The sequence below is a fragment of the Microtetraspora sp. NBRC 13810 genome, from assembly GCF_030268685.1.
Taxonomy (GTDB): domain Bacteria; phylum Actinomycetota; class Actinomycetes; order Streptosporangiales; family Streptosporangiaceae; genus BSRQ01.
Map to the genome: position 1 here is coordinate 218892 of NZ_BSRQ01000003.1, position 56627 is coordinate 275518.

Below are 56627 nucleotides of genomic sequence, written 5' to 3' on the forward strand. Positions count from 1 at the left end.
ATTGTCCCCACCGCCCGCCGGCGCCGGCGGGCGGGGCGACGGGGCCGGCCGTCACAGGAGCGGCACGGGCTCCTCGGCGGGGTCGGGGGTGAACCAGTCGGCGACCCTGGCGAAGGTGCGGTCGGCGATGGCGCGCTGCCCCTGGACGTTGGGGTGGAAGTAGTCCCACTTGCTGATGTGGTCCATGGTGAAGGGGTAGGAGAAGACCGCCCCCCCGTCGTAACGGCAGGCGGGGCCGTACGCCGCGCACGCCTGGGCGAGCACCGAGTTGTAGCCGATGACCCGCTTGCGGACCCGGTCGCGGCGCGCCCGGTCGGCCTCGGCCATCGAGGTGGGCTGGGCGAGCAGCGACTGGCACAGCCTGCCTATCCGCCAGAAGCCGCGCGCCAGCGCGTTGTCCTTGCCCGCCGCCCACAGCCGCTTCACGTCGGGGACGCTGGCGATGAACACCCGTGTCTCCGGCAGGCCCTGCCGCAGCACGCCGAGCGCCTCCTCGATGTTCCTGCGGTAGGCGGACAGCGAGGTCATCAGGCCCTCCTCGCGGGCGCACACGTCGTTGGCGCCGATGAGGATGGTCACGTAGTCGGCGCCCCGCTGGACCGCCTGGCGCGCCTGGCCGGCCAGGTCGGCGCTCACGGCCCCGGGTCTGGCCAGGTTGAGGTTGCGCCCGTCGATGGGCGCGTCCGCCCGCCTGATACGCAGGTAGTGGCTGTCCACGTCGATGTGGTCACCTGCCGACCACGAGCGTGATGTACACGAGACGAACCATCCGCACACGTTGAACCCTGCGCTGATGGAGTCCCCGAGCGCGGCCATGTCCTCCGGCCGCCAGGTCGAGGCCGCGGCCTGCCCCGGAACCAGGCAGGTCGCTGAGACGATGGCGGCACCCGCGAAAGCGGCGACCGACGTGCGAACCATGACACCTCCGAACGAGATCTCTTCCCGACTCGGGTGTATCACTGCGAAGCCGTCAGGTGACGGAGGGTAACCGAGCGCCTTGGTTTCCTTGACAGGGAATTGGCACTGTGCTGCGCTCTCGCCACATCCCTTGCGAGACAGGGCCGCCATCGAACACGTTCAGTTTCCGCCTAGCATGGGTCGAGTGAGTGTCGCGCTGGGATTGACCCGTCCTTTAATGGTTCGCACCGTGCCCATCGCGGACCCGGGTGATCTGCTCGCACGCCTGCCCGAGCCCGCGCCGTACGCCTGGATCAGGCACGGTGAGGGGATGGCGGCGTGGGGCGAGGCCGCCAGGGCCGCGGTGCCGCCGGGCGCGGACCGGTTCGCCTGGGCGCGCGACTGGCTCGGTCACGTGCTCGGCGAGGCGGACATCGACGACGAGGTGCGCACGCCCGGGACCGGGCCCGTCGCCTTCGGCTCCTTCACCTTCGACCCCGACTCGCCGGGGTCGGTGCTGGTCGTCCCCAAGATCCTCTTCGGCCGCCGCGGCGGTCGCGCCTGGCTGACCACGATCGGCGACACCTCGCTCGACGTGGTCTCCCCGCTGCGCGACCCCGGCACGATCCTGTACGGCGACGGCGGCCTGACCGCCCCCGAGTGGACGCACGCGGTGGCCCGCGCGGTGGAGCGGATCCGCGCCGGCGAGCTGGAGAAGGTCGTGCTCGCCCGCGATCTCGAGGTCTTCGCCGAGCACCCGATCGACGTCCGGCTGCTGCTCACCCGGCTGGCCCGCCGCTATCCGGAGTGCTACACGTTCTCCTGCGCGGGGCTGGTCGGGGCCACGCCCGAGCTGCTGGTCCGGCACACCGGGGAGGCGATCGAGTCCCTGGTGCTCGCGGGCACCATCGCCCGCGGCGCGTCGCCCGCCGACGACACGGCCCGCGGCGCCGCGCTGCTCGCCTCGGACAAGGACCGGCACGAGCACGCCTGCGCGGTGGAGTCGGTCCGCGACGCGCTGGCCCCGCTGTGCAAGGAGCTGACCGTGCCGCACCGGCCGGAGCTGCTCGTGCTGCCCAACGTGCAGCATCTCGCGAGCCCGGTCAGCGGGCGGCTGTCGGAGGGCGCGTCCGTGCTCGACGTGGTGGCGGCCATGCATCCGACGGCGGCGGTCGGCGGCACCCCCACCGCCACGGCGCTGACCCTGATCAGGGAGCTGGAGGGGATGGACCGCGCGGGATACGCCGGGCCGGTCGGCTGGATCGACGCGCGCGGCGACGGCGAGTGGGGCATCGCGCTGCGCTGCGGCCGGGTCGGGGGCGACCGGGCCCGGTTGTTCGCCGGGGCCGGGATCATGGCTGACTCCGTCCCGTCCGCCGAGCTGGCCGAGGCCCAGGCGAAGTTCCGGGTGATGCAGTACGCCCTGGAGGGCTGAGCCGGCCGGTGCGGCGGTCAGGAGCGCTCCGGGTTCCGGCGCTCGTCGCGGCCGTCGCCGCTATCCCGGTGCCGCCCGGTCCTCCGCTCCCGGGTGAGCCTCGTCACCACGAACCACACCACGGCCAGCACGCACCCGCCGAGCACGATCCTGGACAGGATGCCGGCATATTGCTCGACCAGGGTCCAGTTCTCACCCAGCAAGTAGCCGGCCATCACGAAGACGGTGTTCCAGATGAGGCTGCCCAGGGTGGTGAACAGCACGAACGTGCCGATCGGCATGCGCTCGACGCCGGCGGGCACGGAGATGAGGCTGCGGAAGATCGGCACCATGCGGCCGAAGAAGACCGTCTTCTTCCCGTGCCGGGCGAACCACGCCTCGGCCCGCTCGATGTCGCCGATCTTCACCAGCGGCAGCTTCGAGGCCAGGGCGATGGTGCGGTCGCGGCCGAGCAGCGCGCCGATCCCGTAGAGCGCCAGCGCGCCGACGACCGAGCCGACGGTGGTCCACAGCACCGCGCCCCACAGGCTGATGTCCCCCCGGCTCGCGGCGAACCCGGCCAGCGGCAGGATCACCTCACTGGGCAGCGGCGGGAAGAGGTTCTCCAGCGCGATCGCGATGCCGGCGCCGATCTCGCCGAGAGACTCCATCAGGCCGATCGCCCAGCCGGCGATCCCGTCGGGTTCCGCGGGGGCCGCGGTCAGAGAAGTCAAGGTGTCGGGCATCCGTCCGTGTGAGGCGTACGTGTCCATGCCGTCCCGGGTGCGGGGGGCGGCGGGCGCCGTGGCCGCGCCCCGGGGGCCTCTGCCCGGCGAGCGCGCACTCTCACGTCGCCCGGTCCGGAACGAAGACCGTGTCGCCCGGCTCGACCCGGGCCCGTCCGGCGGTGACGGTGGCGACCCACTCGCGGAACCGGCCGAGCTCCTCCTCGCCGACCGCCGCCCGCACCGTGACATCCGCCCCGTAACCGACCTCGCGCACCTCGTACGGCGAGGCGCGCATGTCGTTCTCCAGCCGGCCGGCGTGCGCGTGCCCGATGGCCACGGCCATCAGGCGGGCCGGGACCATCCTGACCACGGCGCCCGTCTCGGCGGCGAGGTCGAGCGTCTCCCCCACGGACCTGCCGTAGGCGCGCACCAGGCCGCCCGCGCCCAGCAGGACGCCGCCGAAGTGCCGGGTGACCACGGCGGCGACGTCGCTGAAGCCGCGCCGGGTGAGCGTCTCCAGCATCGGGGTGCCCGCGGTGCCGCCCGGCTCGCCGTCGTCGTCGCCCCGCTGGACCCGCCGGTCGCCGCCGAGCACGTAGGCCGAGCAGTGGTGCGTGGCGTCGGGGGCGAGCCGGCGACGCCCTTCGACGAACGCCCGCGCCTCCTCCTCGGTCCCGACCCGGCGGATGGCGCACAGGAACCGCGAGCGCCGGACCTCCAGCTCGTGCTCCACGTCCGTGCCGTGGGTGTCGAAGGTGAGGTAAGAGCCGGCCATTCGATCAGCCTACCGGCCCAACGCCTTTACAAAGTAGATCGTCAGGTTTCCGAGGGGTTCGCGAGATCGTGGGCCAGTTGTTCGAGTTCGGCGCCTCCGGCCATGAGCGAGGTGAGCTCCTCCCTGGTGATGGCCGTTCTGGGGTACTCGCCCAGGCTCGCGCCGCGGTTGAGCAGCAGGAAGCGGTCGCCGACCGGGTGGGCGTGGTGCGGGTTGTGGGTGACGAAGACCACGCCGAGCCCCCGGTCGCGGGCGCGGACGACGTGGCGGAGCACCATCGCGGCCTGCCTGACGCCCAGCGCCGACGTCGGCTCGTCGAGGATCAGCACCCTGGCGCCGAAGTGCACGGCGCGGGCGATGGCGACGCACTGGCGCTCGCCTCCCGAGAGGGTGCCGACCGGCTGGTCCACGTCCCGGAGGTCGATGCCCATCGCGCGCAGTTCCTCCCGGGCCACCCGCCTGGCCCGGGCGACGTCGAAGCGGCGCAGCGGGCCGAGGCCGCGGGTGGGCTCGGAGCCGAGGAAGAAGTTCCGCCAGACCGACATCAGCGGGATCATCGCGAGATCCTGGTAGACGGTCGCGACGCCCCGGTCGAGCGCGTCCCTGGGGCCGGCCAGGCGCACCGGGGAGCCGTCCACGAGATACTCGCCGGTGTCCTGCCGGTGCACCCCGGACAGGATCTTGATGAGGGTCGACTTGCCCGCGCCGTTGTCGCCGAGGACGCAGGCGACCTCGCCGGCGGCGACCGTCAGCGACACGTCGCGCAGGGCGATCACGCCGCCGAAGACCTTGCCCACCTGTCGCAGTTCCAGCAGCGGGGTCAACGCCGCACCTCCTCCGCGTACCTGCGGACCAGGCGGTTGGCCAGGGTGGCGAGCAGCAGCATGCCGCCCAGGAAGAAGGTGAACCAGTCGGCGTCCCAGCCCGCGAAGACGATGCCCTTGTCCACCATGCCGAAGATCAGCGCGCCGATCGCGGCGCCGACGGCCGAGCCGTACCCGCCGGTGAGCAGGCAGCCGCCGATCACGGCCGCGACGATGTAGACGAACTCCTGGCCGATGCCCGCGTTGGCCTGCACCGAGGTGAGCCGCAGCGCGAGGATCGAGCCGACCAGCCAGGCGGCGACCGCGGTGGTCATGAACAGCGCGATCTTCGTGCGGTCGGCGGGCACCCCGGCGGCGCGGGCGGCCTGGGCGTCACCGCCGACCGCGAAGATCCAGTTTCCGGCGCGGGTGCGCATGAGGACCCAGGTGGCCAGCGCGGTGACGCCGATCCACCACAGGATCGCGACCCGGAACTCCGTGCCGCCGACGGTGAACGTCCCGGCGAGCGCCGAGCGGGCGGCCTCGAAGCCCTCGGCCCCGCGCAGCCCGCCGACCTGGACGGTGCCGGTGAGGGCCTTGGTGACGCCCAGGTTTAGCCCCTGCAGCATGAGGAGCGTGCCCAGCGTGACGATGAAGCTCGGCAGCCGGGTGCGCACCACGGCCAGGCCGTTGAGGAAGCCGACCAGCAGGGCGAGCGCCAGCGCGGCGAGCATCGCGGCCCACACGCTCCAGCCGTACCGGGTGGCCAGCGTGACCAGGACCAGGCCGACGGTGCCGGTGAGCACGCCCGCGGACAGGTCGAACTCGCCGCCGATCATCAGCAGCGCGATCGCCACCGCCATGATCCCGAGGGTGGCGGCCGGGTCGAGCCAGTTGGCCATGCCGGCCGCCGAGCGGAAGGTCGCCGACTGGCTCGCGAAGAAGGCGAAGACCGCGACCGCGCCGGCCACCGCGCCCAGTTCGGGGCGGATGAGCAGGCGGCGCGGCGCTCCGGCGGCGGCCACGCGCTCGTCCAGGGTGCCGGCCGTCATCGCGTGCCGTTCTCCGCCAGCCGGGCGACCTGGGCGGCGGTCTCCCTGGTGACGAAACCCGGACCGGTGTTGACCGGCAGGCCGCCGCCGACGGTGTTGAGATTCGTCCGGTGCAGGTGGAGGAAGGTGATCGGCAGCCAGCCCTGGAGGTACTGCTGCTGGTCGACGGCGAAGAGGATCTCACCGTCCCGCACGGCGGCGACCACGTCGGCCGACAGGTCGAAGGTGGCCAGCCTGGCCCGCGAGCCACTGTCGGCGATGGCGTCGCGGGCGGCGGCGGCGACGGCCGGGTTCAGCGTGAGCACCCCGTCGAGCGCGGTGTCCGCCTGGAGTCTCGCCATGATCTTGGAGGTGGCGTCCGCGAGGTTGCGGACGTCCACCTGGAGCCGCTCCACGGTGCCGCCGAGCCCCCGGCTCGCGCCGACGCACCGCTGGTCCAGGCCCACGTTGCCGGCCTCGTGGATGACGCACAGCAGCTTGGTCACGCCCTCGGCGCCGAGCTTCTCGCCCGCGCCGCGCCCGGCGACCTCCTCCGACTGGCCGACGTGGGTGATCGCGCCGAACTCCCTGGACCTCTCCGCCCCCGAGTTGATCGTGATGACCGGGATGCCGGCCGCGACCGCCTTGCCGACCGGCTCCCGCAGCGCGTCGGGGTTGGCCATCGACACCACGATGCCGTCCACCCGCCGGCTCACCGCCTGGTCGATGAGCTGGGCCTGCCGGGCGGGGTCGCCGTCGCCCTGGTAGCCCACGGTCACGCCGTACCGCGCGCCGGCCGCCTCCGCGCCGTTCTTCACCACGTCCCAGAAGGAGTCGCCGGCGGCGGCGTGCGTGATCACCGCGTACGTCCCGCCGGCCGCGCCGCCGGTGGGCGCCGCGCCGCCACCCTGTCCCCCGTCCTGTCCCCCGCCTGAGCAGCCGCCCAGCGCCAGCACGCCGAACAGCCCCGCCACGGCCGTCCATGTCCTTCGCCTCATCGGCACCTCCACGACGCCGGGAACCGGTCCCCCCGGTTGTAACCGCGGCATACCAACGTGTCAATCATTTGACCTGACATCAGGACGTGATTTCACGTGATGTCAGGACATGGGAGTGCGGATGCGCTCACAGGGCGCGGAGGTGGTCCAGCCCGGCCGATCCGGTCGAACCCCATGAACCGACTCAACAGCGCCCGCGCGCCCCCGTCAAACCCCACCCGCCATCGCGAACAGCAGTCCGTTATTTGTCAGGACATTCTGATGTCCGCTAGCCTGATCGCCACACTGGCCCCACGCATCGCCCGGCCCACCCCTCGCGGAGGAGTCCATGAGCGCCAAGCTTGAGATCGATCTGGATCGGTCCAGCCCGGTGCCCCTCTACTTCCAGGTCGCCGAGCAGATCGCCGAGGCCATCAGGAAGGGCGACCTGCCCCCGGGTTCCCGGCTCGACAACGAGATCCAGCTCGCCGACCGGCTCGGCCTCTCCCGCCCGACGATCAGGCAGGCGATCCAGTACCTCGTGGACAAGGGCCTGCTGGTGCGCAAGCGCGGCGTCGGCACCCAGGTCGTGCACGGCCAGGTCAAGCGCTCGGTGGAGCTCACCAGCCTCTACGACGACCTGCGCAGGGCCGGTCAGGAGCCGGCCACCCAGGTGCTCGCGCTGGACTCCGTCCCGGCGGGGGAGGACGTCGCGCGGATCCTCGCCGTCGCCCCCGGCACCCAGGTGCTGCGCGTGGAGCGGCTGCGCTACGCCGGTGGGGAGCCGCTCGCGATCCTGCACAACTGGCTGCCGCCGGGCCTCGCCCCGCTGACCGCCGAGGGCCTGGAGGAGCGCGGCCTCTACGAGCTGCTGCGCGGCTCCGGGGTGCGGATGCGGGTGGCCAACCAGCGCATCGGCGCCCGCGCCGCCTCGGCCGCGGAGGGCCGGCTGCTCGGCGAGCGTCGCGGCGCGCCCCTGCTCACCATGGTCCGCACCACCTACGACGACCAGGGCCGTGCCGTGGAGCACGGCTCGCACGTCTACCGGGCCTCGCACTACTCCCTGGAGGTCACGCTCATCGAGCGCTGACCCCGCGGGTCAGCCGAGCGCCTTGAGCACGGCCTCCTGCGCCGCCTCGCGCATCGAGGCGTGCAGCGCCGCGTTCGGCCCCCGGTCGGTGCGCACCTCCACCACCCGCGGCCCGTCCCCGCGCAGCGCCTTGGCGAGCTGCTCGATCTCGGTCACCTGCGTGTACGGCGTGCCGGTCGCCGCCGTGAGGTAACCCAGGTCCACCCCGTGCGGGGTGCCGAAGAGGCGCTCGAACGGCTCGGGCAGCGAAGCCTGGGACAGCAGGGAGAAGATCCCGCCGCCGTCGTTGTTCACCACCACCAGGCACAGGTCGGGGCGGGGCTCCCGGGGCCCGAGGATCAGGCCGTTCTGGTCGTGCAGGAAGGTCAGGTCGCCGAGCAGGGCGTAGGAGGGGCCGTTGTGCGCCAGCGCGGCGCCCATCGCGGTGGACACCACCCCGTCGATGCCCGAGGCGCCCCGGTTGGCCAGCACCCGCAGCCCGCGCCTCGGCCGCATGGCCTGGTCCAGGTCGCGGATCGGCATCGAGGAGCCGCTGAACAGCAGCGAGCCGTTGGGCAGCAGGTCCACGAGGTCCCTGGCGAGGCGCGGCTCGCTCAGCCCGGACCCGTCGAGCACGTCGTCGATCGCCGACCGCGCGGCCCGCTCGGCCCGCTGCCAGGAGTGCAGCCAGCCGTCGTCGCCCGCGGCCACCGTGATCTCCGCCGCCTCCGCGACCTGGGTCGCCGAACGCGTCGGGTCCGGCCAGCGGGCCAGGTCGGGCGCCACCACGATGTGCTCGCCCGCGTGCTGGAGCCAGGACATCAGCGGCCGGGAGAGCCCGGGACGGCCGAGCGTCACCACCACGTCGGGCCGATGGGCCTCGGCGAACTCCGGCGTGCCGAGCAGGAAGTGATAGGCCGAGACGGCGTGGTCGCCGTAGCGCCCGCCGCCGCTCGGCTCGGAGATCACCGGCCAGCCGGCCATCCCGGCGGCGGCGACGTAACGCCGGACGTTCACCGCGCCGTCGCCGACCACCAGCACGCCCCTGCGGGTGGGCGGGATGTGCAGGGACACCGCGGGCGGCGCCACCCGGGCCCGCACCCACGGCCCGGCGGGGTTGCCCTCCAGCGGCTCGCACCACGAGGTGTCCCCGTCGGGGATCAGCGGCTCGCGGAAGGGCAGGTTGAGGTGCACCGGGCCGGGGTCGCCCGGACCGAGGGCGCGCTGGTAGGCGCGGGCCGCCAGGGAACGCCAGTAGGCGATCTGGCCGGGCCGGTTCTCCGGCACGCCCACCTCGGCGAACCAGCGCACCGCCGTGCCGTACAGCTTGACCTGGTCGATCGTCTGGTTGGCGCCGGTGTCGCGCAGCTCGGGCGGCCGGTCGGCGGTGAGCACCAGCAGCGGCACGCCGGACTCGTGGGCCTCGACCACCGCCGGGTGGAAGTTGGCGGCGGCCGTGCCCGACGTGCACACCAGCGCCACCGGCCGCTCCGAGCGCCTGGCCAGGCCGAGCGCGAGGAACGACGCCGAGCGCTCGTCGATGCGCACGTGCAGCCGCAGCCGCGACTCGGCGTGCGCGGCCAGCGCCAGCGGGGTGGAGCGGGAGCCCGGCGCGACGACCATGTCGCTCACCCCGCATCGCACCAGTTCGTCGACCAGCACGGTCGCCAGCGCGCTCGCGGGATTCACGACATCGCCTCCTTCAGGCCGGTTGGTTCGTACACACTCTCCCGGATCGTCCGCCCGCCGGGAAAGCGTGGCCGCTAGGGGCGGCGGGGGAAGCGGGAGAAGTCGGGCTTGCGCTTCTCCTTGAAGGCGTCCCTGCCCTCCTGGGCCTCCTCGCTCATGTAGTACAGGAGCGTCGCGTCACCGGCGAACTGCTGCATGCCCGCGGCGCCGTCGGTGACCGCGTTCAGCGCGCCCTTGAGCATCCGCAGCGCCAGCGGCGACCTCTCCAGCAGCTCCCTGCACCACTGGATCGTCTCCTCCTCCAGCCGCTCCAGCGGGACGACCGTGTTGACCAGGCCCATGTCCAGCGCCTGCTGGGCGTCGTACTGCCGGCACAGGTACCAGATCTCGCGCGCCTTCTTCAGGCCCACCGTCTCGGCCAGCAGCCACGCGCCGTAGCCGCCGTCGAAGGAGCCGACCTTGGGGCCGGTCTGCCCGAACCGCGCGTTGTCCGCGGCGATCGTCAGGTCGCAGCACACGTGCAGCACGTGGCCGCCGCCGATGGCGTAACCGGCGACCATCGCGATGACCGGCTTGGGCAGCCGGCGGATCTGCACCTGGAGATCCAGCACGTTGAGCCGGCCGATGCCGTCGGGGCCGACGTAGCCGTCGTCGCCGCGGATCTTCTGGTCGCCGCCGGAGCAGAACGCCTGGGTGCCGGCGCCGGTGAAGATGATCACACCGACCTCGCCGTCGTCCCTGGCCCGGTTGAAGGCGTCCTGCAGCTCGAAGAGCGTCGTGGGGCGGAAGGCGTTGTGCCGCTCCGGCCGGTTGATCGTGATCTTCGCGATGCCCTCGGCGGTCTCGTAGAAGATGTCCTCGTAGTCACCCGACCGCTTCCAGTCGATCGTACTCACGATCCGTCCCTCCACTCGCTCACCCCGCAGACCGGGAGTCGGGCGGGGACCGGGGACCGCCCCCGGCGTCGACCAGCGGACCGCGGACCTGGGCGGCAGCACAGGACCCCTCGGCGATTGTCCGGCTTGTCGGAGCTAACCTTACGACCGTGCCACCTACACACGTGCACGCGGAGCGCTCTTCCGCGTCACCGGCGAGCACGGAGCGCATCGGCCGCCGCCTCGCGGAGACGGCGGACCGCGGCCCCGCCGTGCCCCCGGACGGCGGGGAGCGTCCGCTGCACGCCGTGGTGCTGCCGCCCGGACCCGCGCTCTTCGACGCCGTGCGGGCGGCGCTCGGCGGGGACGGCCCGGCCGTGCTGCCGCTCTCCCCTGCCCTGCCCGCCGCGGCGCTGCGCGCCGCCCTCGGGGCGCTGCGGCCCACCCACGTCGTCACCCCGGAAGGCGTGCGCCGCCACCCGGGGGGCGTGCCCGCGCCGGACCAGGTCGCGGTGGTGATCGCCACCAGCGGGTCCACGGGGGCGCCGAAGGGCGCGCAGCTCACGGCGGAGGCGCTGCGCGCGTCGGCGTCGGCGTCGCTGCGCAGGCTCGGCGCGCAGCCGGGCGAGCGCTGGCTGTGCTGCCTGCCGCCGGACCACATCTCCGGCATGCAGGTGCTGGTGCGCTCGCTGCTCGCCGGCGCCGAGCCGATCGTCCACCCGGGCTTCTCCCCCGAGGCGGTGCTCTCCTCCGGCGCCGCGCACGTGTCCCTGGTCCCCACCCAGCTACGCCGCCTGCTCGGCCACGGCGCCGGCCCCGGCGTCTTCCGCACGATCCTGCTCGGCGGCGCCGCGGCCGCGCCCGCCCTCCTCACCGCCGCCCGGGACGCCGGCGCCCGGGTGGTCACCTCGTACGGCATGAGCGAGACCGGCGGCGGCTGCGTGTACGACGGCGTGCCCCTGGACGGCGTGGACGTCAAGGTCGGCGCCGACGGGCGGATCAGGATCGCCGGCCCCGTGCTGTTCTCCGGCTACCGGCTGCGCCCCGACCTCACCGGGGCGGCGCTCGAAGGCGACTGGTTCGTCACCTCCGACCTCGGCGACCTGTCCGGCGGGCGGCTGGGCGTGCTCGGCCGGGCCGACGACGTCGTCAACACCGGCGGCAACAAGGTCGTCGCGGCCGAGGCGGCCGGCGTGCTGAGCGGCCATCCCGCGGTCGCCGACGCCGCCGTGGTGGGCCGGCCCGACCCCGAGTGGGGCGAGCGCGTCGTCGCGGTGGTCGTCCCCGCGGACCCGAAGGCCCCGCCCACCCTGGCCGCGCTGCGCGCCTACGCCAAGGAACGGCTGCCCGCCTACGCCGCCCCCAAGGAGCTGGTGCTCCTCGCCGAGTTCCCGCTGCTCCCGAACGGCAAGCCGGACCTCCAGGCCATCAGGCGGGCTAGTTACAAATAACCAGAATCGCCGACACGTGGAACCTTTGGCACGGTAAGCCACGTCCTATGAGAAGCTGGGACCAAGGAAGGAAACCTGAATGAACCCAACCCGCAAGATGTGGATCTCCGCCGGCGTGGTCGGCGCGGTCCTCGTCGGCGGCGTGTCCGTCGCTGCCGCCGCCACCACGGGCCGGCTCGCAACGGTCAGTCAGGAGACCAAGACCGTGGTCACACCGGGCCCCGAGGAGCCGCAGGCCACCCCCTCCGAGGCCGCCCAGGACCCTGCGGGCCCTACGGACCCTGAAGACTACGTCGTCTCCGGCGAGATCAACCCGGACCCCGCGCACGTCGGCGAATACTGGACCGACGACCGGCTGGAGCAGGCCGAGCCGATGCCCATGCCGATGGTCACGTTCTCGGAGAACGCGACCAGGTAACCCCCCGGACGCCGGCGCGGCGGGTCACGTCTCCCGCCTCGCCTCTTTCCGCCCGTCAAGGGCCGGTTTCCGGCTATCCGGCGGCGGTGTGGGCGCCCAGATGGGAATTAACTGCGCCCTGGAACGTTATTGATACTGGTGCGCCGCGCGGACTGACCCGCCCCACCCGAACAAGCCCGCAAGACGACGACTCTCCTGTGAGGAGGTGCCCTCATGCCCCGAACCGCCGTGGCAGCCCCGCCCGAGGCTTCCCCGACGTCCCTCGACCGACTGCTCGACCGAGGGCGAGCACAAGGTCACCTTTCTCTGGCCGAGCTCCGGCACGCGTTCGCGCACGCCGGGCTGACCCCCAACCAGGGCCGCTCGATTCTGCGCGAGCTCACCGAGGCGGGCGTCAGCCTGGGCGCGGACGAGGAGCCCGCGCCGGGGAAGGCGGCCGTGAAGACCCGCGCCGCCAGGGCCAAGACGACCCCCAAGACCGCCAAGGCCGCGACCTCCCGCCGCGCCAAGGCCAAGGACGCGGCCAAGGACGCGCGCGCCGCCGCCGCGGACCCCGCGGGCGGCCCCGCCGACGCCGGGATCGACGCGGCGCAGGAGCCCGGCGAGGAGTGGCTGGCCGCCGAGGCGCCCGAGACCCGCGAGGTCGAGGCCGAGCAGCTCGACCTGGACGACCAGTCGTCCACGATGGGCGACTCGGTGCACACCTATCTCAAGTCGATCGGCCGCCGCACGCTGCTCACCGCGGCGCAGGAGGTCGAGCTCGCCAAGCGCATCGAGGCCGGCCTCTACGCCGAGCACAAGCTGGAGTCCGACCCCGGTCTGCCCGAGGCGGTCCGCGCCGACCTGGAGTGGGTCGTCGCCGACGGCAGGCGGGCCAAGGACCACATGCTGGAGGCCAACCTGCGGCTGGTCGTCTCGGTCGCCAAGAAGTACACCGACCGCGGCATGGCGTTGCTCGACGTCGTCCAGGAGGGCAACCTCGGCCTGATCCGGGCGGTGGAGAAGTTCGACTACACCAAGGGGTACAAGTTCTCCACGTACGCCATGTGGTGGATCCGGCAGGCCATCCAGCGCGGGTTCGCCGACTCGGCGCGCACGATCCGGCTGCCGGTGCACGTGCTGGAGATGCTGTCCAAGCTCTCCCGCATCGAGCGTGACATGCACCAGCGTCTCGGCAGGGGGCCCACCCCCGAGGAGCTGGCGGTCGAGCTGGACCGTACCCCGGACCAGATCGAGGAGCTGCTGCGCACCAGCCGCCAGCCGATCAGCCTCAACGCCACGATCGGCGACGACGGCGAGACCACCATCGGCGACCTGATCGAGGACGTCGACTCCCCCGAGGCGTCGGAGGTGGTGGACCGGCAGCTGCTGGCCGACCAGCTCCGCTGCGTGCTCGGCAACCTGTCCCCGCGGGAAGCCAAGATCATGGCGTTGCGCTTCGGTCTCATCGACGGCAAGCCGCACACGCTCGACGAGATCGGCAAGCACCTGGGGCTGACCCGGGAGCGCATCCGCCAGCTGGAGAAGGAGTCGCTGTCCAAGCTGCGGCACCCCAGCAACACGCGCCCGCTGCTCGACTGGGCCAGCTGACCCCGCCTGGCCGCACATGCGGGACGCCCGGTGCCTTCACGGCACCGGGCGTCCGGCGTCTATGGGGGGTCCGGCCTCAGCGGGAGACGACGGCCGGAACGGGGCGGGGCAGCCGGGGGACGCCGGTCAGGCGGTGCTGCTCGCGAAGGGTGCGCAGGCGGCTGACCTCGGCGGTCCACATGGCCCCCGCGGGGACGGCCCTGGCCTTGCGGCGCGCGATGCGGTCGTCGTAGGCCTTCACGCCGTAGGTGGCGCGGGCGTTGGCCTCGGCCCCGCGCAGCGCCTCGGTCAGCGCGCGGTCCAGGACCAGGGCGGCCTCGCGGAGCCGGTCGATCGGCGCGCGCTGCGCCTGGAGCTCGTGCAACGCGTGCTCGGCCGCCCGGGCGCGCTCGAGAAGCTCCGCGTAACCTTTGCCGACCTCCTGGTCGGCGTGGTAGCGGACCTCCGCCTCCCGGCTCACTCGCGGTCGGAAGAACGCCATCGCCTGCCCCTCCCCTGGGATGTCGCCGGCCCGCGCCGGCGGCTGTCAAACCTGCGAGGGCAACTTTACCGCCTGGATCGGATCCCCCCGCGCGCGGCGCCCTTTACACAGTAAGGCCGATCTTGGCAGGATGATCGGCATGCCCGCCAAGCGCCCGCCCATCCCGCTCTCCCGCGAGCGGATCATCGACGCCGCCCTGGAGATCGCCGACGCGCAGGGGCTCCGCCGCCTGACGATGCGCAGGCTCGGCGACGCCCTCCAGGTGGAAGCCATGGCCATTTATCACCATGTGCCGGGTGGCAAGGAGGCGCTGCTCGACGCGCTGGCCCAGCACGTCACCACCGTGAGCGTCGATCCCGCCGGGCTGCCCGCCTGGCGGGACCTCGCCGGGGCGTGGTGCCGGGCCGGCCGGGCCGCACTGCTCGCCCATCCGGGCGTGCTCGCCCTGGCGATGACCAAGCCGCCGCGAGGCAGCGCCGCCGCGGCGATCAGGGAGCAGACCCAGCAGCTCTCCGACGCGGGCCTCGCCGACGCGCCCGCCGCGGTGCGCGCCCTGCGCTCGTACGTCTTCGGCAGCGTCGCCGTCGAGCTCCAGCAGACCGGGTGGGCCGACCCGAGGACGGAGCACGTCTCCGGCGATCCCGAGGGCGACGCCGCCTTCGAACGCGGGCTGTCCGCGCTGCTGACCGGGCTGGCCGGGTCGTAACACACTGTTTACCGCTTCGGCGGCGAGCCGAGGCTCGAACGTTATCCAGGATGGGGCACCCTGTGTGCTAGGTCACACGCACCATGACTGACCACCCGGTCGGCAAAGCGGAATCGTCCTAACGGGCTATGTCGCCGGTGCGGCAGCACAGCGCACACTGTCAATGTGTGGTTCACCACACGCCAACCCCAGTCGCTCGCCGCCCGGGAGACCCCTGGCCCACGGCGAGCCCCAGAACACAGATCCGGAGGCACACCGTGTGCCCTCATGAGCCGTCCTGTCCGTCCGCGGACGCCGACGACCGCGACGCGGCCCGCACCGTCGCAGCGCACCCCGAGCAGGGCTGGAGTTTGCTCTGCAACGGAGTCGTGCTGTTCGAGGACACGGGCGAGCTGCTCCCCAACGGCGCGGTCATCGACCCGCATCGCCCGTTCCCGCTCGTCGGCGCGGTCTGACCCTCGTCGGCGCGGTCTGACCCTCGTCGGCGCGGTCTGACCGCAGACCGGTCACCGACCGGCCCCCAGACAGCCGCAGACCGGCCGCAGCCGGGCTCCCGCCTCGCTGTGGCCAGGCCACGGCTCCGTCCTGACCCGAGGCCGTTCAGCCCGTCCGGCCGACGAGCCACTCGGCCACGACCTCTCCCACCCGGGCCGGGTCCTTCTTGAACTCGTGCCCCTCGCCCGGCAGCACGACCAGCCGGGCCGCGTCCGCCGCGTCCGGCACGCCGAACGGGTCGCGGTCGCCGTTCACCACCAGCACGTCGACTCCCGCGCCCCTGAGTTCCGCCACGCGGGAGCGTTCCGGCCTGCCCGGCGGATGCAGCGGGAAGGCCAGCGCCACCACCGCCGCCGCGCCCACCCCGCCCGCCGTACGGCAGGCCACCCTGGCCCCGTTGCTCCGGCCGCCCTGCACCAGCGGCAGGCCCGGATAGCGCGCCCGCAGGCCGCCCACCACGTCGATCCACGCCTCGTCCTGGCGCGCCGCCGGGCCGGGGGCCCTGCGCCCGGCCAGCCGGAAGGGCTGTGTCACCCGCGCCACGGTCGCGCCCGCCCGCAACGCGGCGTCGCGGACGGCGAGCAGGTCCGGCGCGTCCACCCCGCCGCCCGACCCGTGGGTGAGCACCAGCAGCAGCCTCGGCCCGGCCGCCTCGTCGATCTCCACCCGCGCCGGCCCGTACGGCGTCATGACCTCCATGACGTGCAACGTTAACGCCTCCGGCCGCCAGAGGCCGCCCGGCCCGGCGCGGCCGGTCATCCCTGAGCACGAGGGAGGAGTGGCCCCGCAGGACGATGGAACGCGCCGCGCGCGGGGTTAGCGTGAACCCGTGCGCGACGAACCCCTGCCCCGCGACGAGATGCGGGCCGCCTTCGAGACCAGCCGCAGTCTCGGCCCCGACTACGACGCGGCCCTCGCCGAGTCCTTCGCCGACAAGGTGGAGGCGACGCTGGCCGCCCGCGTGCGGTCGGAGGTGGACGCTCGCCTGGGCGTCCGGCCCGGACCGCCGCACCACGCCCCGCCCCCGTCCCGGTCCGGCCGCGAGGCCATGTGGCTCGGGCTGGGGTCGATGCTCCTCGGCATCCCCCTCACCGGCATCGCGGCGAACGAGGCGGGATTCCTCGGCCTGCTGCTGGCGTGGGCCGGGATCATCATGGTCAACCTCGCCGCGGCGGTCTCCCGGCGACTCTGACCACCGGTCGCCGCGGGGGCGGTCACAGGTCTCGTTCCATCCTCAGGCGTACCTGGCCGGCAAGGTCCTCGTCGGCGTGCTCCAGGCCGTAGCGCCACACCCGCGCGGCGTCCTCGTCGCGCCCGCGCAGCGGCAGCGTGCGGGCGAGCAGTTCGATGGCCAGCGCGCTGGTCTCCACGTCCGTGCCCTCCTCGACCGCGGCTGCGAACTGCGCACAGGCGAGTTCCAGGTGCGCGATGCCGAGCAGCACCCGCAGCCGCTCCGCCGCGGCCACCACCGGCGCCTCCAGGGCGGTCAGGAGCACGTCGGCCGCCTCCCCGGGCTCGCCGGCATCCAGAAGCCGCTCGGCGAGCCACTGGGCCGCGCGGGAGACCACGTCCGGGTCGCCGGTGGCCAGCGCCTCGCGCAGTGCCCGCTCGACCTCGCCCGCGTCGCCGTCGGCCGCCGCCAGCCTGGCCAGCGCCATGTGCGCCAGCGGCAGGTAGGCGGGATTCCCCAGGCCGATGACGGCCTGCCAGGCGGCCCTGGCCTGGCCCGCGCTGCCCTCCCGCTCGAAGCTGCCCGCGAGGTGGCAGGCCGCCTGGGAGGCGAACTCGGGATGCCCGGTGGCCAGCGCCGTACGCGCGGCGGACCTGGCCTCCTCGATGTCGCCCCGCTCGTCCAGCACCACCGCGAGTCCCACGGCCGCCTGGGCCCGGTCCGGCGCGTCGGGATCGGCGACCAGCTCGGCGAGGATGCGCGCGGAACCGTCGAGATCGCCGTTCTCCGCCATCCAGCGGGCGGTGTCCAGGGCGGGCATGTCCAGCTCCGGGGGGGTCATCGAGCTCCTTAGTCAAATGATCACCCTGAAGCCTAACGACTCACGCCCTTCCCGTCCTCCGACATGCCCAGACCTGGTATGACCAAGTTCTTCCCATGCGCCCCCCACGCACCGGCAAAGGCGCGTGGGGGGCGGGCGGGCGGCTAGTCCTCGTAGGCCGACAGCGGGGGGCAGGAGCAGACCAGGTTGCGGTCGCCGTATGCCTGGTCGATGCGGCGGACCGGCGACCAGTACTTGCCCTCGCGCAGCGACGGCACCGGATAGGCCGCCTCGGTCCGGCCGTAGGGGTGCGTCCACTCGTCGGCGACCAGGCAGTCGGCCGTGTGCGGCGCGCCGCGCAGCGGGTTGTCCTCGCGGTCGTAGGCGCCGGAGGCCACCTTGCCGATCTCGCCCCTGATCGCGATCATGGCCTCGCAGAAGCGGTCGAGCTCGGCGAGGTCCTCGCTCTCGGTGGGCTCGATCATCAGCGTGCCCGCCACCGGGAACGACATCGTGGGCGCGTGGAACCCGTAGTCGATGAGCCGCTTGGCGACGTCGTCGACCGTGACGCCGGTCTCCTTGGTGATCTGCCGCAGGTCGATGATGCACTCGTGGGCGACCAGGCCGCCGCGGCCGGTGTACAGCACCGGGTAGTGCGCGTCCAGCCTGCGGGCCAGGTAGTTGGCCGACAGGATGGCCTGCTCGGTGGCCGCCTTGAGGCCCTCGCCGCCCATCATCCGGATGTAGGCCCAGGAGATGGGCAGGATGCCCGCGGAGCCGTACGGGGCGGCGGAGACGGGGCCGACCGGGGAGCCGTCGCGCAGCGGGTGGCCGGGCAGGTAGCCGGCCAGGTGGGCGCGGACCGCGACCGGGCCGACGCCGGGGCCGCCGCCGCCGTGCGGGATGCAGAACGTCTTGTGCAGGTTGAGGTGCGAGACGTCGGCGCCGAAGTCGCCGGGCCTGGCGAGGCCGACGAGCGCGTTGAGGTTGGCGCCGTCCACGTAGACCTGCCCGCCGGCCTCGTGGATCCGGGCGCAGACCTCGGTGATGGTCTCCTCGTAGACGCCGTGCGTGGACGGGTACGTCACCATGATCGCGGCAAGCTGGTCGCGGTGCCGCTCGATCTTCGTGTCGAGGTCGGCGAGGTCCACGTTGCCCTGGTCGTCGCAGGCCACCACGACGACCCGCATGCCGGCCATGACGGCGCTGGCGGCGTTGGTGCCGTGCGCGGAGGACGGGATGAGGCACACGTCGCGGCCCTCGTCGCCGCGCCCGCGGTGGTAGGCGCGGATGGCGAGCAGGCCGGCGAACTCGCCCTGGGACCCGGCGTTGGGCTGCAGCGAGACCGCGTCGTAGCCGGTCACCTCGGCCAGCCGGGCCTCCAGGCCCTCGATCAGCTCGCGGTAGCCCTCGACCTGGTCGTCGGGGGCGTAGGGGTGGATCCCGGCGAACTCCGGCCAGGTCACCGGCTCCATCTCGGTGGTCGCGTTCAGCTTCATCGTGCACGAGCCGAGCGGGATCATCGAGCGGTCCAGCGCGATGTCCTTGTCCTGGAGCCTGCGCAGGTAGCGCAGCACGGCCGTCTCGGACCGGTGGGTGTGGAAGACGGGGTGGGTGAGGTAGGCGGACTCGCGGGCCAGCCCGGCGGGCAGCGCGTCGGCGACCGGCCCGGCGGCCCGCCCGCCGACGCCGAAGGCCGCCAGCACGGTGTCCACGTGCCCGCCGGTGGTGGTCTCGTCGCACGCGGCGGCCACGTGGTCGGCGTCGGCCAGGCGCAGGTTGACGCCCCGCTCCGCGGCCGCCGCGACCACCTCCGCCGCGCGCCCGGGCACCCGGGCGAGCACGGTGTCGAAGAAGGTCTCGTGCACGACCTCGACCCCGCCGGCGCGCAGCCCGGCCGCGAGGTCCGCCGCGTGCGCGTGGGTGCGGCGGGCGATCCTGGCGAGGCCCTCGGGGCCGTGGTAGACCGCGTACATCCCGGCGATCACGGCGAGCAGCACCTGCGCGGTGCAGATGTTGCTGGTGGCCTTCTCCCGGCGGATGTGCTGCTCGCGGGTCTGCAGCGCGAGCCGGTAGGCGGGCCGTCCGTCGGCGTCGCGCGAGACGCCCACCAGGCGGCCGGGCATCTGCCGCTGGAGCCCTTCGCGGACGGCCATGTAGGCCGCGTGCGGGCCGCCGAAGCCGAGCGGCACGCCGAACCGCTGGGAGGAGCCGATCGCGATGTCGGCGCCCAGCTCGCCGGGCGAGGCGAGCAGCGTGAGGGCCAGCAGGTCGGCGGCGGCCACGACGAGGGCGCCCTGCTCGTGGGCGGCCTCGGCGACGGCCCGGAAGCCGGCGATCCGGCCGCTGGCGCCGGGATACTGCACCAGGACGCCGAAGCACTCGGGCAGCCCGGCCGCGCCGGCGAGGTCGGCCTCCACCAGCTCGATGCCGAGCGGCTCGGCCCTGGTCGCCAGCACCGCCTTGGTCTGCGGGAGGGCGTCGGCGTCCACGACGAACACCGCGCTCTTGACCTTGCTCGCGCGGCGCGCCAGCGTCATCGCCTCGGCCGCGGCGGTCGCCTCGTCCAGCAGGGACGCCCCGGCGACGTCGAGCCCGGTCAGGTCGGTGATCACGGTCTGGAAGTTGAGCAGCGCCTCCAGCCGGCCCTGGGAGATCTCGGGCTGGTAGGGCGTGTAGGCGGTGTACCAGCCGGGGTTCTCCAGCAGGTTGCGCCGGATGACGGCGGGCGTGTGCGTGTCGTGGTAACCCAGGCCGATCATGGAGACGAGCACCCGGTTGCGGGCGGCGATGGCGCGCAGCTCCGCGATTGCCTCGACCTCGCTCACCGCCTCGGGCATCCGCAGCCGGTCCTTGGCCCTGATCGCCTCGGGCACCGCGACGGCCACGAGGTCCTCGACGGAGGCGAAGCCCACCGCCTCCAGCATGCGGGCCCGATCGGTGTCGGAGGGGCCGATGTGGCGGGTGGCGAAGGGCGGCGGGGCGAACTCGCCGGGCGAAGACAGGTCGGTCATGGGGAAAGCCTCCCGAGGCGTCGGAGACCGGCGCTGGACGCGCGCGTATGCCGGGTCTCCCCCTCTGTCATCGCGACTTCGTCATCGCGACCTGAGAGCTTCACCCCCGCCTGCGAGGATTTGCACCGTCGGTGAGTCACGCCTGGCGAGCGCGCCTGCTTTCCAGAGTTGCCTCACCCGCACGGTACGGCTGCCTGAGAGATTCCGGGGAGGTTGCTCCTTCGGCGCCCCGATGCGCCGCGAACGGCGTCGAGGACTCTCCCGCACAGGGTCGTCGGCCTTGTCGCCTCCAACCCTACCCCGTCCTGCACCTTGCCCGACTTATCCCGTCTTACGAGCCTTACGGCGTCGCGCGAGCTCGTCGTCGGGGTGCTGGTCATCGAGGCCCGGGGCGGCCTCCGCGCGTTCCCCCGGCAGCTCCGCGAGCGATCCCTCGACCTCGCGCCACACCCTGCCGAGCGCGATCCCGAACACGCCCTGCCCGCCCTGGAGCAGATCGATCACCTCGTCCGCCGACGTGCACTCGTACACGCTCACGCCGTCGCTCATCAGGGTGATCTGCGCCAGGTCGTTGACCCCGCGGTCCCGCAGATGCTGTACGGCGGTGCGGATCTGCTGGAGCGAGACGCCCGTGTCGAGGAGCCGCTTGACGACCTTGAGCACCAGGATGTCGCGGAAGCTGTAGAGCCGCTGCGACCCGGAGCCTTGCGCAGCTCTTATACCGGGCTCGACCAGCCCGGTGCGCGCCCAGTAGTCGAGCTGCCTGTACGTTATCCCGGCAGCCGCACAGGCGGTGGGACCGCGGTAACCGATGTCGGCGGGCAACGCCGTCGGCTGCCCGTCGAAGAGCAGACCCTGCTCACCGGCACGCTGGCGCGCGTGCTCGCGCCGTCCGGGATCATCCTGGCCGGCTGTCTTACCCTCGCCGCTGCTGACCGCCACTGCGGACCTCCGGCTTTCTCTCATCCCGCGGTCTGATCTGGGGGTTCGTGAATGACAACCGCGGGGTTCACTTGCACCGTAGGACCGTGCTCATCAGCAGTCAACGATCCGGCTCGGCGCGTCGTGAAGCGTAAATGCACTGAAATGCCTACCCGGCCCGGCCGAAGTCCTCCGGGCTGATCGTGTCCAGGAACTCGCGGAACTTCTCCACCTCGTCCTCCTGGTCGTCGGGGATCGTGACCCCCGCCTCCTGTACGACCTCCTCACTGGCGAAGATGCGCGCCCCGGTCCGCAGGGCGAGCGCGATGGAGTCGGACGGGCGTGCGCTCACCTCGACACCGTTGGAGAACACCAGATCGGCGAAGAAGATGCCGTCGCGCAGGGACACGATGTTGACGGTGCTCAACCGCACACCCAACGCGTCCAGCACGTCTCTGAACAGGTCATGCGTCAGCGGCCTGGGCGGAGGCTCGTCCGCCTGGGCCATGGCGATCGCCGTCGCCTCGGTCATGCCTATCCAAATGGGCAGGTAACGCTCCCCGTGCGCCTCCTTGAGCAAGACGATCGGCTGGTTGGTGGGCATCTCGACCCGGACGCCCACGACCTCCATCTGCAACACGGGCTGCTCCGTATCCGTTGTCGCGCGCCCGCCGCGGCCGCACCGCGTCAGACCCGCTCGCTTGGTCACCATTGGTCGCTCAACACCGCAATTCAACGTAACACTCACGGGGACGCGAATGACCCGACGGGTGGTCAACGGCCCAGAACGCCCCGGACCTCGGTACGCACCAGCGCGGCGTGCAGGAGCAGCAGGAGCTCGGAGATCTCCCGGGCCGTCTCGTCGGCCCGGTCGATGGCTCCGGGGGCCCGACGGCGCAGCAGGGGCGCGACGGCCTGCTCCACGAGCGCGGCCTCGCGGTCGGCGGCGGCCTTGACCGGCCGCAGATGCCTGGCGTGCACGCCGAAGGCGGCGAGGGCGCCGACGCTCCTGGCCACCGCCAGGGCGTCCGCGTCGTAACGGCGGGCGACCCCGGCCAGCAGGCCGAAGTCCTCCAGCTCGGTGAGGGTCTCCTCGTCGAGGCCGCTCGCGTCGAGCAGCTCCTCCCGGCTGAGCCGGACCTCCGCCCGCTCGCCGGGCACCGCGCGCGGCCTGGCCACCGGCACGTCCTCCCGGGCCGCGGCCTCCAGGTGGTCCTTGATCACCCGCAGCGGGAGATAGCGGTCGCGCTGCTCGGTCAGGATGTAACGCAGCCGCTCGACGTCGGCGTGCGTGAACTTGCGGTAGCCGGAGGGGCTGCGCTGCGGCTCGATCAGCCCCTCACCCTCAAGGAAACGGATCTTGGACACCGTGATGTCGGGGAACTCGCCCCGGAGCAGGGCGAGCACCTCCCCGATACTCATGTGCGACCGCGCTGCCTGGGCGCTCATGGCCCTCCAGCGCCCCTGGTGAGGAACACCAGGCGGAACTTGCCGATCTGCACCTCGTCCCCGCCGTAGAGGGGCACCTCCTCGATGCGCTCGCGGTTGACGTAGGTGCCGTTGAGGCTGCCCACGTCGCGCACGGTGAAGGCGCCGCCGCCCCGCCGGTAGAACTCCGCATGTCTGCGTGACACCGTCACATCGTCCAGGAAGATGTCACTCTCCGGGTGGCGACCCGCCGTGGTGAACTCGTTGTCCAGCAGGAAGCGGCTGCCCGCGTTGGGCCCCCGCTGGACGACCAGCAGGGCGGTGTCCGGAGGCAGTTGCTCGACCGCGGCGCGCTCGGCTTGGAGCGTCTCACCTGTCTCCGCCTCGTACGCCTCGATCCCGGCGATGGAGATCGTCGACGTGGTGTCACCGGGCGCCTCGGTACGGCTCAGCGGCGATCCACATCGCGAGCAGAAACGGGCATCCTCGGGGTTGGCATGACCGCACTGCGTGCAGTAGACGCTCGGCATCGATCGGCTCGGCCTCCTACCGCGAAGACGCGGCTATGGTGCTCACGACTACGTCTCGCTCTTCGCTTCTCAAACGTTCCTCCGACTGCGAATGCCGCAACATACGCTGATCAGGCGCAAAGGTCAAGACGAGGCTGGACGACGGGTTCGGACCTCACAAAGTTACAGCCGGGCACACCCCAAGGTCCATGCCGCCGCGCCGTTCGGCATGATCGACCCTCGCTCGTGGCAAAATCATCTCCTGTCATGTCCCGGCCGCCTGCTCCACCACCCGGGCCCAGTGTTCGAGCAGACTCTGCGCCGAGTCCATGTCCTGGGCCTCGGCCCACAGGTGGGTGACCGCGTCGGTGGGGTCGGGCAGCACCAGCGCCCAGCCGCCGTCCTCGGCGACCACCCGCACGCCGTCGGTGGTGTCGATGAGCTGCCCCTCGGCCGCCTCGATCACCGAGCGCATGACCGCGCCCTTGGCCGCCCACGGCGTGGGCACGGTGCGCTTGAGGATCTTGGCTTCGGGTATCCTGGCGTCGATCTTGCTCAACGACAGGCGGGTGCGCGACACCAGCCCCAGCAGCCGCAGGAAGGCGGCCAGCCCGTCCACCGTGGGGGCGAACTCCGGCACCACGAAACCGCCCCGCCCGTCGCCGGCGAAGATCATGTCGTGTCCCCCGGCGGCGGAGGTGAGCGCGTCCACCGAGGTGGCGGTCCACTCCACCTGCACGCCGTGGAAGCGGCAGACCTGCTCGGCGACGCGGGTCGTGGTGACCGGCAGCGCCACCCTGCCGCCGCCGCGCTCGGCCGCCACCAGGTCGAGCACCACCAGCAGGGCGCGTTCCTCGCTGATGAGCTGGCCCTTCTCGTCGACCAGCGCCACCCGCTCGCCCACCGGGTCGAAGCGCACGCCGAACGCGGCGCGCGCCGAGGACACCAGCTCCGACAGGCGTTGCAGGTCGCGGCGGCGCTCGGCGAGCGTCTCGGTCGGCGAGGCGTCGTCCAGCCGGCTGTTGACCGTCAGCACGTCGACGCCGACCCGGCCGAGCAGGTTGGGCAGCACCAGCGAGGAGGTGCCGCCCGCGCAGTCCACGACGACCTTCATGCCGGTGTCCCGCACGCCCCGCATGTCCACGCAGCGCAGCAGCTCGTGCGCGTAGTCGTCGATCGCCCTGGCGGGGAAGCCCAGCTCGGCGATCTCGCCGGGGAAGGCGCGGCGGAACTCCTGGCGGGAGAAGACCCGCTCCAGCTTCCGCTGCTCGCCCAGCGACAGGTCCGCGCCCCGGCCGTCCATGAAGACGATGTCCACGCTCTGCGGGTCGCCCGGCGTGGTGCGCAGCGCGATCCCGCCCACGGCCGCGGTGCGGGCGGTGTGGAAGCGGGCCACCGGCAGCGGCGCGGCCTCCAGGTCCAGCACGTCGATCGCGCCGGCGTTGAGCGCGCTGATCACGGCCCGTTTCAGCGCCCTGGCGGCCCGGGAGGAGTCGCGCGAGGTGACGACCGAGGCGCCCTTGCGCAGCGTGGTGGCGTAGGCGCTGGCCAGCCGTACGCACAGCTCGGGGGTGATCTCGACGTTGACCAGGCCGCAGACGCCGCGGGGGCCGAACAGGTTGCGCTGGCCGCGCGACTCCCAGATGACGCTGGTGTTGATCACCGCGCCGGCCTCGACGGTCTTGAACGGGTAGACCTTGACCCCGGAGGAGACGTACGCCTCGGACTCGATGATGCACTCGTCGCCGATGACGACGCTCTCCTCGATCCTGGCGCCGGTCATCACGTCGGTGTTCTTGCCGATCACGCAGCCGCGCAGGTTGGCGCTGGGACCGATGTAGACGTTGCCGTGCACGATCGCCCGGTGCAGGAACGCGCCCTCGCGGACCACGGCGTTGCTGCCCAGCACGGTGTACTCGCGCAACTCGGCGCCGGCCTCCACCTTGGCGTAGTCGCCGATGTAGAGCGGCCCCTTGAGCACGGCGTCGGCGTCCACCGAGGCGCCCTCGGCCACCCACACCCCCGGGGACAGCTCGAAGCCGTCGATCTCGATCTTGACCCGGCCGGACAGGGCGTCGGACTGGGCCTTGAAGTAGCTCTCGTGGGTGCCGACGTCCTCCCAGTAGCCGTCGGCGACGTAGCCGTAGAGCGGGGCGCCCCGGGAGAGCAGGCGGGGGAAGACGTCGGAGGACCAGTCGACCACCTCGCCGGCGGCCACCTCGTCCAGCACCTCGGGCTCCATCACGTAGATGCCGGTGTTTACGGTGTCGGAGAACACCTGGCCCCAGGTGGGCTTCTCCAGGAAGCGCTGGACCCGGCCCCGGTCGTCGACGATGACGATGCCGAACTCCAGCGGGTTGGGCACCCGCTTGAGGCCGATGGTGACCAGGGCGCCGTTCTCCCGGTGGAAGCGGATCATGTCGGTCAGGTCGATGTCGGTGAGGGCGTCGCCGGAGATGACCAGGAACCGGTCGTCCCGAAGCTTGTCCACGGCGTTCTTGACGCTGCCCGCGGTGCCGAGGGGCATGTCCTCGGTCGCGTAGTGGAGGTTCATGCCGAGCTCTTCGCCGTCACCGAAGTAGTTGCGGATGAGCGCGGCCAGGAACTGCACGGTCACGACGGTCTCGGTGAGCCCGTGCCTGCGCAGCAGCCGCAGGACGTGCTCCATGATCGGCCGATTGATCACCGGTAGCAGGGGTTTGGGCTGGTTGGCGGTCATCGGCCGGAGCCGTGTCCCTTCGCCACCCGCCATCACGACGGCCTTCACAGATCACCCCTTATGAGGTTTTTGCCCGTTTCACGAGCTGGCGCACCTGTACCACATAGAGCACCCCCGCCCACCAGTACAGTCCCGTCCCCCAGATCGCGCAGGCCCAGCCGAAGATCCGGGCCGGATCCGCGTACCACGCCTCGTGCGAGGCGAGGAACAGCAGCGGGAACGCGTACAGCAGGTTGGCCGTGGCGGCCTTGCCCAGGAAGTGCACCGGCGGCGCCGGATCGTAGCCCAGCCGGCGCAGGATCGGCGGCACGATGAACACCAGCAGCAGGTCGCGCAGTGGCACCGCCACCGCCAGCCACCAGGGGATGATCTCCCGCATCGCCAGCCCGAAGAGCGTGGCCAGGATGTAGAGCCGGTCGGCCAGCGGGTCGAGCATGCGGCCGAGCCTGCTCGTCTGATTCCAGGCCCGCGCCAGCTTGCCGTCGAGCCAGTCGGAGAACCCGGCCAGCATCAGCAGTCCGATGGCCCAACCGTCGGCCCTCGGGCCCAGCACCAGCCACAGGAACACCGGCACGCCCAGCAGCCGCGCCAGGCTGAGGGCGTTGGGGATCGTCCAGATCCGATCCTCGCCGGTTTTCACGGTCACGCTGCCGACCCTACTGCGTGACCCTCGGGTGCCGCGTGCACGCCCCGCCGCCCTTAGTCCCGCCGCGGAGCAGGGGTTCAGCGCGCGGGGAAGTTCCGCACCGGGCGGAAGGAGGCGTCGACCAGGCCGATCCGGTGGGCGACCACCGCGGCCTGGATGCGGTTGCGCAGGCCCAGTTTGTCCATCGCGGCCGCGACGTGCGTCTTCACGGTGGTGACGCCCACGCTGAGCGTCTCGGCGATCTCCGCGTTGGACAGCCCGGCGCCGACCAGGGCGAGCACCTCCAGCTCGCGCCCGGTGAGCGAGGCGGGCACCGGCTGGGCCGCCTGCTCCTCGGCGGCCAGCGCCCGCTCCACGACACGGCGCAGCACGGAGGGGGCGAGCAGCGGCTCCCCCGCCGCCGCGCGGCGCACCGCGTCCAGCATGCGCTCCGGCTCGTCGTCCTTGACCAGGAAGCCGATGGCGCCGGCGCGCAGGGCCGCGTAGACGTTCGCGTCGTCGGCGAAGGTGGTGAGGACGACGACGCGGGCGGGCGGCCAGGCGGCCAGGATGCGCCGGCACGCCTCCAGCCCGTCCATCCTGGGCATCCGCAGGTCCATCAGCACCACGTCCGGCCGGTGCAGCTCGCACAGCCGTACGGCCTGCGTCCCGTCCACGGCCTCGGCGCAGACCTCCATCTCGCCGGTGGCCTGCAACAGCATGCGCACCCCCGCGCGGACGAGGGCCTGGTCGTCGGCGACCAGCACACGGATCATCGGTCCCCTCCCGTCGGGTCGAGGCGGATCATCTGGGGCAGCCGCAGCCGGCACGACCCGCCGTCTGCGGCATCCTCCGGGGCGCCTGCGTCAGGTTGGTCTTCTGCGTCGCCTGCGCCGGGCGCGGGCTCGCCGTCCGGCGCCGGGCGTCGCGGGCGTCCCCGGTGGGGGGAGGCGGCCACCGGCAGCGAGGCGGTCAGCGACCAGCCGCCGCCCGGCAACTGGCGGGCGCTCAGCGTGCCGCCGAGGGCGCCGGCCCGCTCCCGCATGCCGGGGATGCCCCGGCCGGAGGAGGGCAGCCCGGCCGGCGGCGCCGCGGCGGGCCCGTTGCGCACCTCGACCCACACCCTGCGGGCGTCCACGGTCACGTCGACCCGCACCTCGGTGCCCGGTCCCGCGTGCTTGAGCACGTTCGTCAGCGCCTCCTGGACGATCCTCGCGGCCGACGTGCTGACCACCAGGGCGGTGTGCGCCAGCTCCGGATCGAGCTCCAGCCGCACCTTCAGCCCCGCGGACCGCACCCGTTCCACGGAGTCGCGCAGCAGCTCGACCGGGTCCGCGAGCGGCAGGTCCCCGGGACCGGGGTCGCGCAGCACGTCGAGCAGCCCGCGCAGGTCCTCCAGCACCTGGTGGCCGGTGGCGCGGATGTCGGTGAGCGCGTCGGCGACCGGTCCCGGCGGCTGCGCGTACTGCGCCGCGCCGGCCCGCAGCACCATCGCCCCCACGTGGTGGGCGACGATGTCGTGCACGTCCCTGGCGATCCGCTCCCGCTCGGCGAGGCGGTCGGCGCGCATCCTCGCCGCCATGTGCTTCTCCGCCTCCCTGGCCATCCTCCTGCCCAGTTCCCCGGCGCGCTGCCGGCCGCGCAGGTAACGCCCGATGGCCACCGGGGTCGCCACCATCGTCATGAGCAGGAAGGCCCGCCAGGCCGTCACCTCCAGCCCGTCGTCCACCACCGTGATCGCGGTCACCGCGCACGCGCCCAGATAGACCACGGTGGTCCAGCCCCACGACGCCCGCATGGAGAAGATCGCGACGGTGACCATGAGGGTGGCCTGCAGGGTGTCGGCCGCGTTCATCGCGTAGGAGTCGGCCACGAGCAGGATCAGCGCCTGGAACAGGAACACCGCTCCCGGCACCCTGCGCACCACGCCCAGCGACAGGCCGGCGAGCATGACCAGCAGGCCGTTGACCGGCACGGGGAGCGTGCCGCTGTGCCACTCCCGCCAGGTGCCGAGCACCGAGATCGCCACCCCGGCCCCGGCGAGCAGCACGTCGGGCTCGATGCCGGACGTCTCGCCGTCCGGCAGCCGCCGCTCGGCTCCGCGCAGGTAGCGCCCGATCAGCACCGGCAGCACCGCGGACCCCGCCGCGTAGAACCAGTACGACGGGCGCAGCACGATGCCCGGGTCGGCCATGTTGAGCGCGGTGGCGAGGCAGCCGCAGACGGCGGCCGGCACGATCCACCGCCAGGGTCCCCGGTTGGCGAGCACGCCGAGGGCGATCGGCACCAGGATCTGGACGCTGTTGGCGGTGTAGGCGCCGAGCTGGTCGGTCAGGACGAGCTGCGCGGAGAGGTAGAGGCTGACCGGCCCCGGCCAGCGCCGCAGGAATCCCAGCGAACCCCCGACGGCGACGGACATCGCGGCCCCGACGACGCCGGGGACGCCGCCGGCGGTCCAGGACTGCGCCGAGACGAGCACGTCGAGGACGATCCCGGCAAGAGCCAGGAAAACATCCACCATCACGCTGCGCCCTCGCATGGCTGAACGGTATACGGAGGTTTGCCATGGTCCGTAGTCCGTTCGGGTGGTCGGCCCTCCTCCAAGTGGCCGGAAGGTCGGCCGTTAGGCGGACCGGGACGCACCGATCACGGCCCTACGGTTCGATGCATGCCCAGCGACGCTAGCCTTTTCCTTGAGCAGTTCATGCGCTCCCCTGCCGTGATCGGCGCCATCGCGCCGAGCTCGCGGCGGTTGTCGGAGGCCGTCACCGCCCCCATCCCGGAGAAGGGCGAGCCGGTGGTGGTGGAGCTGGGCCCGGGCACCGGCCCGTTCACGGCCGTGATCCAGGAGCGGCTGGGGGGCCGCGGCCACCACCTCGCGATCGAGATCAACAAGCCGATGGCCGAGCGGCTCGCGGCCCGGTTCCCGCGGGTGGACGTGGTCTCGGCGGACGCGTCCGACCTGCCCGCGCTGCTCGCCGAGCGGGGTCTGGGGCAGGCCGACGTCGTCGTCAGCGGGCTGCCGTGGGCGGCGTTCGGCGTCGAGTTGCAGAACCGGCTGATGTCCGCGGTGACCCGGTCGATGATCCCCTCCGGCGCCTTCACCACGTTCGCCTACGTGCACGCCCTGGCGCTGCCGCCCGCGGGACGCTTCCGGCGGCTGCTCACCCAGCGGTTCGAGGAGGTCGTGCCCAGCCGTACGGTGTGGCGCAACCTGCCGCCCGCCTTCGTCTACAACGCCCGCCGCCCCCGGGGCTGAGGCCCGCCGGCCTCCCCCGCGCGGGGAGGCCGCTCAGGCGCGGGCGGCGTCCACGAACGCCTCGAAGAGGCGGTTGTCGCCGTCCCGTTCCGGGTGCCACTGCACGCCCACGGCGAAGCGGTGCCCCTGGAGCTCCACGCCTTCCACGATCTGGTCGTCGGCCCACGCCACGGCCAGCAGCCCGGTGCCGAGGCGCTTGACCGCCTGCCGGTGCGGCGAGGTCACCTCCACCCGGTCCCCCAGCGCCTTGCCGAGCTTGCTCGACACGCTCACCTGGATCTCGTGCGGCGTGCCCGTCTCGCCGTGCCGGTCGTGGCCGACCTCGCCGGGCAGCCAGGGGATCAGCGTGCCGCCCTGGGCGACGTTCAGCACGTGCATGCCTCGGGCGACGGCGAGCAGCGGCACGCCGGCCTGCACGGCGGCGCGGGCCAGCGCCAGCTCGAACCGGTCGCGGTGCGGCTGCGGCTCCTCCACCCGCTCGTCGCCGGTCGCGCCGTAGAGCGTCGCGTCCAGCTCGACGCCGCCCGCGAGCACCAGACCCGACAGGCCGCGCACGTAGTCGTCCACCGCGCCGGCCCGCAACGGCGGCAGCACGACGGCGGCGCCCCCGGCCCGGTCCACCGCCTTCGCGTACGCCGGTGGGGACAGCACCGCCTCGCGAACCCAGACGCCCCAGCGGGCGGCCTCGAGGTAGCCGGTGATGCCGATCAACGGTCGGGACATGCGATCTCCAGGGGGGCATGCGCGAGGTCGTACCACCCTGTCCTGGGCGGCACCCCTATGGGCGACACCCACCCTTTCGGGCGGCTCCTCCCATCATGGCGCACACCATTTCGGCCATGTCACGTATCCGGGATATCAGTAGCGTCACTTCCGCCCCGGACGGCCGGAGCGGCTCACCACACCGACTCCGCCCGAACCCCGCCCGAACCCCGCCCGAAGCCCCGCCGAGCGGCCCCGCTGCCCGGCGATCCGGCCCGCGCACGGCCCGGCCCAAGAAACGCGATTAATATTCGCCTATTCTTCGACAATGAGAAATAGGGCGCGTAGATGCCCCATTAAGGCAAAACGGTTGTGATGCACAGGTGACGGTGTAAGACTCCATCCGAGTGACCGACGGCGCCGGGGCCGCCGGGCTCTCACCACCCGGAACCGTCAGGGAGGTGCGTCAAGACGATCGGAAGCGATTCCGTTCGGTGAGGATCGTAAATGGCATTGAATCCGCGTCTCGTCAAGGAAAGTTTCGCCCACATAGAGCCGCACGGCGCCAAAGCCGCGGCTTATTTCTACGGGCGGCTGTTCGCGGTCGATCCGCGGCTGAGGCGGCTCTTCCCACCCGCGCTGGACGTCCAGCGCGACCGCCTGTTCGCCGCGCTGACCCGCATCGTGTGGAGCCTGGACAGCCCCGGCACCCTGGCCGGCTTCCTCGGCCAGCTCGGCCGGGACCACCGCAAGTACGGCGTGACCGCCGAGCACTACGCCGCCGTCGGCGAGGCCCTCCTCGCCACCGTCAGGCGCTTCGCCGCGGACGCGTGGACGCCCGAGGTGGCGGCCGCCTGGACCGAGGCCTACGCCGTCGCCTCCAGCATCATGATCGACGCCGCGGCGGACGACGGCGGCGACGCCCCCGCCTGGTGGCCCGCCGAGGTGGTCGGCCACGAGCGGCGCACCGGGGACATCGCCGTCGTCACCCTGCGTCCCGCCACGCCGCTGCCCTACGAGCCCGGGCAGTACGTCACCCTGCAGACCACCCGCTGGCCCCGGGTCTGGCGCGCGTTCTCCATCGCCAACGCGCCCAGGCCGGACAACACGCTCACCCTGCACGTCCGCGCCGTGCCCGGCGGCTGGGTGTCCACCACGCTGACCGCGCACACCCAGGTCGGCGACACCGTCACCCTCGGCCCGGCGCTGGGCGGCATGCGACCGCCGGCCGACCCCGGCCGCGACGTGCTCGCCGTCGCCGGCGGCACCGGCCTCGCCCCGCTCAAGGCCATCATCGAACACCTCCTCGCGGCGGACCGGCAGCCCACGATCGACCTGCTGTACGGCGCGCGGCACGCCGGCGAGCTCTACGACCTGCCGGACCTCACCCGATTACAGGCGGAATGCCCCCGGCTGCGCGTCCTACCGGTGGTCTCCGACGATCCCGGCTACGGCGGCCTGCGCGGACGGCTGCCCGACGTGGTGAGCCGGTTCCGCCCCTGGAACAGGCACACCGCCTACGTCTGCGGGCCACCGGCCATGGTCGAGGAGACCGTGCGCCACCTGCGCAGGGACGGCGTGCCCCTGGACCACATCCACCGCGACCTCACCCCCGGCGAGCGCTGAAAGCGCCCGGCGGGCGATCTCGAAGCGGCCTCGCGCGCCCTACCCGCGCCGGGCCGCCGCACCGCCTTCCCCACCGGTCTTCCCCACCGGTCTTCCCTGCCGATCTCCCCTGCCGTGGGCTCCCGGACCTCAGCCGCGCAGGGCCGCGGCGGTGGCCTCGTCGCTGGGCCAGAACATCTCGATCGCGAGCTCGGACACCGTCACGTCCACCGCGTTGCCGAAGGTGGCGATCGTGGTGAACATCGACAGCACCGTGCCGTTCCTGCGGATGCGCAGCGGCACCAGGATGTCCGGGGCGCCGGGCGGCCGGGCGTTGTCCACGTCCACGCCCGGATAACGGTAGGCCGACAGCTCGTCGTGCAGCTCGGTGAGCACCCCGTCGCCGGACGCCTCGGCCTGCCGGCGCAGGCTCGCCAGCAGGTGGGCCCGCACCTCGGGCAGGTTGACCAGGTGGGCGGCGACCCCGTCGGGATGCAGGGACACCCGCAGGATGTTGACCGTCTCCCCCACCACGTGCGCCGGAATGTCCTCCAGGAGCATCGCCGCCGCCGCGTTGGCCGTCACGACGTTCCACGCCCGGTCCACGACGAGGGCGGGATAGGGCTCGTGCCCGGCGAGGATCTTGTCCATCGCCAGCCGTACGGCCGCCATCTCCGGGGCCTCCACCGAGCGCTCGCGGTACAGCGGGGCGAAGCCCGCCGCGACCAGCAGCCGGTTGCGGTGCCGCAGCGGGACGTCCAGATGCTCCGAGAGCCGCATCACCATGTCCCTGCTGGGCCTGGCCCTGCCGGTCTCCAGGAAGCTGATGTGCCGGGCCGACACGTCGGCCTCGATCGCCAGGTCGAGCTGGCTCACCCGGCGTCGCCGCCGCCAGTCCCTCAGCAGGTCCCCGACGCTCTCCTCGCGCTCTTCGCGCACTGCCACGGCTTCCATGCCCTCACGGTATCGGCCGGTCGAGAATATCGGCGATTACCTGGGACGTAAGGGGCGGTCGCAGGGGACGCACAACGATATTCGTGACGATCGTGGCGAACCGCATGCCGCAAATCGCCTACAGCCCGGTGGTCCGCCGCGCACCGTGACACGATGAGGCTGATCCGCGCGCAGCGGCCGAAGACGTGAACAACGGTGACGGAGATCGTTTTCCGCCGCCGGCCGGAAGGAGTCTGGACTGTGGGCGACGCGATTCTCGCGATCGGCGCGCGCAGGGGACTGTTCCTCGCACGTTCGACCGATGGCGGCCCGTCCGGGGCCGAACCCGTCCGTTCCGCCACCGCGGTGCGCGGCCCCCTCACCGTGGACGAGGCGCCGGTGGCGCACCCGCACCGGCCCCGGCGCCTGCCCGCCGTGCGCGGGTCCTTATGACCAGGCCGGTCACGCTGGTGACGTTCGTGCTGCCGAGCACGCTGCGCAGGTGGGTGAGCGGGGCGAGCGAGGTCCGGGTCTTCGCCGTGGCGCCGGCCGAGGACGCCGACCCCACCCTGGGCTCGGCGCTCGACCGGCTGCGCCGTTCGCATCCGCTGCTGGAGCGGCGGCTGCGCGACGACCACGGCGGCATCCGCCGTCACATCACGATGTTCGTCTGCGGGGAGAACGCGCGGCGTCTCGGCGGCCTGGAGTGCGCGCTGCCTCCCGGCGCGGAGGTCTACGTGCTTCCCGCGCTCGCCTGAGGGCGGATCAGGGCGAGATCCTGCCGTTGGCGACGAAGGCCGCGTGGGTGAGCGGCATGAGCCGTGCCCACGCGGCCTCCATCTTCTCGGCGACCATCTCGATCTCGCGCTGCGGGAAGGACGGCACCCTGGACTCCTCGGTCCTGGTGCGCAGGGACAGGAAGTGCATGAGCGAGCGGGCGTTGCAGGTGGCGTACATCGTGGAGAACAGCCCCACGGGCAGCACCGCGCGGGCCACCTCCCTGGCGATCCCCGCCTCCAGCATCTCCTGGTAGGCGGCGTAGGACTGCCGGTAGGAGCCCTCCATCACCTCGGCGACGAGCTTGTGCTGCCCGGCCGTGCCGGGGACGAACTCGTAGCGTCCCGGCTTGCCCTGCTGGACCAGCCTGCGCCCCTCGCCCGGCAGGTAGAACACCGGCCGCAACTCGCGGTACCTGCCGCTCTCCTCGTTGTAGGACCAGCCGGACCGGTGCCGGTGGAACTCACGGAAGACGAAGATCGGGGCGCTGACGAAGAACGTCATGGAGTTGTGCTCGAACGGGCTGCCGTGCCGGTCGCGCATCAGGTAGTTGATCAGCCCCTTGGACCGCTCCGGGTCCTTGTGCAGCTCCTCCAGCGACTGCTCGCCCGCGGTGGAGACCCGGGCGGCGAAGAGCACGTCGGAGTCCGCGGCGCTGTGCCGGACGAGCTCGACGGTGACGTCGTCCAGGAAACGCGGCCGGTCCTCGTCCATCTGGTCCATCCCCCTGATCCCCCTGATCCCCCTGATCCCGCTGGTCGTGCGCGGTCCAGCCTATCGACAGGCGGCCGGGCGCTCAGATCCGGTAGAGGCGCCGGGCGTTCCCGGTGCCGATCATGTGGGCCACCCTGGCCGAGTCGGCGGCGCTCCACTCCCCCTCGCCGATCCGCGACGCGAGGGCCCTGGCCAGGCCGCGCCGGTAGTAGAGCGCGCCCAGGTGGCAGGTCTCCGCCACGCCGTAGCAGTCGGAGCTGAACAACTGCTTGTGGAAGGGCACCAGCTCCAGCAGCTCGCCGAGGACCGCCGCGGAGCCGGCGGCGGTGTAGGTGAGGGCGAGGCCCACGTCGACGTAGACGTGCGGGAACACCGCGGCGAGGTAGGCCGCCTGCCGGTGGTAGGGGTAGCAGTGCAGCAGCACCACGGGCACCCCGACGGGCTGGAGTGCGCGCAGGAAGCCGGTCATCAGCGACGGGTCGGCCCGGTGCAGGTCGAGGTCGGGGTCGCCGTAGCCGCAGTGGAACTGGATCGGCAGGCCGCGCTCGCGGGCCGCGTCCACGCCCGCCCACAGCAGGTGGCGCAGCAGCACGGGATCGGTGAGCCGCTCCTTGGGGTCGGCGAGCCGCCGGTTCGCCGCGGCGATCACCGCGCCCCGGCTGGGCCGCGCCGGGTCGAAGCCGAGCCCGTGCCGGTAGGCCATGATCGACTTGAGGCCGGCGGCGCGGGCGGCCCGCCCGGCCAGCGTCTCGGCCAGCCGGTCGATGTAGCCCACCGCGGTCGGCTCGTCGCCGGCGACCTGCTGCTCGACCTGCTCCAGCCGGACGATCTCGGCGGCGGCCGCCTCGGCCAGCCTGCCCATCTCGGCGGGTTGCAGCAGCTCGGGGCCGCCGAGCCCGGTGTCCACCAGGAAGGCGGCGATCCCGGCGTCTCGCAGCAGCCGCCGGTTCACCTCCTCGGCGCCCAGTTCCGTACGGCGGGCGAGGTAGACGGCGGGCGGGGCGTGCGGATCCAGGTCGAGCACCGGGGCGCACCAGCGGCGGATCGCGGCGCCGAGCGGGGTGTCGAAATGGGTCGTGCCCGGCGGCGGCGGGCTGCCCGCCTCGGTGATCAGCGCCTCGAACCTGGCCCGCGGCAGGTCGTCGCGCCGGACCCCGTGGCAGTGGTGGTCGACGAGGGGGGCGAGCAGGGCCTCCCGCACCGCGCCGGGCAGCCCGGCGGGCAGCGCGTCGTCCGGTGTCATCCGCCCCGCCCGTCCTCGTCGTCCTCGTCGTCCTCGTCACGGCCAACGGCCGGCGGCCAACGTCGGGCCCCGGCACCGTCGAGCACTATACGGCTACCCGGTGTGAGCGGTCCGGGATTCCGGGCGTTCTGCTACCCGTCGCCGGTGTGCGGCCGGTAGGGGATCTCGGGGATGTGCCGTTTCCACTCGCTCTCCGAGAGCGGGCCGCCGGCCCGGGCGACGACGGCCTCGGCGGCCCGGTCGCCGTCGATCGGGAACTCGCGCAGGGAGCCGTCTCCCCCGGCGATGGACAGCATGCCGCCGCCGAAGCCGATCGCGGCGACGCCCCTGGGGAAGCCGGTGACGGGCAGGCCCAGCTCGCGACCGCCGGGCAGCTCCCACAGCCGCACGGAGCGCTTCTCCGCGACGGCGAGGACGCCCTCGGGGGAGACCGCGACGGCGGCGTTCTCCTGTCCGGCGGACGCGTAGCCGGCGCGGCGCCAGGTCGCCGTGTCGATGAGCGTCACCTGGCCGTCGAGGAAGCCGCTGCTGGCCACCAGGGTGCGGCCGTCCGGCGCGAACACCGTCCGGGTCGCGACGATCCGCCCCGCGGGGGTGATCGTCCGGCCGGAGCGCAGGTCGATCACGCGCAGGCCGTCCACGCCCTGGCCGGCGAGCCACCGGCCGTCGGCGCTGAAGGACAGGCCGCCGCCGACGGGCAGGTCCCTGATCTTCGCGCGGGTGGCCAGGTCGTACAGCGCGCCGGTCTCTCCGTCGCCCACCGCGACGGTCCGGCCGTCCGCGGCGAAGGCGGCCTGTGTGCCGGGGAGCGTGCCGAGCCTGGACTCGGTGACCGCGTCCCAGAAGGTGAGGGACGGGGTGTCGGCGGGCACGGCGATCGTCCGGCCGTCGGGGCTGAGCACGGGCGCGTTCTCCCTGACCGCCGGGCCGGGCACCCGGGCGACCCGCCGCCGGGTCGCGGTGTCCCAGACGGTGACCTCCTTGTCGCCGGTGAGCGCGACCCGCCGCCCGTCGGCGCTGAAGGCGGCGCCCGGGACCACGTCGCCGGAGACCGCGGGGGCGCCGGGAAGCGGGTCGGGCGCGGTGTAGGCGGAGATGTCCACCCGCAGGACGGTGGACCCGTCGGTGACCAGGCTCAGGGTCTCCTCCCCGGCCCGCAGCAGGCTCGGCGCGCCGGTCTGGATGCGCTGCGTCATGACGGGCGCGGTGCTGCCCGCCTCCCACAGCCGCAGGTCGCCCTCGGTGCCCAGCGCGGCCACGAACCTGCTGTCCGGGGTGAACGCCACCTCCCCCTTGTACGGCAGGCGCAGCGGCGCGCCGCCCCGCCAGGCGGCCGTGCGCACGTCCCACAGCCGGAAGGAGCCCTCGCCGACGCGCAGGGCGAGGGTGCGGCCGTCGGGGCTCCACGCCATGGGCTCCGCCGGCAGGCCGGCGAGCGCGCGGTCGCGGCGCAGGTCCCACAGGCGCCAGGTGTAGTCCTTGCCGCCGACGGCCGCGAGCCGGTCGCCCGGGCCGACGAGCGCGCCGTACATGGCGGGCGGGCCGTCGAGCCAGGCGCCTCGGGTCACGTCCCACAGCCGCACCGGGGAGTCCACGCCGCCCAGCGCCAGGATCCGGCCGGTCGGGCTGAACTCGACGTAGGAGGTGGCCGGCAGTTCCCCGCCGAGCGGCCGTCCCGAGACGGCGTCCCACAGGCGGACCTTCTCACCGGTGGCCAGCGCCAGCGTGCGGCCGTCGGGGCTGCCGCGGACGAAGGACACCGCAGGGTCCGCGCCGGAGAAGGTGGTGACGCCGGTCCGCCTGGCCACGCGTATCTCGCCGCCGGAGACCGAGACGAGGGTGGCGCCGTCGTCGCTCAGGTCGTAGGCCGCGCCGGGCGGGGCCCCCGGATCGGTGAACGTGCCCGCCTGGGACTGGGCCAGCGAGGCGTACAGCCCGCCGCGGGTCGCCGGGGACGGGGCGAGGTCCCAGGCCGCGGCGCTGAGCCGCATCGCGGTCACCGGCTCGGCCGCGCGCAGCGCCTCGGCCCGCGCCGCGACGACGCCGGCCAGTGTGTCCAGGCGCTGGTCGGCCACGGTCCGCCGGCTCTGCTCCGCGGCGACGGCGGCCCCGGCCGCGACCAGCAGCAGCACGGCGAGCGCGGCGGTCACCGTCCGGCGGCGGCGGACGCCGCGCCGGACGACGGCGGCGCTGGCCCGCAGGAACTCGGCCTCGCCCCGGCTCAGGGTCAGGTGCCGCCTGCCGCTCGCCTCCCAGCGCAGCGCCTCCCGCAGCGGCTCGCCGCGGTAGACGTCGCCGCCGGCCTCCCAGCGCGACGCCGCCTCGCTCAGCGCGCGGTGCACCGCGAGGCCGGGCCGCTCCTCCTCGATCCACGCCCGCAGTCGCGGCCAGGCCCGCGGCAGGGCGGGATGGACGACCTCGACCGACTCGTCCAGCAGCCCGGCGGAGCGGTATTCGCGCAGCACGCCGGCGGCCCCGCCGGGGAACTCCTCCGGCAGCGCCCGCCGGGTGCCCTCCGTGTCCACCAGGCGCAGGAACACGCCCGGCACCAGCGCCCGCTGCTCCGCGGGCAGGCCCTGGTACACGGTCTCGGCGATCTCCCCCAGGGACGGGTCCCGGACCGGGACGGGCAGGGACACGTCGGCGTCGGCGCCGCTCCCGACCAGGCCGAGGAGCAGGTCCTTCGCGGTCGGCCGGTCCTCCGGCCGTTTGGCGAGGGCGGCGCGGACCAGCGCGCGAAGCGGCTCGGGGAGCATGCCCACGTCGGGTTCCAGGGTGAGCACGCGGTGCATCACCCCGCCCAGGCTCTCGTCGAGGAACGGGTCGGCGCCGGTGGCCGCGAAGAGGATCACCCCGCCCCAGGAGAACACGTCCGCCGCCGGGCCGGCCCGCTGCCCGACGAAGACCTCGGGCGGCATGTAGGTGGGCGTGCCGGCGACGAAGCCGGTGGAGGTGAGCGACATCTCCGGGGTGCGCGCCACGCCGAAGTCGATCACCCGGGGCCCGTCCGGGCCGAGCAGCACGTTGTCCGGCTTGAGGTCGCGGTGGATCACCCCGGCCTCGTGGATCGCGGCCAGCGCGGTCACCACCGCCGTCGCCAGCCGGTGCAGCCGGTCCCCGGTGAACGGCCCCGCCTCCCGCACGGTCGCGCGCAGGCTCGGCCCCGCCACGTACTCGCTGACGATGTACGGCCGGGGCGCGTCGAACTCCACGTCGAGGATCTTGGCCGTGCAGAACGACGCGACCCGCCGGGCCGCGGTGACCTCCCTGACGAGACGCTCCCGGTCGAAGGTGTGCAGCACCTTGACCGCGACGCGTTCCCCCGCCTCGTCGTACGCCTGGTAGACCACGCCCTGACCGCCCGCGCCGAGGCGCCCGGCCGGCACGTAGCCGCCCAGCCGCCTCGGATCCCCCGGGAGCAGCGGTGCCGGTTCCATCCACGTCCTCCGAAAGCCACTCGTCGTCAAGGGGTTGGACGGCGCCGGGACCCGGAAAGTTCTGGAACGGCGCGGCGCCCCGTCAGCGGGACAGGCGCAGCACGTTGGCGATGACCTTCGCTCCGGCTCCGCCCTCGGCGGTGAGGATCGACTCCGGGTGGAACTGCACGGCGAACCGCCGGTTGGCGACGTCCTCGATCGCCATGACGGCGCCGTCGGGGGTCAGGGCGGTGCTGGTGAAGCCGCGCACCCCGGGCTCCTTGGCGTGCAGGGAGTGGTAGCGGGCGGCGGTGAACTCCTCGGGCAGCCCGTCGAGCAGGTCGCTGGCGCCGGTGCGGCGGACCCGGCCGCGCTTGCCGTGCTCCGGCGCGGCCAGCAGCTCCAGCTCGCCGCCGGCGTGCTCGACCATCGCCTGCAGGCCGAGGCACACGCCGAAGACCGGCAGCTCCCGCCGGTAGAGTGCCTCGACCAGCTCCGAGCAGCCGAAGTCGGAGGGCCAGCCGGGACCGGGCGAGAGCACCACCAGGTCGGGGGCGATCTCCTCCAGCATCTCCTGCGGGAAGCCGTGCCGCAGCGTCACGACGCTCGCGCCCTGCTGGCGGAAGTAGTCGGCGAGGGTGTTGACGAAGGAGTCCTCGTGGTCGACGAGCAGTACCTTCATGCCCTCGCCCGCCGGCGCGGGCGCGACCGCCCTCCGCTGCTCCGGCGCCTGCCCGGCCTCCGCGCCGACCGCGGCCAGCGCGCCCAGCAGGGCGCTGGCCTTGAGCTCGGTCTCCCGCTCCTCCGCGTCCGGGTCGGAGTCGTAGAGCAGCGTGGCGCCGGCCCGGACCGCGGCCACGCCGTCCTTGATCTGGGCGGTGCGCAGGGTCAGCCCGGTGTTCATGGAGCCGTCGAAGCCGAGGTAGCCGACCGCGCCGCCGTACCAGCGGCGGGTGGTGGCCTCGTGGTCCTCGATGAACTGCATCGCCCAGGTCTTGGGGGCGCCGGTGACGGTGACGGCCCACATGTGGGACAGGAAGGCGTCCAGGGCGTCGAACTCGGGACGCAGCCGGCCCTCGATGTGGTCCACGGTGTGGATCAGGCGGGAGTACATCTCGATCTGGCGGCGGCCGATCACCTGGACGCTGCCCGGCACGCAGATCCGCGACTTGTCGTTGCGATCCACGTCGGTGCACATCGTGAGCTCCGACTCCTCCTTGACGCTGGACAGCAGCGTCCTGATCGCCTCGGCGTCCTCCACCGGGTTGCTGCCGCGGGCGATCGTGCCGGAGATCGGGCAGGTCTCCACCCGGTCGCCGCTGACCCTGACGTACATCTCCGGCGAGGCGCCGACCAGGTGCTCGCCCTCGCCGAGGTTGAACAGGAACTCGTACGGCGCCGGGTTGCTCTTGCGCAGCCCGCGGTAGAAGCCGGCCGGGTCCGTGCAGTGGGCGTGGAACACCTGGCCGGGGACGACCTCGAACAGGTCGCCGCGCTGGAACCGCTCCTTGGCCGCGGCCACCACCTCGGCGTAGTGCCCCCTCTCCGGGTCGGCGGGCAGCGCGGCGGGGGTGGCGACGCGCGGCAGCGTCTCCCCCGAGCGCGCCAGGCCGCGGGTGGAGACGCCGTCGACGGTGAACTCGTACCGGAACTCCTTGCTGGTCTCGCGCTTGCGGTCGATGACCATGATCCGGTCGGGCAGGTGGAGCACGAGGTCGCGCTGGTCGGCCGGGCGGTCCAGCACCTGGCGGATCGGCTCGAACTGGAAGGCGAGGTCGTAGCCGAAGGCGCCGTACAGGCCGAGGTGCTCGTCGTCGCCCTGGAACGCGGCGATCACCTCGCGGATGGCGGTGAACACGGTGGGCCTGCGGCTGCGCATCTCCTCGGGCAGGATGTCCTCGGACTCCGGGACGTGCACCTCGACGAAGCCTTCGGAGGCGCCGGACACCGGGACCGGCTTGCCCGCGGCCAGCAGGCAGGTCGCGATGGCGGGCAGGACCACCCGCCCCCGCTCGTTGAGCGCGCGGGCCGAGATCCGCCGGCCCCTGGCCACGATCTCCACGCACGGGTCGACGTAGGCGAGGTGCCAGCGGCTGTAGCGGCCGGGGTATTCCATCCCGGAGGAAAGCACGCCGCCGCGCCGCTCACCGAGCGCGGTCACGACGTCCTCCAGCACCTTCTCGGGGACGTCGAAGGTCGCCACCTCGACACCGACGCCGCCCGAAGTGGTATATCCGCTGATCTCCACGCTCGCCCCTTAGATCTGATCGGGTGATGCCCCGGGGGCGGACAAACAGAAGGCCGCCTGCCGGGGCGGCCGTCCTGTACTCTCGCGAATGCGAAATCAACGCCGCCTAGAAGCGGCGCCACCACTGTAGGGAAGAGTGATTTCGCATGTCGTACAGCCTAGCGGGACGCCGCGTGATCATGCAACGTTTCCGCAACGCGTCAGGGAGGTGGGGATGCGCGCCGCCCGGTTGATCTCCCTGGTCCTGCTGCTCCAGGCGCGTGGCGGCATGACCGCGGCCGAGCTCGCCCGCGAGCTGGAGGTCTCCGAGCGCACGGTGCACCGGGACGCGCTGGCGCTGGCCGAGGCCGGGGTGCCGGTCTACGCCGACCGGGGCAGGTCCGGCGGCTACCGGCTGCTCGGCGGCTACCGCACCCGGCTGACCGGGCTCGGCCGCGCCGAGGCCGAGGCGCTGTTCCTGTCCGGCGTGCCGGACGCGCTGCGCGAGATGGGCCTGGCCGAGGTGGCCGGGGCCGCGCGGCGCAAGGCCGTGGCCGCGCTGCCCGCCGTCCTGCAGGACGCCTCGGCGACCGCCGCGCAGCGCTTCCACCTCGACGCCCCCGGCTGGTTCAGGGACGGCGACTCCCCCGCGGCGCTGGCCGAGCTGTCCCGCGCGGTCTGGGGCGACCTGCGGGTCCGGGCCCGCTACCGCGACGCCGAGCGCCTCCTCGATCCCCACGGCCTGGTGCTCAAGGCCGGCGTCTGGTACCTCGCGGCGCGGTCCGGGGAGCGGTTCCTGATCTACCGGGTGGACCGGTTCGGCGAGGTCGAGGTGCTCGGCGAGCGGTATGCCAGGGACGAGGGCTTCGACCTGGCCGCGTTCTGGGCCGGGCAGGCCGAACGCTTCGCCCGCTCGCTGCTCACCACCCTGGTCACCGTACGGCTGAGCCCGGCGGGCCTGCGCGCGCTGCCCGCCGTGGCCGATCCCGCGGCGTTGCCCGAGGCGCTGGCCTCGGCCGGCGAGCCCGACGGGCTGGGCCGGGTGACCGTGTCCCTGCCCGTCGAGTCCGTCCCGGTGGCCTTCAGCCAGTTGCTGAGCCTGGGCCCCGAGGCCGAGGTGCTGGACCCGCCCGAGCTGCGGGCGCTGCTCCTGGACGCGGCCGTCCGGCTGGCCGAGGTCTACGGGCGGCCGGTGCGGTAGCCGGTGAACTCCGCGGGACGGCCGGGGTCCTGCGCCTCCACCAGGTTCGGACCGCACGGCTGACTCGCTGTCAAGGACCGGAACGCCGGGATACGGTGAACGGACGATACTCCTCGGCAGGCGGGCGGAACCGCCACCGGCCGCCCGGATCGCCCCGGTAATCGCCGCAGAGCACGCCGCTTGCCGCGCCAACCCACCCACTCGGCGACCGGTGAGGCCGATGATCTCCCTGCACGGCGGCGCGCGTGGTCAATCTGGTGCCCCTCGCTCTAGGAGACGACGTGACCGAATCCCCCCCACCGGTGAGGAGCGACCGCAGCCCGTGGAACTGGCTGCTGATCCTGCCGTTCGCGCTGCCGCTGCTGCCCTTCCTCTTCAACGCGGACGAGCCCCGCCTGCTGGGCCTTCCGCTCTTCTACTGGCTGCAACTGGCGTACATCGCCGTCGGCGTCACCTCCACGACGGTCGTCTACCGCATGACGCGCAGGAGGAGCGGCCGATGAGCGAGCACATCACCGAGATCATCGTCTTCAGCGTCCTGTTCCTGATCGTCAGCGGCATGGGCTTCGTCGCGGCACGGTGGCGGCGCGCGGACAACCTCGACAGCCTGAACGAATGGGGTCTCGGCGGGCGCAACTTCGGCTCGTGGATCACCTGGTTCCTGGTCGGCGGCGACCTGTACACCGCCTATACCTTCGTCGCCGTGCCCGCCCTGCTGTTCGGCGCCGGGGCGACCGGCTTCTTCGCCGTGCCGTACACGGTGATCGTGTATCCGCTGGTCTTCCTGGTGCTCATCCGGCTGTGGTCGGTGTCGCACGTGCACGGGTTCGTCACCCCCGCCGACTTCGTCCGCGCCCGGTTCGGGTCGCCGACGCTGGCGCTGCTCATCGCCATCACCGGCATCGTGGCCACCATGCCCTACATCGCGCTCCAGCTCGTCGGCATCGAGGCGGTGCTGAAGGCGATGGGCGTCACGGGGCATCTGCCGATCGTCATCGCGTTCGCGATCCTGGCCGCGTACACCTACCAGTCGGGGCTGCGCGCGCCCGCGCTGATCGCCTTCGTCAAGGACACGCTGATCTACATCGTGATCATCGTGGCGATCATCTACATCCCGGCCCGGCTCGGCGGGTTCGGGGCGGTGTTCGACGCCGCGCAGGCGAAGTTCGACGCGACCCCGGCGCCCAACGACGGCATCCTGCTGAACGCGGGCAACCAGCTCCAGTACGTCACCCTCGCGCTCGGCTCGGCGCTGGCGCTTTTCCTGTACCCGCACAGCATCACCGGCGTCCTCGCCTCCCGCAGCCGGAACGTGATCAAGCGGAACATGTCGGCGCTGCCCGCCTACAGCCTGCTGCTCGGCCTGATCGCGCTGCTCGGCTACATGGCGATCGCGGCCGGCGTGCAGCCGATCGGCAAGGACAACAACACGATCGTCCCGCTGCTCTTCGACCAGATGTTCCCCGACTGGTTCACCGGCGTCGCCTACGCGGCGATCGGCATCGGGGCGCTGGTGCCGGCGGCGATCATGTCGATCGCGGCGGCCAACCTGTTCACCCGCAACATCTACCGCGAATACCTCAAGCCGGACGCGACCGACGCCCAGGAGGCCCGCGTCTCCAAGCTGGTCTCGCTGGTGGTGAAGGTCGGCGCGGTGCTCTGCATCCTCTTCCTGGACCTGCAGTTCGCCATCGACCTCCAGCTCATCGGCGGCGTGGTCATCCTGCAGACCCTCCCGGCGGTCGGCCTCGGCCTCTACACCCGCTGGTTCCACCGCGGCGGCCTGGTGGCCGGCTGGGTCGCGGGCATGGGCGCGGGCGTCGTCATGCTCTACAACATCCCGAACCCGGCGACCGGCAAGGAACACTTCGGCGGCTCGGCGTTCTCCCTCGGCAACCTCGGCCTGGACACCACGGTCACGGTCTACGCGGGCCTGCTCGCCCTGATCGTCAACCTGGTCGTCGCGGTGGTCGCCACGGTGATCTGCCGCCGGGCGGGCATGTCCGACGGCCCGGACGCCACCAGGCCCGACCACTACCTCGCCGACGCCGGCGACCCGCGGGTCAAGGACCTCGACCTGGCCGCCCCGCACTAGGACCCCGGCCGGCTCACCGCAGGGCCTCCGCCGCGATCGTGATGGGGGCCCTTCCCGGTGCCGGCGCGGACCTCGCCCGTCCCGCTTGTCCCCTAATCTTGGCGATTAATCTCAGCGATGATCCCAGGGAGGTGGCGGCGTGGGCGAGCTGGAGGTGCCGGGCTACGAGGTGCTCGGCGTGCTCGGCCAGGGCGGCTTCGGCATCGTCTACCGGGCCCGGCAGCACGCCGTGGGCCGCGAGGTGGCGTTGAAGGTGGACAACCGGGTGCTGGTGTCCGAACGGGACCGGCGCCGGTTCATGCGCGAGGTCACGTCGGCGGGCGCGCTGTCCGGCCATCCGCACGTCGCCCACGTCTACGACGCCGGGGTGCTGCCGGACGGCCGGCCGTACATGGTGCTGGAGCTGTGTCCCGGCGGGTCGCTGCTGGACCGGATGCGGGCCGAGGGGACCCTCTCCCCCGCCGAGGTCGCCGCCATCGGGACGCGGATCGCGGACGCGCTGGCCGCCGCGCACGGCGCCGGCGTGCTGCACCGGGACGTGAAGCCGGCCAACATCCTGGTCAACCGGTACGGCAACGTGGTGCTCTCCGACTTCGGCCTGGCGACGATGCCCTCCGCCGGAGGCCCGGCCGGCGAGCTGTCGGTGACCCGGGAGTCGCTCACGCCCGCGTTCGCGCCGCCGGAGGCGTTCGAGCTGTCCGATCCCACTCCGGCCGGGGACGTCTACTCGCTGTCGGCGACGCTCTACGCGCTGCTGTCCGGCCGCCCGCCGAGGTTCCCGCCGGACGGCGTGGTCAACGTGGCCGTCGTCATGGCGCTGCACCGCCTGCCGGTCCCGGACATCGACGGCGTCCCGCCGGAGTTCACCGCCGTGCTGCGGCAGGGCATGGCGGCCGACCTCGCCCGGCGCATCCCGTCCGCCGCCGCGTTACGCGACGCGCTCGCCGCCCTGAGCCTGGCGCCCGCCGCCCCGAGCCTCGCGCCCGCCGACGGTCCGCGCCCCCGCGTGGCCGCGCCCGCCCCGGTGGCCGGCGAGGGCCACCTCACTGCCCCGAGCCGGCACGCCCCGCGCACCGGCCACCCGGCCCCGCGCTCCTCCTCGCCCGCGGCGGTGCGCTCCTCCTCCACCTACACGCCCGCCCGCGCGCCGGAACCCGCGGGGCCGGCGGGCCCGTCCTCCGCCAACAAGGCGTTCGCGGCGGTGGCCGCGCTCTTCCTGCTCCTCCTGCTGACCGGCGCGGGCCTGATGCTGCTGGAGAACCCGCCCTTCTGACGGCCCCGCCCGGGGGCGCGGGGTCAGGAACGGGTGAAGTCGGCGAGGAGCTCGGCCGGGGTCAGCCAGCGGCCCTTGTGGCACAGGCGGCCCTCGGGGTCGTACTCGCCCTCCGCGTAGGTGCCCTGGCCCGTGGTCACGCCCGCGGGCGAGGGGGTGCGCGCGGTGTAGTAGTAGGTGCAGCTCTCCTGGGGCAGGCTCCGGGCGCCCGCGGCGGCGGCCAGCGCGGATCCGGTCAGGGACAGGGTGCACAGGGTGAACAGGGCAGCGCGCATGGTTCGACCTTCCTTGACGGGAGTCGCACCGCCGCGCACGTCCCACGGTCCAGGGCCGAGGGCACGAGCCCTCACCGGCGAATACTACGATACGTCACCGATCGACTACAAACCGGGGGTGCGGTAGACCCTGGAAGTCGCTGGAAATCAGGCGAAATGTCTGGGGCTGCTGTTACGCTCCCCCGCGTGAGTGACGGGGTGGACGCGCTTGACGCCCTGGAGCGGCGGATCGGCGAGCTCCGGGCGCAGGTCCGGCGTGCCGTGAAGGCGCGCGAGACCGTGCTCGCCCGCGCGCTGCGCGGCGAGCTGCGCCGCGCCGAGCAGGCGTGGGACGACGCCCTCTGCGCGAGCGAGCCCCAGGACCCCGCCGCCGCGGCCGGGCTGTCTCCCGTCCCGGCGGGCGCCCCCGGGGATCCGGCCTCCATGGACGGGCCCGGAGCGGGCGCGCCCTGGGTTCCGGCCTCCACGGGCGAGCCCGGGGCCCCCGGCTCGGCGGGCGGGCGCGGCGCGGGGCAGGGACAGTGGCCGGGACAGGGACAGGGACAGGGACAGGGGCAGGGCGGCGGGCGGGTGACGGCGCTGGTGCCGGTGCGGGAGCGGGTGCATCAGGCGCTCGGGCTGCTCGGGGTGCCGGCGTCGCCGCGGCTGGTGGTGGCGGTGCACGAGGCGTTCTTCGCCGGCGGGCTGCGCGGGCCGCAGTTCACCAGCCTGCGCAGGGACGAGGAGCGTTCCTTCCGCGCCTCGCCGTACGCGCGGCCGTACTACCTGTGCGCGGCGCTCACCGAGCGGCTCTCGGCGGCGCGCGGGCTGCTCGCGGTGAGCACGTGGCCGCTGGAGCGCAGGATCGTCGGGCCGCTCGGCCCCCGGGTCGACTTCCTGACCGGCGCGGAGCGCGTCGCCGAGCACCTGATCAGGTTGACCGGGACCGGCGAGCGGCCCGTGGCGGCGGCGAGCCGCCTGCTCACCAGGATGGCGCGGAACATCCCCGGCGCCACCGCGGGGACCGGCGACACGGCGCCCGCCGACCCCGCCGCCGTGATCAGGGCCGCGCGGGCCGAGCTGCTGGTGCACCTCCCCGCCGACTCCGGCTGCCGGGCCTCGGCGGCGACGCGCGCGTCACGGCGGCTCGGCGACGCGGAACGCCTGTTCGGGGCCGCTACGCTGAGTGACGCCGCACGGAAAGGGGCGTGAGCATGGACCTGCTGGACACCCTGCGGGGACCCGTACCACCACTGGCGCACGACGCCCGCGCCATCGCGGCGCTGGCCGCCAACCCCGGGTGCGCCCGGCGCGCGGTGCTCGACGCGGCCGGGGTGGACAAGGACCTGACGGCCCGCCACCTGGGATTCCCCGCGCCGTTCGGGCAGTCCCGGTTCGCGATCACCCGGGGCAACGCGTTCGAGGACCTGGTGAAGGACAACGGGTGCGCCGAACTGCTGCGGCTGCTGCGCGACCTGCTGGGCCTGCCGATCCCGCAGGTGGGCTACCACGACGTGGCCCAGGTCGGCGCGCACCTGCGGCACTCCCACACCCGGGCGCTCATCGACCGGGCGGCCCGCGACAGCGATGACGCCGGCACCTTCTACGACCATCCCCTGCTCAGCCTGGAGATCGCCGGGCACGTCTCCTACCTGGAGCCCGACGTGGTCGCCTTCCGGCTCGGCGGGCGGTTCCACATCGTGGAGATCAAGTCGTTCGCGATGATCGACGGGCAGGCGGAGCCGGCCAAGGTGGCCGCCGCGGCGCGGCAGGCGGCGGTCTACGTGCTGGCGCTGCGCCGGCTGCTCGAAGACCTCGGGCACGACCCCGGCCGGGTGTCGCACGAGGTGGTCCTGGTCTGCCCGGAGAACTTCGCGAACCGCCCGGCCGCCGCGCTGGTGGACGTGCGCAGGGAGCTGGCCATGCTGCGGCGGCAGCTCACCAGGATGACCCGGGTGGAGGAGATCGTGTCCGGGTTGCCGCCCGGGATCACCTTCGACCTGGTGCGCGACGACGCGGGGCGCCCGGCCCGGCCGGTGGCCGAGCTGACCGAGGCGATCGGCACGGTGCCCGCCCGCTACGCGCCCGAGTGCCTGTCCACCTGCGACCTGTGCCTGTTCTGCCGGGACGAGGCGCGCGCCTGCGGGTCCACCGACCAGCTCGGCAGGCAGGTCCGCGACCAGCTCGGCGGGGTCGCCGGGATCGCGGAGGCGCTGGCCCTGGCCGAGGGCGCCGGGCGACCGGCCGACGGCCAGGAGGAGATCGCCGGGCTGCTCCGTCTCGCCGACCGGCTGCGCGCCGAGTGCCTGACCGCCGAGCCCCTCGCCGGGGCACGCCTGGAAGCCCTGGAAGGAGCCCGGTGACCGTTTCGACCCCGTCCCGGCGGGAGCCGCGGTGAGCGTCCTCGCCGCGCTGGCCCGGCTGCGCGCGGTGCGGGAGGGCAGGGCTCAGCCGGTGGCGACCGTGCGGCACTGTCACGTCGCCGAGCGGCCACTGGTGTTCATCCCGCTCACCCTGGCGGGCGAGGCCGCCGCGCCGCTGGCCGCCATGGTGGGCACCGATCCGGACGCGCCCCGGCTGCTCGTGGTGCCGCAGCCGCGTGACCGGGATCTGCGCTTCGCCTTCGCCGCCGAGCTGGCCGAGGTGCTCCTGCCGTACGTCGAGGGGTTCGGCAAGGCGACGGAGACCGTGGAGCGGCGCAACGCGGAGCCGTACGAGCGGTGTTCGGACGCGCCGCAGATCATGGTGCCGAACGCGCAGGCGGCGGCGTTCACCGGGCTGCTCGGCCGGTCCACCCGGTTCCGCCGGGCCGAGGGGCCGCACGCCGTGCATCCGTCGGTGCCGTTCCTGGGCCGCTGGCTGACCTATTTCGCCGACCGGGCGAAGTATCCCGGTTCGTCGCTGCTGCTGACCGCCACCGACGCGCTGGGCCTGCACTGGGCGACCGGGCAGAGCGGGCTGGAGGACGCCAACCTCGCCGCGCTGATGGGCTGGATCGACCCGCCGCCCGGGTTGACCGGGCCGCGGGCCGCGCAGGAGGCGGAGGACCCGCTGATCTGGCCGCCCGCCGGACCGGCCACCGATCCCGGCTTCGACAACGAGGTGCTCGCCCCGGCGATCGACGCGTACACCCGCGGCCCCTCGCCGCGCGCCGTGGAGCGGATCCGCGAGGCGCTGCGCGGGCAGCTCGAACCGACGTGGCGGCTGATGTGGCGGGCGGCGGAGCTGCTGCGCGCGCTGCCGGCCGGGGCGAGCGTGGCTCAGCGGTGGGACGCCGACCGGGGGTCCTTCACCGACTTCCTCGGCCGGATGGCGGAGGAGACGCCGCCGCAGCCGAGGCGGGACGGCGCGGTGGCCGCCGCGTCCCGGCTGGCCCGGATGGAGCGCGCGCACGCGGCCTTCGACGTGCAGCGCGCCTACGACGATCCGCTGGTCATGGCCGAGTACCGGCTGACCGGCGAGGCGTTCGCCGGCCGCGTCGCCGCCGCCGACCCCGGTCACGCGGAGGGCGAGGGCCGCTCGCGCAAGCTGCGCCCGCTGGTCACCGTCGAGACCGCCGACCCGGTACGGCTGGCGCCGGGCACCGTGCTCGGCACCCCGGACCGGCGCGGCCAGGAGGCCGAGGTGGTCGCCGCCGGGGACGGCTCGGTCACCATCAAGATCACCAAGGGGATGGGCCGGGGCCGCACGCCCGCCCCGGGCGCGGTGCCCGAGGTGGGCGAGCGGGTCTGCTACAGCTCGCTGACCGGCGACTTCCAGGCCGCCGCCGCGCTGCCCGAGCCCGAGCTGACCCCGTGGACGCACGGCGGCCCGCCGCCGGAGTACGTGCCCCGCGACGAGGACGCGAGCGAGGAGTGGTCATGACCGCGACGATCCCCGCGCCCGCCGCGCAGACGCCCGCCGCCGAGGCGGCGGCGGTGGTCGAGGCGGTGCTGGCCGACCTGCCGAGGCATCGCGGCGTGGTGGTGGACTCGCCGCCCGGCGCCGGCAAGTCCACCCTGGTGGTGCGGGCGGCCGGGCACATCGCCGAGACGGGCGAGCCGCTGATGATCGTCGCCCAGACCAACGAGCAGGTCGACGACCTGGTGGACCGGCTGGCCTCGGAGCATCCCGAACTGCCGATCGGACGATTGTCGGCGACCGCCTACCGCACGCCCGCCCGGCTGCTCGCGCACGGCAACGTCCGGGTCGCCGCCAAGCCCGCCGACCTGGGCGACCCGGCCGTGGTGGTGGCCACGGCGGACAAGTGGGCCTGGATCGGCGACCGGTCCTGGCCGTGGGCGATCGTGGACGAGGCGTACCAGATGCGCTCGGACAAGCTGCTGCGCATCGCGGGCAGGTTCGAGCGGGCGCTGTTCGTGGGCGATCCCGGGCAGCTCGACCCGTTCTCCGTGGTGGGCGGCGAGCGGTGGGCCGGGCTGTCCTGGGACCCGGTGCAGAGCGCGGTGGCGGTGCTGCTGCGGCACAACCCGGACCTGCCGGTACACCGGCTGCCGGTGTCGTGGCGGCTGCCCGCCTCGGCCGCGCCGGTGGTGTCGGAGGCGTTCTACCCGTTCACCGGCTTCCGGGCGGGCACCGGGCCGGGCGACCGGTCGCTGGCGTACACCGCGGGCGGCATGCGCACCCCCTACGACCTGGCCCTGGAGGAGGCGGCGGCGACCGGCTGGGCGTTGTACGAGCTGCCCGAGCGGCACACCGTGCGCACGGACGCGGAGGCCGTCCAGGCGGTGGCCGAGCTGGCCTCCCGGCTGCTGGACCGGGCGCCGGTGGCGTCCTCCGAGCGGGGCGAGCACCGGGTGGGGCCCGGCCGGATCGCGATCGGGGCCGCGCACCGCGACCAGGTGGCGGCGATCCGGGCGGCGGGCGTCCCCGACGAGGTCACCGTGGACACCGCCAACCGGCTCCAGGGCCGGGAGTACGACGTGACGGTGGTGCTGCACCCGCTGTCGGGCCGCAGGGACGCCACGGCCTTCCACCTGGAGTCCGGGCGCCTGTGCGTGCTCGCGTCCCGGCACCGGCACGCCTGCGTGGTCGTCGCCAGGGCGGGCATCGCCGAGCTGCTCGACGCGCATCCCTCCGCCGAGCCGGTGCACCTCGGGGTGCCGGTGAAGTTCCCCGACGGCTGGGAGGCCAACCAGGCGGTGCTCACCCATTTGGCACGACACCGTGTCACTCCGTAACCGTTCTGGCTAGGATCGACGGGCGCGGCCCGCCCGTCCCCGACCCTGGACCGTCTCGTGTCAGCACCGGCATCACCCCGCTGGACAGGTCATCTGCCCGTGGAGACCAGCACGTTCGTCGGCAGGCGAGCCGAGCTGGCCGACATCTCGCGTCTGCTCGCCGAGGCCCGGCTGGTCACGCTGACCGGCTCCGGCGGCGTGGGCAGGAGCAGGCTCGCGCTGCGCGCCGCGGACGAGGCGGGCGAGGGGTTCCCGCACGGGGTGTGGCTGGCCGACCTGTCCGGCGTCGCCGACCCGCTGCTGCTTCCCGCGGCGATCGCCGCCGCCGTCCGGGCGCAGGACCAGTCGGCCCGCCCGGCGGTGGACGCCCTGTGCGACTACCTCGCCGGCAAGCGGATGCTGCTGGTCCTCGACTCCTTCGGGCACCTGCCCGACGCGTGCGCCATGCTGGTCGAGGTGCTGCTCGCCGCGGCGCCCGGCCTGTGGGTGCTGGCCACCGGCGGGCAGCCGCTCGGCGTGCCGGGCGAGCGGGTCCACCGGGTGCGGCCGCTCGCGCTGCCCGGCCCGGGGCGGCACTCCTCCGAGGCGGTCGACCTGCTGCTGGAGCGGGCCCGCGGGTACACTCCCACGCCGGGCCGCCTGCCGCTGCTCGCGCGGATCTGCCACCGCCTGGGCGGCATCCCGCTCGCGCTGGAGCTGGCCGCCGCCCAGCTCGGCCGGATGTCGGCGGAGACCCTGCTCGGCGGGCTGGAGGACCGGTTCGCGCTGCTGGGCGGAGAGGGCGGCCCGTCCGCGCCGCGCACCCTGCGCACCGCGATCGGCTGGTGCCACGAGCTGTGCACGCCCGAGGAGCGGCTGCTGTGGGCCCGCCTGTCCGTCTTCGCCGGCGGTTTCGACCTGGCCGCCGCCGAGTACGTGTGCGCGGGCGAGCGGCTGTCCGCCGCCGAGGTGGGCCCGCTGCTGTCCCGGCTGGCGTCCCGGTCGATCGTGCGGTCCGTGCGCGGCGCCGAGCGGCGCTACCGGCTGCCGGCCCCGGTCGCGGAGTACGGCCGGGAGTGGCTGCGCGCGCTCGGTGAGGAGGACGGGCTGCGCCGCCGGCACCGTGACTTCTACCTGCGCAGGGCGCACCAGGGCGAGCGGGCCTGGTCCGGCGGGACGCAGCTCGAATGGTGCGACCGGCTCACCGGGGACGTCGCCGACCTGCGCGCCGCGATCGGCTTCAGCCTGCGCACCCCCGGCGAGCGCATGGCGGGCCTCGTCCTGGCCGGCACGCTGTGGTACTTCTGGGCGGCCTGCGGCCTGCTCCGGGAGGGCAGGCACGTCCTCGACCGGGCGCTCGACGTGACGCCCGGCTGCGGCGCGGCGCGCGCCAAGGCGCTGTGGGTGTGCGGGTGGCTGGCCGCGGCGCAGGGCGACCTGCCGCACGCCGCCGCGCGGGCGCGCGAGTGCCATGCCGAGGCCGCCGGCCGGCACGACGCCGCCGCCGTGGCCTACGCGGTCCAGGTGGCCGGCATGGCCGCCCTGTCCGCCGGCGACGCGCGCACCGCGGTGGAGCGGTTCACCGCCGCCACCTACCACCACCGGGCCAACGGCGACCTCCATCCGGGTCTGCTGCTCGGGCTGCCCCAGCTCGCGCTCGCCCTGCTGGCGGGCGGCGAGGTGGACCGGGCCCGGGCCGTGCTCGCCGAGTGCCTGGGCGTGTGCGACGAGGCGGGCGAGCTGTGGGCCCGGTCCTCCGCGTGCTACGCGCTGGGGCTGGTCGAGCGGGCGGCGGGGGACCTCGACGCCGCGTGGGCGCACGCCCGGGTGTCGCTGCGGATCAAGCGATTGTTCAACGACGTGGCCGGCAGCGTGCTGAACCTGGAGCTGCTCGCCTGGATCGCGGCCGGCCGGGGCGCGGCGGACCGCGCCGCCCTGCTGCTCGGCGCGGCCGAGGCCACCTGGCGGGGGTGCGGCCTGCCGCTTCCCGGCGCGCCGTTCTCCGCCGCCGGGCACCGGGAGTGCGAGGGCGCGGTCCGCGCCGAGCTGGGCGAGGTCGCCTACGAGGCCCTGCGCGAGGAGGGCTCGTCGTGGGAGCTGGGCGCGGCGATCGCCTACTCGCTCGGCGAGTGGAGCGGCCCGCGGCCACGCGTCTACGCCTGACCCGCCCCGACGGCCGTCGTCCCGCGCCACGCGTCGATGACGAGCACCTGCCGCATGCCCTCCGACAGGTAGAGGTCCAGCGCCGGGGTGGTGTTGCCGGTGTCGACGTGCAGGTAGGTGCCCTCCCTGCCGCGCCGGGCGTCGCCGGCGAAGGCGTGCCGCAGCAGCAGCCGGCCGAGCCCCCTGCCCCGGAAATGATCGGTGCCCAGCAGCATCGCGGCGGGTTCCCCGTGCACCCTGGCCACGAGGAGCTGGGACCAGTCGGTGCCGGCGGAGGCCTCGCGTTCCGCGTGCCACTCCTCGAAGGTCCGCGGCGTGAAGCCGAAGTGCTCGGTGAACCCGCCCTCGTGCACGAGGTGTCCTTCCCTGCGCACCTCGTCGGTGGTCCCCCGGTGGACCGTCACGCCGGGCAGCTCCCCCGGGTCGCGCGGCGGGCCCACGTGGTCGGCGCGTAGCCGGTGGAAGCTGGTGGCGTGGGTGAGGCCGCGGGCGGCGGCGAGGGCCCGCTTGGCGGTGTCCTCCCGGTAGATCCCGATGCCCAGGACGGCCTCGGCGCGGCCGTACCCGGCGGCGATCTCCGCGGCCCGCCCGGTCACCGCGTCCCACAGCCAGCCGGCGACGGCGGCCGGCGCGCCGGGCCGGGTGATCACTTCGATGTCCACGCTGACGGCCTCGCCGTCCCCGGGGGTCCTGCCGTACGCCCAGCCCCAGCCGGCGAGCCGGCCGTCCGGGCCGTGCAGCAGCCAGCCGTCACGGCCGAGGTCGAAGCCCGGCTCGGCGAGTTCGTCGGCGACGTCCCGCAGGGTCATGTCGGGCCGGCCCAGCACCTGGGTGTCGCAGGTGGCGATGAGCTCGTGAATCTGCGCGGCGTCCCCCGCACCCGGCCGCCTGACCGGGTGGCCGGGAGGGGGTGGTGTCGTCAGCATGGTCATGGATGTCGTCTCCTCGACTTGCCGGGGACCGGCCCGCGAGTGGCCGCGGCCGCTCAGGCGCCCCCGAGGTCGCGTACGGCACGCTCGCGCATCTCCACCTTGCGGATCTTTCCGGTGACCGTCATCGGGAAGGCGTCCACCACCTGCACGTACCGGGGGATCTTGTAGTGGGCCAGCCGTCCCGCGCAGAACTCCCGGAGCGCCTCGGCGGTGAGCGGCGGCGCGCCCTGGCGCATCACCACCCAGGCCATCAGTTCCTCGCCGTACTTCTCGTCCGGCACACCGATGACCTGGACGTCATCAATGTCGGGATGAGTGTAGAGAAACTCCTCGATCTCCCGCGGATATATATTCTCGCCCCCGCGGATCACCATGTCCTTGATCCGCCCGACGATGTTGACGTAGCCGTGCTCGTCCATGGTCGCGAGGTCGCCGGTGTGCATCCAGCGGGCCGCGTCGATCACCTCCGCGGTGTCCGCCGGCCGATCCCAGTAGCCGAGCATGACCGAGTAGCCGCGGGTGCACAGCTCCCCCGGCACCCCGTGCGGCACGGTCAGCCCGCTCTCCGGGTGCACGACCTTCACCTCCACGTGCGGCAGGCACCGCCCCACGGTCCCGGTACGGCGGGCCAGGTCGTCCTCCCGCCGGGTCATCGTGGACACCGGGGACGTCTCCGTCATGCCGTAACAGATCGCCACCTCGGACATGTGCATCTCGCCGACGACGCGTTTCATCACCTCCACCGGGCACGGCGACCCGGCCATGATCCCGGTGCGCAGGGTGGACAGGTCGAAGGCGGCGAAGCCGGGGTGGGCGAGTTCGGCGATGAACATCGTCGGCACGCCGTACAGGGAGGTGCAGCGTTCCTCCTGGACGGCGCGGAGCGTCTCGCCGGGGTCGAAGCCCGGCGAGGGGAGCACGACGCACGAGCCGTGCGAGGTGGCGGCGAGGTTGCCCATGACCATGCCGAAGCAGTGGTAGAGCGGCACCGGCAGGCAGATCCGGTCGTGCTCGGTGTAGCCGATCATCTCGCCGACGAAGAAGCCGTTGTTGAGGATGTTGTGGTGGGACAGCGTGGCGCCCTTGGGGAAGCCGGTGGTGCCCGAGGTGTACTGGATGTTGATCGGGTCGTCGAAGGAGAGGGTGGCCATCCGCTCGCGCAGCGCCGCCCGGCCGAGCGCGGCGCCGCCGTCGAGGAGGGTCTCCCAGCCTGGTTCGCCGATGTACACGACGCCGGTGAAGCCGATCTCACAGACCATGGCCCGGTAGTCGGAGGTCCGGTGGGCGGTCGCGCTGACCAGCAGCTTCATCCCGGACTGCTCGACGACGTGGCGCAGTTCGTGGGCCCGGTAGGCGGGGTTGACGGTGACCAGAACGGCGCCGATCTTGGCCGTGGCATATTGCACGAACGTCCATTCGGCGCAGTTGGGCGCCCAGATCCCCACCCGGTCGCCCTTGGCGACGCCGCGGGCCATCAGGCCGAGGGCGACGCGGTTCACCTCCGCGTCCAGCTCGGCGTACGTCCAGCGGCGGCCGGTCGCGACCTCCACCAGGGCCTCGCGGTCGCCGAAGCGGGCCACGGCGCGTTCGAGGTCGTCTCCGACGGTGTCTCCCAGCAGCGGGGTCGCGGAGACGCCTGACGCGTAGGACGGGCCAGCACTCATCAGGCCAGCATCCAGCGTGAACGCCGCGGACGCCACCCCTGCCGGGGACGGCGTCCGCGGACGGCACGCGCCGCTAGTCGAACGCGGGCATCGGCTGCTTGGCCTCGGCGTCCGCCTCGGAGGGGGCGGAACCGCGCAGCGGGATCTCCTTGATGAAGAACGCCAGCACGGGGACCGCCACCGCGAAGAAGATCGCCCACCAGAACACGCCGGAGATCGAGGAGGCGAGCGCCTCCAGGAAGCCGGTGCGCACGGGCGCGGGGAGCCGCTGGAGGGCCGCCGGGTCGATCTGGCCGCCTCCCGAGGCGAGCTGCGCGCCCTGCGGGCCGAGCTTCTCGGCGAGGCCGGCGGTGAGGCGACTGTTGAAGACGGCGCCGAACAGCGACACGCCGAACGATCCGCCG

At 73.5% G+C, this 56627-nt stretch carries 51 protein-coding genes and 1 riboswitch (1 of these 52 only partly in view); of the genes, 21 read left to right on the forward strand and 30 right to left on the reverse strand.

The window, feature by feature from the left end:
• Positions 1 to 51: 51 nt before the first annotated feature.
• Positions 52 to 918 carry an SGNH/GDSL hydrolase family protein gene (locus QSK26_RS08160; RefSeq protein WP_285774384.1) on the reverse strand — a complete coding sequence of 289 codons (867 nt, stop codon included), beginning with the start codon at positions 916 to 918 and terminating at the stop codon, positions 52 to 54.
• A 175-nt stretch (positions 919 to 1093) separates the two neighbouring features.
• On the opposite strand from QSK26_RS08160, the gene QSK26_RS08165 reads away from it, so the two are divergent.
• Positions 1094 to 2332 carry an isochorismate synthase gene (locus tag QSK26_RS08165; protein WP_285774385.1) on the forward strand — a complete coding sequence of 413 codons (1239 nt, stop codon included), beginning with the start codon at positions 1094 to 1096 and terminating at the stop codon, positions 2330 to 2332.
• A 17-nt stretch (positions 2333 to 2349) separates the two neighbouring features.
• Here QSK26_RS08165 and QSK26_RS08170 read toward each other — a convergent pair whose 3' ends face one another.
• The 5 genes from QSK26_RS08170 to QSK26_RS08190 all read right to left on the reverse strand — a co-directional run bounded on the left by QSK26_RS08170 (position 2350) and on the right by QSK26_RS08190 (position 6646).
• Complete coding sequence (locus QSK26_RS08170; RefSeq protein ID WP_285774660.1) at positions 2350 to 2982, reverse strand: DedA family protein; 633 nt, start codon at positions 2980 to 2982, stop codon at positions 2350 to 2352.
• Positions 2983 to 3157: 175 nt separating this feature from the next.
• On the reverse strand, positions 3158 to 3814 hold the full coding sequence (locus tag QSK26_RS08175) for an IMPACT family protein (protein WP_285774386.1): 657 nt from the start codon (positions 3812 to 3814) through the stop codon (positions 3158 to 3160).
• Between the two features lie 41 nt (positions 3815 to 3855).
• Positions 3856 to 4638 (reverse strand): ATP-binding cassette domain-containing protein, encoded by a 783-nt coding sequence (locus QSK26_RS08180; protein ID WP_285774387.1) that lies wholly within the window; start codon positions 4636 to 4638, stop codon positions 3856 to 3858.
• Positions 4635 to 5669 (reverse strand): ABC transporter permease, encoded by a 1035-nt coding sequence (locus QSK26_RS08185; protein ID WP_285774388.1) that lies wholly within the window; start codon positions 5667 to 5669, stop codon positions 4635 to 4637. Before QSK26_RS08185 ends, QSK26_RS08180 begins: the two co-directional genes overlap by 4 nt.
• Positions 5666 to 6646, reverse strand: a complete 981-nt coding sequence (locus QSK26_RS08190) for a sugar ABC transporter substrate-binding protein (RefSeq protein ID WP_285774389.1) — start codon at positions 6644 to 6646, stop codon at positions 5666 to 5668. Before QSK26_RS08190 ends, QSK26_RS08185 begins: the two co-directional genes overlap by 4 nt.
• Before the next feature lie 328 nt (positions 6647 to 6974).
• Here QSK26_RS08190 and QSK26_RS08195 point away from each other — a divergent pair, with 328 nt between their 5' ends.
• Positions 6975 to 7715, forward strand: coding sequence for a GntR family transcriptional regulator (locus QSK26_RS08195; RefSeq protein ID WP_285774390.1), 741 nt, complete (start codon positions 6975 to 6977; stop codon positions 7713 to 7715).
• Positions 7716 to 7724: 9 nt separating this feature from the next.
• Here QSK26_RS08195 and menD read toward each other — a convergent pair whose 3' ends face one another.
• The gene (gene menD, locus QSK26_RS08200) at positions 7725 to 9383 is read right to left on the reverse strand and encodes a 2-succinyl-5-enolpyruvyl-6-hydroxy-3-cyclohexene-1-carboxylic-acid synthase (RefSeq protein WP_285774391.1); all 1659 of its coding nucleotides are present in this window, start codon (positions 9381 to 9383) and stop codon (positions 7725 to 7727) included.
• A 74-nt stretch (positions 9384 to 9457) separates the two neighbouring features.
• Positions 9458 to 10282 carry a 1,4-dihydroxy-2-naphthoyl-CoA synthase gene (menB, locus tag QSK26_RS08205; RefSeq protein ID WP_285774661.1) on the reverse strand — a complete coding sequence of 275 codons (825 nt, stop codon included), beginning with the start codon at positions 10280 to 10282 and terminating at the stop codon, positions 9458 to 9460.
• Positions 10283 to 10557: 275 nt separating this feature from the next.
• Between menB and QSK26_RS08210 the strand changes: the two genes are divergently transcribed.
• The 3 genes from QSK26_RS08210 to QSK26_RS08220 all read left to right on the forward strand — a co-directional run bounded on the left by QSK26_RS08210 (position 10558) and on the right by QSK26_RS08220 (position 13717).
• Positions 10558 to 11709: an AMP-binding protein gene (locus tag QSK26_RS08210; protein WP_285774662.1), complete on the forward strand. Its 1152-nt coding sequence runs from the start codon at positions 10558 to 10560 to the stop codon at positions 11707 to 11709.
• A gap of 79 nt (positions 11710 to 11788) precedes the next feature.
• Positions 11789 to 12127: a hypothetical protein gene (locus tag QSK26_RS08215; RefSeq protein WP_285774392.1), complete on the forward strand. Its 339-nt coding sequence runs from the start codon at positions 11789 to 11791 to the stop codon at positions 12125 to 12127.
• 213 nt (positions 12128 to 12340) lie between these two features.
• Complete coding sequence (locus tag QSK26_RS08220; protein WP_285774393.1) at positions 12341 to 13717, forward strand: RNA polymerase sigma factor; 1377 nt, start codon at positions 12341 to 12343, stop codon at positions 13715 to 13717.
• Positions 13718 to 13793: 76 nt separating this feature from the next.
• Here QSK26_RS08220 and QSK26_RS08225 read toward each other — a convergent pair whose 3' ends face one another.
• Complete coding sequence (locus QSK26_RS08225; RefSeq protein WP_285774394.1) at positions 13794 to 14198, reverse strand: hypothetical protein; 405 nt, start codon at positions 14196 to 14198, stop codon at positions 13794 to 13796.
• A gap of 130 nt (positions 14199 to 14328) precedes the next feature.
• Here QSK26_RS08225 and QSK26_RS08230 point away from each other — a divergent pair, with 130 nt between their 5' ends.
• Both QSK26_RS08230 and QSK26_RS08235 read left to right on the forward strand, forming a co-directional pair.
• Positions 14329 to 14904 (forward strand): TetR family transcriptional regulator, encoded by a 576-nt coding sequence (locus tag QSK26_RS08230; RefSeq protein ID WP_352244298.1) that lies wholly within the window; start codon positions 14329 to 14331, stop codon positions 14902 to 14904.
• A 257-nt stretch (positions 14905 to 15161) separates the two neighbouring features.
• Entirely contained in the window at positions 15162 to 15359 is a 198-nt protein-coding gene (locus QSK26_RS08235) for a DUF5999 family protein (protein WP_285774395.1), read from the forward strand.
• A 145-nt stretch (positions 15360 to 15504) separates the two neighbouring features.
• Here QSK26_RS08235 and QSK26_RS08240 read toward each other — a convergent pair whose 3' ends face one another.
• A complete protein-coding gene (locus QSK26_RS08240; protein WP_285774396.1) occupies positions 15505 to 16098 on the reverse strand; it encodes an alpha/beta hydrolase family protein in 594 nt (197 codons plus the stop codon).
• Positions 16099 to 16228: 130 nt separating this feature from the next.
• Here QSK26_RS08240 and QSK26_RS08245 point away from each other — a divergent pair, with 130 nt between their 5' ends.
• The gene (locus QSK26_RS08245; protein WP_285774397.1) at positions 16229 to 16591 is read left to right on the forward strand and encodes a hypothetical protein; all 363 of its coding nucleotides are present in this window, start codon (positions 16229 to 16231) and stop codon (positions 16589 to 16591) included.
• 22 nt (positions 16592 to 16613) lie between these two features.
• On the opposite strand, the gene QSK26_RS08250 is transcribed toward QSK26_RS08245, so the two are convergent.
• From QSK26_RS08250 to QSK26_RS08295, 10 genes are all read right to left on the reverse strand, one after another.
• A complete protein-coding gene (locus QSK26_RS08250; protein WP_285774398.1) occupies positions 16614 to 17411 on the reverse strand; it encodes a tetratricopeptide repeat protein in 798 nt (265 codons plus the stop codon).
• Between the two features lie 143 nt (positions 17412 to 17554).
• Positions 17555 to 20404, reverse strand: coding sequence for an aminomethyl-transferring glycine dehydrogenase (gene gcvP / locus QSK26_RS08255; protein ID WP_285774399.1), 2850 nt, complete (start codon positions 20402 to 20404; stop codon positions 17555 to 17557).
• A gap of 172 nt (positions 20405 to 20576) precedes the next feature.
• Positions 20577 to 20678, reverse strand: a riboswitch (glycine riboswitch).
• A gap of 47 nt (positions 20679 to 20725) precedes the next feature.
• Positions 20726 to 21346, reverse strand: a complete 621-nt coding sequence (locus QSK26_RS08260; protein ID WP_285774400.1) for a MerR family transcriptional regulator — start codon at positions 21344 to 21346, stop codon at positions 20726 to 20728.
• A gap of 148 nt (positions 21347 to 21494) precedes the next feature.
• Entirely contained in the window at positions 21495 to 21965 is a 471-nt protein-coding gene (locus tag QSK26_RS08265) for a bifunctional nuclease family protein (protein ID WP_285774401.1), read from the reverse strand.
• Positions 21966 to 22099: 134 nt separating this feature from the next.
• Positions 22100 to 22747, reverse strand: coding sequence for a transcriptional regulator FtsR (ftsR, locus tag QSK26_RS08270; protein ID WP_285774402.1), 648 nt, complete (start codon positions 22745 to 22747; stop codon positions 22100 to 22102).
• Between the two features lie 23 nt (positions 22748 to 22770).
• Positions 22771 to 23283 (reverse strand): double zinc ribbon and FHA domain-containing protein, encoded by a 513-nt coding sequence (locus QSK26_RS08275; protein ID WP_285774403.1) that lies wholly within the window; start codon positions 23281 to 23283, stop codon positions 22771 to 22773.
• Between the two features lie 244 nt (positions 23284 to 23527).
• Positions 23528 to 26029 carry a mannose-1-phosphate guanyltransferase gene (locus tag QSK26_RS08280; RefSeq protein ID WP_285774404.1) on the reverse strand — a complete coding sequence of 834 codons (2502 nt, stop codon included), beginning with the start codon at positions 26027 to 26029 and terminating at the stop codon, positions 23528 to 23530.
• 10 nt (positions 26030 to 26039) lie between these two features.
• A complete protein-coding gene (gene clsA / locus QSK26_RS08285) occupies positions 26040 to 26627 on the reverse strand; it encodes a cardiolipin synthase ClsA (RefSeq protein ID WP_285774405.1) in 588 nt (195 codons plus the stop codon).
• A gap of 77 nt (positions 26628 to 26704) precedes the next feature.
• A complete protein-coding gene (locus QSK26_RS08290) occupies positions 26705 to 27382 on the reverse strand; it encodes a response regulator (RefSeq protein ID WP_285774406.1) in 678 nt (225 codons plus the stop codon).
• Complete coding sequence (locus QSK26_RS08295; protein WP_285774407.1) at positions 27379 to 29145, reverse strand: sensor histidine kinase; 1767 nt, start codon at positions 29143 to 29145, stop codon at positions 27379 to 27381. The genes QSK26_RS08290 and QSK26_RS08295 overlap by 4 nt, the downstream gene beginning before the upstream one ends.
• A 129-nt stretch (positions 29146 to 29274) precedes the next feature.
• On the opposite strand from QSK26_RS08295, the gene QSK26_RS08300 reads away from it, so the two are divergent.
• On the forward strand, positions 29275 to 29865 hold the full coding sequence (locus tag QSK26_RS08300; protein ID WP_285774408.1) for a class I SAM-dependent methyltransferase: 591 nt from the start codon (positions 29275 to 29277) through the stop codon (positions 29863 to 29865).
• Positions 29866 to 29898: 33 nt separating this feature from the next.
• On the opposite strand, the gene QSK26_RS08305 is transcribed toward QSK26_RS08300, so the two are convergent.
• Positions 29899 to 30588, reverse strand: a complete 690-nt coding sequence (locus QSK26_RS08305; RefSeq protein WP_285774409.1) for a gamma-glutamyl-gamma-aminobutyrate hydrolase family protein — start codon at positions 30586 to 30588, stop codon at positions 29899 to 29901.
• Between the two features lie 486 nt (positions 30589 to 31074).
• Between QSK26_RS08305 and QSK26_RS08310 the strand changes: the two genes are divergently transcribed.
• Entirely contained in the window at positions 31075 to 32193 is a 1119-nt protein-coding gene (locus QSK26_RS08310) for a globin domain-containing protein (protein ID WP_285774410.1), read from the forward strand.
• Positions 32194 to 32322: 129 nt separating this feature from the next.
• Here the strand turns inward: QSK26_RS08310 and QSK26_RS08315 are convergent, their stop codons facing one another.
• Positions 32323 to 33126: a helix-turn-helix transcriptional regulator gene (locus QSK26_RS08315; protein WP_285774411.1), complete on the reverse strand. Its 804-nt coding sequence runs from the start codon at positions 33124 to 33126 to the stop codon at positions 32323 to 32325.
• A 240-nt stretch (positions 33127 to 33366) separates the two neighbouring features.
• Between QSK26_RS08315 and QSK26_RS08320 the strand changes: the two genes are divergently transcribed.
• Both QSK26_RS08320 and QSK26_RS08325 read left to right on the forward strand, forming a co-directional pair.
• Complete coding sequence (locus QSK26_RS08320; RefSeq protein ID WP_285774412.1) at positions 33367 to 33558, forward strand: hypothetical protein; 192 nt, start codon at positions 33367 to 33369, stop codon at positions 33556 to 33558.
• Positions 33555 to 33863 (forward strand): ubiquitin family protein, encoded by a 309-nt coding sequence (locus QSK26_RS08325; RefSeq protein WP_285774413.1) that lies wholly within the window; start codon positions 33555 to 33557, stop codon positions 33861 to 33863. Before QSK26_RS08320 ends, QSK26_RS08325 begins: the two co-directional genes overlap by 4 nt.
• 7 nt (positions 33864 to 33870) lie before the next feature.
• On the opposite strand, the gene thyX is transcribed toward QSK26_RS08325, so the two are convergent.
• The 4 genes from thyX to QSK26_RS08345 all read right to left on the reverse strand — a co-directional run bounded on the left by thyX (position 33871) and on the right by QSK26_RS08345 (position 41503).
• Positions 33871 to 34605 carry an FAD-dependent thymidylate synthase gene (gene thyX, locus QSK26_RS08330; protein ID WP_285774414.1) on the reverse strand — a complete coding sequence of 245 codons (735 nt, stop codon included), beginning with the start codon at positions 34603 to 34605 and terminating at the stop codon, positions 33871 to 33873.
• 73 nt (positions 34606 to 34678) lie between these two features.
• Entirely contained in the window at positions 34679 to 35839 is a 1161-nt protein-coding gene (locus tag QSK26_RS08335; protein WP_285774415.1) for an amidohydrolase family protein, read from the reverse strand.
• Positions 35840 to 35970: 131 nt separating this feature from the next.
• On the reverse strand, positions 35971 to 39276 hold the full coding sequence (locus tag QSK26_RS08340) for a WD40 repeat domain-containing serine/threonine-protein kinase (RefSeq protein WP_285774416.1): 3306 nt from the start codon (positions 39274 to 39276) through the stop codon (positions 35971 to 35973).
• Between the two features lie 82 nt (positions 39277 to 39358).
• Positions 39359 to 41503 carry an anthranilate synthase component I gene (locus QSK26_RS08345; RefSeq protein ID WP_285774417.1) on the reverse strand — a complete coding sequence of 715 codons (2145 nt, stop codon included), beginning with the start codon at positions 41501 to 41503 and terminating at the stop codon, positions 39359 to 39361.
• Between the two features lie 214 nt (positions 41504 to 41717).
• Between QSK26_RS08345 and QSK26_RS08350 the strand changes: the two genes are divergently transcribed.
• From QSK26_RS08350 to QSK26_RS08365, 4 genes are all read left to right on the forward strand, one after another.
• Positions 41718 to 42683: a helix-turn-helix transcriptional regulator gene (locus QSK26_RS08350; RefSeq protein WP_285774418.1), complete on the forward strand. Its 966-nt coding sequence runs from the start codon at positions 41718 to 41720 to the stop codon at positions 42681 to 42683.
• 281 nt (positions 42684 to 42964) lie between these two features.
• Positions 42965 to 43186 carry a DUF3311 domain-containing protein gene (locus QSK26_RS08355; protein ID WP_285774419.1) on the forward strand — a complete coding sequence of 74 codons (222 nt, stop codon included), beginning with the start codon at positions 42965 to 42967 and terminating at the stop codon, positions 43184 to 43186.
• Positions 43183 to 44778, forward strand: coding sequence for a monocarboxylate uptake permease MctP (gene mctP, locus QSK26_RS08360; protein ID WP_285774420.1), 1596 nt, complete (start codon positions 43183 to 43185; stop codon positions 44776 to 44778). Before QSK26_RS08355 ends, mctP begins: the two co-directional genes overlap by 4 nt.
• Before the next feature lie 139 nt (positions 44779 to 44917).
• Positions 44918 to 46051 carry a serine/threonine-protein kinase gene (locus tag QSK26_RS08365; RefSeq protein ID WP_285774421.1) on the forward strand — a complete coding sequence of 378 codons (1134 nt, stop codon included), beginning with the start codon at positions 44918 to 44920 and terminating at the stop codon, positions 46049 to 46051.
• Between the two features lie 23 nt (positions 46052 to 46074).
• Here the strand turns inward: QSK26_RS08365 and QSK26_RS08370 are convergent, their stop codons facing one another.
• The gene (locus QSK26_RS08370; RefSeq protein ID WP_285774422.1) at positions 46075 to 46326 is read right to left on the reverse strand and encodes a hypothetical protein; all 252 of its coding nucleotides are present in this window, start codon (positions 46324 to 46326) and stop codon (positions 46075 to 46077) included.
• Positions 46327 to 46512: 186 nt separating this feature from the next.
• Between QSK26_RS08370 and QSK26_RS08375 the strand changes: the two genes are divergently transcribed.
• The 5 genes from QSK26_RS08375 (at position 46513) to QSK26_RS08395 (ending at position 53627) form a co-directional block, all read left to right on the forward strand.
• Positions 46513 to 47517, forward strand: coding sequence for a hypothetical protein (locus tag QSK26_RS08375; RefSeq protein ID WP_285774423.1), 1005 nt, complete (start codon positions 46513 to 46515; stop codon positions 47515 to 47517).
• 2 nt (positions 47518 to 47519) lie between these two features.
• Positions 47520 to 48668 (forward strand): hypothetical protein, encoded by a 1149-nt coding sequence (locus QSK26_RS08380; RefSeq protein ID WP_285774664.1) that lies wholly within the window; start codon positions 47520 to 47522, stop codon positions 48666 to 48668.
• 31 nt (positions 48669 to 48699) lie between these two features.
• Positions 48700 to 50169: a hypothetical protein gene (locus tag QSK26_RS08385; RefSeq protein WP_285774424.1), complete on the forward strand. Its 1470-nt coding sequence runs from the start codon at positions 48700 to 48702 to the stop codon at positions 50167 to 50169.
• The gene (locus QSK26_RS08390; protein WP_285774425.1) at positions 50166 to 51485 is read left to right on the forward strand and encodes an AAA family ATPase; all 1320 of its coding nucleotides are present in this window, start codon (positions 50166 to 50168) and stop codon (positions 51483 to 51485) included. Before QSK26_RS08385 ends, QSK26_RS08390 begins: the two co-directional genes overlap by 4 nt.
• Positions 51486 to 51584: 99 nt before the next feature.
• Positions 51585 to 53627, forward strand: coding sequence for an ATP-binding protein (locus tag QSK26_RS08395; RefSeq protein ID WP_285774426.1), 2043 nt, complete (start codon positions 51585 to 51587; stop codon positions 53625 to 53627).
• Here QSK26_RS08395 and QSK26_RS08400 read toward each other — a convergent pair.
• From QSK26_RS08400 to QSK26_RS08410, 3 genes are all read right to left on the reverse strand, one after another.
• Positions 53618 to 54559: a GNAT family N-acetyltransferase gene (locus tag QSK26_RS08400; RefSeq protein WP_285774427.1), complete on the reverse strand. Its 942-nt coding sequence runs from the start codon at positions 54557 to 54559 to the stop codon at positions 53618 to 53620. The genes QSK26_RS08395 and QSK26_RS08400 overlap by 10 nt on opposite strands.
• Positions 54560 to 54612: 53 nt before the next feature.
• Positions 54613 to 56223: an AMP-binding protein gene (locus QSK26_RS08405; protein WP_285774428.1), complete on the reverse strand. Its 1611-nt coding sequence runs from the start codon at positions 56221 to 56223 to the stop codon at positions 54613 to 54615.
• A 73-nt stretch (positions 56224 to 56296) separates the two neighbouring features.
• Positions 56297 to 56627, reverse strand: partial view of an MDR family MFS transporter gene (locus tag QSK26_RS08410; RefSeq protein ID WP_285774429.1) — the 3' portion only. Its footprint extends 1208 nt past the window's final position; 331 of the gene's 1539 nt are visible here — the last part of the coding sequence; its start codon lies off the right edge, out of view; the stop codon is at positions 56297 to 56299.

Coding starts and splice junctions, on each gene's coding strand:
- QSK26_RS08160 (WP_285774384.1), bottom strand. CDS start 918: ATGGTTCGCACGTCGGTCGCCGCTTTCGCGGGTGCCGCCATCGTCTCA.
- QSK26_RS08165 (WP_285774385.1), top strand. CDS start 1,094: ATGGGTCGAGTGAGTGTCGCGCTGGGATTGACCCGTCCTTTAATGGTT.
- QSK26_RS08170 (WP_285774660.1), bottom strand. CDS start 2,982: ATGGAGTCTCTCGGCGAGATCGGCGCCGGCATCGCGATCGCGCTGGAG.
- QSK26_RS08175 (WP_285774386.1), bottom strand. CDS start 3,814: ATGGCCGGCTCTTACCTCACCTTCGACACCCACGGCACGGACGTGGAG.
- QSK26_RS08185 (WP_285774388.1), bottom strand. CDS start 5,669: ATGACGGCCGGCACCCTGGACGAGCGCGTGGCCGCCGCCGGAGCGCCG.
- QSK26_RS08190 (WP_285774389.1), bottom strand. CDS start 6,646: ATGAGGCGAAGGACATGGACGGCCGTGGCGGGGCTGTTCGGCGTGCTG.
- QSK26_RS08195 (WP_285774390.1), top strand. CDS start 6,975: ATGAGCGCCAAGCTTGAGATCGATCTGGATCGGTCCAGCCCGGTGCCC.
- QSK26_RS08215 (WP_285774392.1), top strand. CDS start 11,789: ATGAACCCAACCCGCAAGATGTGGATCTCCGCCGGCGTGGTCGGCGCG.
- QSK26_RS08220 (WP_285774393.1), top strand. CDS start 12,341: ATGCCCCGAACCGCCGTGGCAGCCCCGCCCGAGGCTTCCCCGACGTCC.
- QSK26_RS08225 (WP_285774394.1), bottom strand. CDS start 14,198: ATGGCGTTCTTCCGACCGCGAGTGAGCCGGGAGGCGGAGGTCCGCTAC.
- QSK26_RS08230 (WP_352244298.1), top strand. CDS start 14,329: ATGATCGGCATGCCCGCCAAGCGCCCGCCCATCCCGCTCTCCCGCGAG.
- QSK26_RS08240 (WP_285774396.1), bottom strand. CDS start 16,098: ATGGAGGTCATGACGCCGTACGGGCCGGCGCGGGTGGAGATCGACGAG.
- QSK26_RS08250 (WP_285774398.1), bottom strand. CDS start 17,411: ATGACCCCCCCGGAGCTGGACATGCCCGCCCTGGACACCGCCCGCTGG.
- gcvP (WP_285774399.1), bottom strand. CDS start 20,404: ATGACCGACCTGTCTTCGCCCGGCGAGTTCGCCCCGCCGCCCTTCGCC.
- ftsR (WP_285774402.1), bottom strand. CDS start 22,747: ATGAGTATCGGGGAGGTGCTCGCCCTGCTCCGGGGCGAGTTCCCCGAC.
- QSK26_RS08275 (WP_285774403.1), bottom strand. CDS start 23,283: ATGCCGAGCGTCTACTGCACGCAGTGCGGTCATGCCAACCCCGAGGAT.
- QSK26_RS08290 (WP_285774406.1), bottom strand. CDS start 27,382: ATGATCCGTGTGCTGGTCGCCGACGACCAGGCCCTCGTCCGCGCGGGG.
- QSK26_RS08295 (WP_285774407.1), bottom strand. CDS start 29,145: ATGCGAGGGCGCAGCGTGATGGTGGATGTTTTCCTGGCTCTTGCCGGG.
- QSK26_RS08300 (WP_285774408.1), top strand. CDS start 29,275: ATGCCCAGCGACGCTAGCCTTTTCCTTGAGCAGTTCATGCGCTCCCCT.
- QSK26_RS08305 (WP_285774409.1), bottom strand. CDS start 30,588: ATGTCCCGACCGTTGATCGGCATCACCGGCTACCTCGAGGCCGCCCGC.
- QSK26_RS08310 (WP_285774410.1), top strand. CDS start 31,075: ATGGCATTGAATCCGCGTCTCGTCAAGGAAAGTTTCGCCCACATAGAG.
- QSK26_RS08315 (WP_285774411.1), bottom strand. CDS start 33,126: ATGGAAGCCGTGGCAGTGCGCGAAGAGCGCGAGGAGAGCGTCGGGGAC.
- QSK26_RS08325 (WP_285774413.1), top strand. CDS start 33,555: ATGACCAGGCCGGTCACGCTGGTGACGTTCGTGCTGCCGAGCACGCTG.
- thyX (WP_285774414.1), bottom strand. CDS start 34,605: ATGGACCAGATGGACGAGGACCGGCCGCGTTTCCTGGACGACGTCACC.
- QSK26_RS08335 (WP_285774415.1), bottom strand. CDS start 35,839: ATGACACCGGACGACGCGCTGCCCGCCGGGCTGCCCGGCGCGGTGCGG.
- QSK26_RS08340 (WP_285774416.1), bottom strand. CDS start 39,276: ATGGAACCGGCACCGCTGCTCCCGGGGGATCCGAGGCGGCTGGGCGGC.
- QSK26_RS08350 (WP_285774418.1), top strand. CDS start 41,718: ATGCGCGCCGCCCGGTTGATCTCCCTGGTCCTGCTGCTCCAGGCGCGT.
- mctP (WP_285774420.1), top strand. CDS start 43,183: ATGAGCGAGCACATCACCGAGATCATCGTCTTCAGCGTCCTGTTCCTG.
- QSK26_RS08370 (WP_285774422.1), bottom strand. CDS start 46,326: ATGCGCGCTGCCCTGTTCACCCTGTGCACCCTGTCCCTGACCGGATCC.
- QSK26_RS08380 (WP_285774664.1), top strand. CDS start 47,520: ATGGACCTGCTGGACACCCTGCGGGGACCCGTACCACCACTGGCGCAC.
- QSK26_RS08390 (WP_285774425.1), top strand. CDS start 50,166: ATGACCGCGACGATCCCCGCGCCCGCCGCGCAGACGCCCGCCGCCGAG.
- QSK26_RS08400 (WP_285774427.1), bottom strand. CDS start 54,559: ATGACCATGCTGACGACACCACCCCCTCCCGGCCACCCGGTCAGGCGG.
- QSK26_RS08405 (WP_285774428.1), bottom strand. CDS start 56,223: ATGAGTGCTGGCCCGTCCTACGCGTCAGGCGTCTCCGCGACCCCGCTG.